Origin of the sequence: Novosphingopyxis iocasae (assembly GCF_014334095.1) — a bacterium.
Classification (GTDB): domain Bacteria; phylum Pseudomonadota; class Alphaproteobacteria; order Sphingomonadales; family Sphingomonadaceae; genus Novosphingopyxis; species Novosphingopyxis iocasae.
In genome coordinates this window covers 2,710,856-2,768,526 of the sequence record NZ_CP060495.1, presented here as the reverse complement: position 1 = coordinate 2,768,526, position 57,671 = coordinate 2,710,856, and the positions used below count along the sequence as shown (strand labels likewise).

Below are 57,671 nucleotides of genomic sequence, written 5' to 3'. Positions count from 1 at the left end.
ACGCCGCATTCGAGGCTGGCGGCGTGCACCTTGTCGACCTGCCCGTCGATTATTCCGAAAACAAGAAGGTGCTGATCGACGAACTCGGCGCAAAGGTGTGCGAGCTATGAAAACGATCGTTCACAATCCCTTCGACCGCTCGCCGATTGCAGAAGTAGCGCTTGTCGACTGGGCTCAAATCGATGAATGGCTGAATGAAGCGCAGTTGCTCCACCGCGACCGCCATGGCTGGCTTGCCGTGCACGAGCGTATCGCCATCCTCCGGCGGGCTGCGGATATCATGCGCGAACGAGCCGAGGATCTGGCTCTCCAGATCGTCAGGGAGGGCGGCAAACCCCTGGTCGATGCGCGCGTGGAAGCCAGTCGCGCAATCAACAGCGTCGACTTGTGCGTTCAGGCGCTCAGCGATGGCGGCGGTCACAAGATCCCCATGGACCTGACAGAAGCGGGTGCGGGAAGGACGGCATATACATTCCGCGAACCGATCGGTCCTGTCGTGGCGATCTCGGCATTCAATCACCCCCTCAACCTGATCGTCCATCAGGTTGGACCGGCGGTAGCAGCCGGGTGCCCCGTTCTCATCAAGCCTGCGCTGGAAACGCCTCTGTCATGCCAGAGCTTCGTGAGCATTCTTCATGAAGCCGGCCTGCCCGAGGCCTGGTGCCGGTTCGCACCTTGCGGCAACGATATTGCCGAAAGAATGGTAACCGATCCGCGCACGGAGTTCTTCTCATTCATCGGTTCTGCGAAGATCGGCTGGATGCTTCGCTCGAAGCTGGCGCCGGGAACCCGCATTGCTCTCGAGCACGGCGGCGCGGCGCCGGTAATCGTGGACAGCGGCGTGGAGCGCGCAGTAGTGATCGCCTCGTTGCTCAAAGGCGGGTTCTATCATTCGGGTCAGGTCTGCGTTTCCGTGCAGCGCGTGTACGTCCCTGCTGCAGAATTGAAAGACTTCGCTCATGACCTAAGGCGAGTTGCCGAAAAGCTGGTAGTGGGCGATCCCGCCGATGCTGAGACCCAATGCGGACCCCTGATCCGAACGGAGGAAGTTGACCGCGTCGAACGCTGGGTCGATGAAGCCATCGCAGCAGGAGGCACCCTGGTGTGCGGGGGAAGCCGTCTGAGTGACACTCTTTTCTCCCCGACCGTCATTGTCGATCCTCCCGAAAGTGCCAAGATATCCCGGGAAGAAATCTTCGGCCCCGTGATCTGCGTGTATGGCTATGACGATATCGACCTGGCTATCGAGCAGGCCAATGCCCTGCCTTACGCCTTTCAGGCCGCTGTATTCAGCGATCGGCTGTCAATCGCCAATCATTGCATACAGTCTCTGGCGGGATCGGCTGTGATGGTGAACGACCATACGGCATTCCGCGTGGACTGGATGCCTTTTGCAGGGCTGCGCCGCTCCGGGCTTGGCGTCGGCGGGATCCCCTACACTATGGCGGATATGAGCATTGAAAAAATGGCCGTCTGGAACTGGCCTGCGGCGGCATCATAGCCCGTTCGACAGACCCGGGATGGCGACACGGGCAGCTTCGCACTCGTCGGCCTTTCCCGAAGTTAAGTCTCTTATGGGCGGCCGACAAAAGCCGTGCATTGGCGAGCCTGACCGAACTGGCGCACGAGGCGCGGACATCAAGGCTCGGCGGTACCCGCAAGTGCATCGATGATGCGGCAATCGCCTACAGTGTCTTGCTCGCAGGCAGCGATCATACGCCCAAGTTCCGTCCGCAACGCCTCCAGGCTCGCGATCTTGCGCTCGACCTCGCCGAGATGGCTTCTGGCCAGAGCGTCGATGCCCGCGCAGGACCGGTCGGCATCATCGGAGAGATCGAGCAATTCCCTGATGCGTGCCATGGAGAAGCCGAGATCACGCGCGCGCCGTATGAAGTTAAGGCGCGCTTCCTCTGCTGGTCCATAATCGCGATAATTGGCCCGCGTGCGTGGAGGGGCAGCGAGGATACCCTCACGCTCGTAGAAGCGGATTGTTTCGGATTTGACGCCGGTTATCCGGGCAAGTTGACCAATTCTCATGACAAAGGCTCCTGCCGCTTGACCTTGTAGTTACTACAAGGTGCATAGGGCGGATCGACGCAAGGAGTCGAGTAAATGGGAAAGACCTGCTGCGGCCCCGATGAGGCCGGTGCAAACAACAACGATCCGACATGGCGGCGCATTCTGTGGATCGCACTGGGCCTTAATGCAATCATGTTCGGCGTGGAGATCGTGGCAGGCATTGCTGCGGATTCGCGCGCCTTGCAGGCCGACGCGCTCGACTTTCTCGGTGATGCGGCAAACTATGCTATCAGTCTCGGTGTAGCGGGGATGGCGCTCGTCTGGCGCGCGCGTGCGGCTCTCGTAAAGGCGGCGACCATGCTGGCTTTCGGCCTGTGGGTGCTCGGCTCGGCCATCTGGGGTTTCTTTGTCGGGGCGTCGCCCGACCCGGGAACGATGGGCGCCATCGGTTCTCTTGCTCTGGCGGTAAATCTCGCCGTCGCCGCGATGCTGTTCCGGTATCGCTCGGGCGATGCGAACATGCGCTCGGTGTGGATCTGTTCGCGCAACGACGCGATCGGTAATATCGCCGTGCTGGCGGCAGCGATTGGCGTTTTCGGCACCGGCCGTGCGTGGCCCGATCTGGTTGTGGCGAGCATCATGGCAGGACTGGCGGTGTGGGGAAGTGCCGAAGTCTCCAAACAGGCCCGTGGCGAACTGCGCTCTACCTAAACTCCAGAATATCCCCGCGATCGGGGGTTGGAGGAAATACATTTCCGTCTACACCCTGCTATTGCGGATTAATTGCAACAGATATAGAGACCCCTCATGCATCGCATCGTCTCCGCCACCGTCCATCCGGCACTGCGGCTCATTCTGCTGGCGCTTGCGCTGTGTCTGTCCGTCACCGCGAACGCGGAAGAACCCGACGTGCGAACCACCTGGCGTCTGCTCGATTATATCGCGGTCGACTACGCCTCCGCCGTTTCCGAGGGACGTGTTGCCGACGAATTCGAATATCGCGAAATGGTGGAGTTTTCCGATGTCGTGGCGCGGCAGATCGCTGCATTGCCGGATACTAAAGACAATCAAGCACTCATCCGCCGATCGGACCAGCTGCGAGCTCTGATCGCCAATAAGGAACCCGCCGAGCGAGTTGGGCGCTTAGCGCGCGCGCTGGCAGCCTCGTTGCTGACAGCCTACCCGGTTCCGCTTGCCCCTTCGCAAGCGCCCGACCTTGACCGCGCCCGCACTCTCTTCGCGCAGAACTGCGCCTCGTGTCACGGCGCCGCCGGAAGTGCGCCACCGGCCGCAATGCAGGCACTTGATCCCCCGCCGATCGACTTCACCGATATCGACCGGGCGCGGCAGCGCAGTGCGTTCGGGCTTTACCAGGTCATCACGCAAGGGCTGGAAGGAACGTCCATGGCCAGCTTCGCATCGCTGTCCGACGAGGATCGCTGGGCGCTTGCATTCCATGCCGGCAGCATTGCTTTTGAAGATGTGGCCAAGGGCGAGCGTATTTGGCGGGAAGATGATGGCATACGCCAGCTTGTCCCCGATCTCGAGACGCTCGCCGCGCTCACACCGGAAAGTCTGGCCGAGCAGATCGGCGAGGACCGTGCGCTCGCCGTCATGGCCTATCTTCGCGCCAATCCCGATGCGGTGGGACAGGCAAATGACGCAGGTTCGCTCGCCTTCGTTCGCGATACGCTCGATCGCAGCCTGTCAGCTTATCGGGCTGGCAACCGAGAGGAAGCGCGGCAGCTTGCCCTGTCTGCCTATCTCGACGGGTTTGAACCCCTGGAGGCCCTCCTGGCAACGCGCGATGGCGGTTTGATGCGGGAGGTAGAACAGGCGCTCGGGCAATTCCGGGCCGGAATAGAGTCCGGTGCGAATCCATCCGAACTACAGCAACTAAGGGCTCGCATCGATAGTCTGCTGGCAAGAGCCGAGGAAGCGTTGGCTCCTGAGGCGGCCAGCGAAATCTCGACCTTTCTCGGGGCGTTCACCATTCTCCTGCGCGAGGGGATCGAAGCAATTCTGGTTGTGATCGCCATGATCGCCTTTGTGAAAAAGTCGCAGCGCTCCGAGGTATTGCCCTATATCCATGGTGGGTGGATCGCTGCTCTTTTCGCAGGTGTCGCCACCTGGGTCGTAGCAACCTACTTCGTAAGCATCAGCGGGGCGAGCCGCGAGATGACCGAAGGGATCGGCGCGCTGCTTGCGGCTGTCATTCTCGTATCGGTCGGGATCTGGATGCATGGCAAATCCCAGGCCGAGGAATGGCGGCGCTATATCCAGGAAAAAATGGGCAAGGCGCTTTCGCGCGGATCGGCATGGTTTCTCTTTGGTCTTGCATTCGTGGTCGTCTACCGGGAAGCGTTCGAGACTATCCTGTTCTACGCTGCCCTGTGGAACCCGCAGAGCAGCGGCATCATACTGGCAGGTGCCTTGTCCGCAGTAGCGCTGCTGGCGCTCATTGCATGGGCCATGCTGCGCTACAGCCGCAAACTGCCGATCACCCAGTTCTTCCGCTACAGTGCTATCCTGATTGCGATCCTTGCGGTCATTCTCGCGGGCAAGGGCGTGGGCGCTTTCCAGGAGGCCGGAGTTCTTTCCGCCACTTTCATTGCCGGCTTGCCGCGCCTCGCCGAACTCGGCTTCTTCCCGACTGTCGAGACGATCGGCGCGCAATTGCTCACGCTGCTGGCCCTGATTGCCGGATTTCGGGTAAGTCGATCACCATCGGGACCGCAGCCGGCAGCTGTCGAGGGATAGGAGATCCCGGTTTGCGATCAGCGGGGTCCGGTGCCGAGACGGCGCGCGAGCCACAAGGTGGCCGTGGGAACCGCGACCCACATCACGATCGGTACCAGGCCGATTTTGGTCCCGGGCACAAGCGGCATGATTGCACTATAGGACCACCCCCAGTCGGCACCGACAGCCAGCACTTCGACCATGGCAGTAATGGCCAGGCCGATTCCCAGGAACACGACAAAACGCGAGATCGGCCAGTCTACGAGCCACGGCGTTTTACCACTGCCGACAGAGGCGCCGAGATAAGCGGCCACCATGATCCCGGCATCGCCGAACGAGGCCAGGCCGCAGCGACGTGCTGCCTCGGCAGGCGACAGACCTCCCGACTGGTAGAAAGGAAGCTGGAGCATCTCCCAGGCGAAAGCGATGAGAATTCCGAATATCGCGATCCAGAGGGCTGGATGAGCACCGCGCCATTCGCGCGATTCCTCAGAGATTTGGTCCTGATCCTGCATCGTCTGATTCGTCACTCCTGCGATCTCCGTCCCGTCCCCATCGCTCAGGTATCGAATTTGGGAAGAGCGAGGGCGCGCAGGCGCAGGGCGTTGCCGATCACCGATACCGAAGACAGGCTCATCGCTGCGGCCGCGATCATCGGGTTCAAAAGCAACCCGGTCCATGGATAGAGGACACCTGCTGCGACCGGTATGCCGAGCGCATTATACGCAAAGGCAAAGAACAGGTTCTGCCTGATGTTGCGCATAGTGGCCCGAGACAGGACGAGCGCCTGAACAACGCCGACGAGGTCGCCGCGCACCAATGTCACGCCCGCGCTTTCGATCGCGACATCGGTACCCGTTCCCATCGCGATGCCGACATGCGAAGCGGCAAGCGCGGGTGCGTCGTTTATGCCGTCGCCGGCCATAGCGACCCGGCGACCCTCGCTCTTCAACTGCTCGATCTTGCGATGTTTGTCCTCGGGCGAGACGTTCGCTTCGACTTCGTCGATACCGACCTGGCTTGCTACCGCACGCGCGGTGGCTTCGCTGTCGCCGGTAAGCATCACGATCTTGATGCCGCGCTCATGCAACGCGGCAATAGCGGTGCGGCTGGTTGCCTTGATCGGATCGGCGACCGCGATAAGGCCTGCCGGTGCCCCGTCCACGGCCACGAACATCACCGTCTGTCCGAGGCTTCGGCCTTCGTCCGCCGTTGACCGCCAGCCTTCTTCGAGCGCCCCCATACGCTCCATCATCTTTTCATTCCCGATCGCGACCAGGCGCTTGTCGACATTTGCCTGGATACCTTCGCCGGTCACGGATTCGATATCGGAAGCGTCGAGAATGGCAGCGCCCCTGTTTTGAGCCCCTTCCACGATCGCGTGGGCGAGCGGATGCTCGCTTCCTCTCTCAACGGCAGCGACAAGGCTCAGCAATTCCTGCTCGTCGAAATTTGGCTGCGGTTTTACGTCGACAAGATCAGGCTTGCCCCGGGTCAGCGTTCCGGTCTTGTCGACGACCAGCGTATCGATCTTTTCCAGCGTTTCGAGCGCTTCGGCGTTCTTGATCAGGATCCCGTGCTGCGCGCCCTTGCCGGTACCGGTCATGATCGACATCGGCGTCGCCAGTCCGAGCGCGCAGGGACACGCGATGATCAGAACGGCGACCGCGTTGACGAGCGCGTAGGCAAGGGCCGGTGCCGGTCCCCAGATGGCCCAGACGACAAAACTCACGATAGCGACAAGGACGACGATGGGTACGAACCATCCGGTGACCTGGTCGGCGAGCCGCTGGATCGGTGCCCGGCTGCGCTGCGCCTCCGCCACCATCTGCACGATCTTCGAGAGCATGGTGTCCGCGCCGACCTGCGTCGCGCGCATGGTGAAGCTGCCGGTCTGGTTGACAGTGCCCCCGATCACGGGATCGCCAGCGCTTTTCTTGACGGGAATGGGTTCGCCACTGATCATGGATTCGTCGATGGCACTGCTTCCATCCTCGAGCGTGCCATCGACGGGGACCTTGTCGCCCGGACGCACGCGCAGCAGGTCCCCCGACGTCAATTCATCGAGCGGTACTTCGCGCTCGTCCCCGCGACCGAAGATCTTCATCGCGGTCGGGGGTGCGAGTTCGAGAAGCGCTCGCAAGGCGCTCGATGTCGATCCGCGCGCCTTGAGCTCGAGCACCTGCCCGAGCAGCACGAGGGTCGTGATAACCGCTGCGGCCTCGTAATAGACGCCGACCCGGCCCGCATGATCGCGGAATGCCTCGGGAAAGATGTCCGGGGCGAGGGTTGCCACAAGGCTGAACAGATAAGCGATGGCAACGCCGAAGCCGATCAGGGTGAACATGTTGAGGTTCATGGTTCGGACTGATTGCAGCGCGCGGGTGAAGAAGGGCCAGCCGCCCCAAAGCACCACCGGAGTGGCCAGCAGAAGCTGCAGCCACTGCGCGGAAGCGGGTTCGATGATCTGATCGAACGGTCGCGACGGGATCATGTCGCCCATCGCATAAGCGAAGAGCGGCAGGGTGAAGAGCGCGCTCCACCAGAACCTTCGCCGCATGTCGACCAGTTCGGGATCGGGACCCTCGTTCAAGGTGACCGTTTCGGGTTCGAGGGCCATCCCGCATATCGGGCAGGAGCCCGGCCCCGGCTGCCGGATCTCCGGATGCATCGGACAGGTGTATATCGTACCTTCCGGGACATCCTCGACAGCATCGAGGTGCGCCTTTGAAAGATACATCTCCGGATCCGCGCGGAACTTGTCGAGGCAGCGCGAGGAGCAGAAGTAATGGTCGCCACCCTTGTGTCGATCGATGAAGCGGGCGCCGTCCATCTTCACGCTCATTCCGCAAACGGGGTCGGTCGCCGTACCCTCGATCGCATTGTGCCCATCGCTCATCTGTCGTTCTCCCCTAACTGGCCGTGACCACGAACTGCCCCATCATGCCTGCGTCCTCGTGCTCGAGGATATGACAGTGATACATGTAGGGAGTGTCGGGATCGGTATTCTCTTCGAACCGTAGCAGCAGCCTGACCTGTTCACGCGGGTTGACGATAACGGTGTCCTTGAAGCCCGCCTCTTCCGCCCGCGGAGGCCGGCCGTCCCGGTCGAGCAAGCGGAACTGCACGTTATGAATATGAAAGGGATGCGCCATCATCGATGCGTTGGCGATTTCCCATATTTCCCACTGACCCACCGGTACGCGCTGATTGATGACATCCATGTCCATGGTCTGGCCGTTGATCGACATACCCCGACCCATCATGCCCATATCGAGTACGAAACGGCGGCTGCGAACGGCGAGCGAGGGGTCTGGCGCGGCTAGCGCGGCGAGGGTGGGCGGGAGCATCACTGGAGTCGACGAGCCGGAGGGGCGCATATCGAGGATGGAAAATGTGCGGCCCTGCCTCTCGCGACCGGTCCGGTTTCCCATCATTCCGCCGCCCATCATACCCCCGCCTTGCCCGCCCATCATGCCCATGGCGTTAGCAGGGCTGCTGGCAATCAGCCGGAGCGGGCGCCCTTCGGAAAGATCGACGATCACTTGTGCGCGTTCGCCTGGGGCAAGGGTAAGACTGCGAACCTCGCTTGGCGCGGCAAGCAGGCCGCCATCGCTTGCGATGAGTTGCATCGGACGATCACCTTCGAGCGAGAAGGTGTAGAACCGCGCATTCGATCCATTGAGAAGCCGCAGGCGCAGCGGACCGGCGGCGGCCTCGAAAACGGCATTGGCCGTTCCGTTCACATAGATGCGCTCACCCATCACCCCCATCATCCGCGAGTGCATGTCGAGCGGGTAAACAAGGCGGCCCGAGCTGTCGATCACGCGATCCTGCACGACGAGCGGTATGTCATCTACACCGTACCGGCTCGGCAGATCGAGGCGATCCTCTTCCTCGTCGCGCACGTAGATCGGGGCAGCAAGTCCGGTATAGACCTGTGGTCCGGCCCGGCGATGCAGATGCGAATGATACCAGTATAACGAAGCGCGCTGGCGTATTTCGAAGGACGGGCTCCAGCGCTCGCCGGGCCGCACGAGCTGGTGCGGTCCGCCATCCGCTGTGGCGGGAAGTTCGAAACCATGCCAGTGGACAGTCGCGTCCTCGGCAAGCTTGTTGTCGATCTGAAAGCGAACCTGTTCGCCGCGGCGCATTTCGAGGGTGGGCCCGAGATAGGATGCATCGATGCCGATTGTCGGAGACGGAGTGTCGGACACGAATTCTTTCTCGCCAGGTGTGAGGGAGAGGCGAAAGACACGCTCGCCCCGTTCGATCGTTCCGGCCTGTAGCCGAGGTATGGCAAGAGGTTTGCTTGCACCTGATCGATCGAGCGACATCCTGCTTTGCGTATCGCAGCCCAGCAGCGGCAGCGCCGCGAAACCCGTCGCCGCGAGACCGGCGCTCTTCATGAAATCGCGCCGATCCTGAAAGTTGGGCCTGTCGATATCGGGCATATTCACCTGTTTTTGCGTGGGAGGCACCGGCGCAACCGAGCGCCTCCCACCCTTCATGCTATCGCGGCGTTACCGAGGTAACGACGCTGCCTTCGGTTCCAGTACGAAATTTAAAGGCTATTCCCTCACCGACACTGACCTGTTCGAGGATTTGCGCGTCGGCTTCGAATGCCATGGTCATCGCGGGCCACCCGATACTTTCGACCGGACCATGCTCGATGGTCACAGTGCCCGCCTCGGAATCGATGGCTGTAACCGTTCCCTCCGCGCTGGCGCTCTGCTCGCCGCCGGTCTCCTCCGCCATCGGCATTTCGCCTGACATGGGCATGCTGTCCGAGTTCGCCATGTCGTCTGACATCATGGTCTCTGAGCTGTCGTCTGCAGCGTCGCAGGCTGCAAGCGCCAGCGGTGCCGCGAGCAGGATCATATAGGTTGGGGTACGCATTCTTCTTCTCCTTGAGGGTTGGCCGGTTTTTCCGGACGGGGGCGCCGCAACAACAGATAGGCGGCGGGAAGCAGGAACATGGACAGGAGCGGCGCGGTAATCATACCGCCGATCATCGGTGCCGCGATCCGGCTCATCACCTCCGAGCCAGCTCCGGTACCGATCAAGATCGGGAACAGACCCGCAAGGATCACCGCTACGGTCATCGCCTTGGGTCGGACACGCAAGAGCGCCCCTTCGCGGATCGCCTGATCCACTTCCTCGGCGCTCAAATCGCCACTTCGTTTCTCGAGGGCTGCCTTGAGATAGATCAGCATGATCACGCCGAACTCGGCCGATACACCTGCCAGGGCAATGAATCCGACGGCAGTTGCGACCGACTGGTTGTAGCCCATCAGATAGAGGAGCCAGTAGCCGCCTGACAGGGCGAATGGCAGCGTACCCATGATAAGCATTGCCTCGTCCCACCTTCTGAAGATCAGATAGAGCAGCAGGAAAATGATGACGAGCGTGGCGGGTACGACGATCTGCAGCCGTTCGTAGGCGCGGGTAAGGTACTCGAACTGACCCGCGTAGGACAGGCTGACGCCCGCCGGAAGATTGACGCTTGCGGCGACCGCTTCTTGGAGGTCGGCAACCACCGATGTAAGATCGCGGTCGCGCACATCCACATAGATGTAGCTGGTCAATCGTCCCTGTTCGCTCTTGAGCATGGGGGGGCCATCGCTGACGCCGATCCGTGCGACCGTGCCGAGCGTAATCTGTTGTCCCGACGGCGTCAGGAGGGGCAAGGTTCGCAATTCGTCCACGCTGTCGCGAATTTCACGGGGGTAGCGCACATTGATCGGATAGCGCGCCAGACCTTCAACAGTCCGCGCGACATTGGCCCCACCAATAGCGCCCGAGACGATCTGCTGGATATCGGAGATGTTGAGGCCGTATCTCGCCGCTGCGGCGCGATCGATGTCGACATCGACGTAGCGCCCGCCGGAAAGCCTCTCGGCCAGAGCCGAACTGACGCCGGGAATCGTCTTTGCCACACCCTCGACCTCGAGCGCCACCCGTTCGATCTCTGCAAGATCCTCGCCCGAAACCTTGACCCCGATCGGGCTCTTGATCCCGGTCGCCAGCATATCGATGCGGTTACGGATAGGGGGTACCCAGACATTGGCGAGACCGGGCACTTGAACGACCCGGTCGAGCTCTTCGATCAGCGCATCAGTCGTCATGGCTTCGCGCCATTCCTCCCGCGGCCGGAACCGGATCGTGGTCTCGAACATGGTGAGCGGAGCCGGGTCGGTAGCCGTATCTGCACGGCCGGCCTTGCCGAAGACTGTTTCGACTTCCGGTACCGATTTGATGAGGCGGTCGGTGCGCTGCAGCAGCGCCGAGGCCTCGCCTGGCGATAGACCGGGAAGGGCGCTCGGCATGTAGAGCAGATCGCCCTCGTCGAGCGGCGGGAGAAACTCTCCGCCGAGCTGCGAGAAGGGGATCAGCGTGGTGAGGAAGATCGCGCCTGCAACCGCGAGCGTGGCTTTTGGCCAGCGCATCACCCAATTAAGGCCCGGTCGGTAAATCCTGGTCAGCCAGCGATTGAGGAAATTGGAGTCTTCTGACGGTATCTTACCCCTGATCAGCCAGCCCATCATCACCGGAACCAGTGTAACCGACAGCAGCGCAGCCGCCGCCATGGCATAGGTCTTGGTGAAGGCAAGCGGTGCAAACAACCGGCCTTCCTGGGCTTGTAGGGTAAACACGGGCAGGAACGACAAGGTTATGATCAGAAGGCTGAAGAACAGCGCCGGTCCCACTTCCTTCGATGCATCGGCGATGATCCGCCAGCGTTCCTTGACCGAAAGCACCGTGTCGGGATTTTCATGCTCCCATCGCTCGAGATGCTTGTGCGCATTTTCGATCATCACAACGGCTGCATCGACCATGGCGCCGACCGCGATAGCGATCCCGCCCAGCGACATGATATTGGCATTCACCCCCTGGAAACGCATCACGATGAACGCCGCGAGCACGCCCAAAGGCAGGGTGATGATGGCGACAAGTGCCGAACGTGCGTGCCAGAGGAACAGCGCGCATACGATCGCGACGACGATGAACTCCTCGATCAGCTTGGTCGTCAAATTCTCCACCGAGGCGTCGATAAGCTGCGATCGGTCGTAGGTGGTGACGATCTCGACGCCCTCGGGAAGGCTCGCCTGCAATTCGTCCAGCTTTTCCTCGACCGCCTGGATTGCGCTGCGAGCGTCCGCGCCCTGTCTGAGAACGATGATGCCGCCGGCGACCTCTCCTTCGCCGTTGAGCTCGGCAATGCCGCGGCGCAGCTCCGGCCCGACCTGGATTGTGGCGACATCGCCAAGGGTAACCGGAACCCCGCCAGTTGCAGTCCTGAGGGGAATCTCGCGGAAATCGTCCAGCGTCGTCAGATAGCCCGACGCGCGTACCATGTATTCGGCCTCACCCATCTCGACGATCGAACCGCCGGCCTCCTGGTTGGACGACTGGATGGCGTTTACGATCTCGGCATGCGTGACGCCGAACGATGCCATCCGGTAAGGTTCGAGCACGATCTGGTATTGTTTCACCATACCGCCGACACTCGCGACTTCGGCAATGCCGGGGATCGTCTTGAGCTCGTAGCGCAGAAACCAGTCCTGCAGGCTGCGCAGCCCGGCAAGGTCATGACCGCCCGTGCGATCGACAAGCGCATATTCGTAAATCCACCCCACGCCCGTCGCATCCGGACCGAGCGTGCTCGTAACACCCTCGGGCAGGCGGTTCTGCACCTGATTGAGATATTCGAGCACCCGCGACCGTGCCCAGTAAAGGTCGGTACCGTCCTCGAAAATGATATAAACGTAGCTGTCGCCGAACATCGAGTAGCCGCGTACGGTCTTCGCTCCCGGCACCGACAGCATGGTCGTGGCCATCGGGTAGGTCACCTGGTCCTCGACAATCCGGGGCGCCTGGCCCGGATAGTTGGATCGGACGACAACCTGGACATCGGACAGATCGGGCAAAGCATCGACCGGAGTTGTGCGGACGGCCCAGAACCCGCCAAGGGTCACAGCTATGGCGGCGAGGACGATGAAAAGCCGATTGGCGATCGAGGCATCGATAATGCGCGCGATCATTGCCCGGCACTCCTGATGGTCTCGATACGGGGGCCGGCGTCCTGCTGGGTGAAGGTAAAGCGCACTCTATCGCCTTCCTCGAACCCGCTGATCTGCGCTGCATTCTTCGTGCGGAAACTCATCGTCATGGCGGGCCAGTCTAGCCGCGGGACAGGTCCGTGCCGCAGCGTGACGGAGCCATCGGCAATCTTCTCGATCGTCCCCATTGCGCTGAATGTCACTGGTTGGTCTTCACCGTCCCGGTTCGGACCTGCCTCATCGATCGCACGAACATCAAGTCCTGCCAGGCTTGCCTCGGAATCGAGCAGGAACTGGCCCGAGGTCACGACCTCTTCGCCTTGCGAAAGGCCGGCCAGCACTTCGGTCCTGCCTCCCGCCTCACGGCCGATCCGGACTTCGGCAGGCATGAAGCCGCCCTCGTCCTGCTTGATCATGACGATGGTGCGGCGCCCGGTCCGGATCACCGCTTCGGAAGGAACCAGCAGAGCGCGCCGGGTGTCGGGGGTCAGCGAGACCTGCGCGAACATGCCCGGCTTGAGCCGTCCGGAAGGATTGGGCAATTGTGCGCGGACGGTGATTGTCCGGCTGGCATCCTGTGCGCTCGGCAAGATCGCGATGATCGGTCCGGAAAATCTCTCATCGGGAAACGCGGTCAGGGTTGCACTGACAGGTTGGCCGACCCGGATATTCGCTGCTTGTGTTTCGGGCACCGATGCCTCGAGCCAGATCGGCGAGAATCCGGTTATTTCCGCCAGGGTCTGGCCTGCCATCACGGTCATGCCGGGTCGCACGCCGAGCATGGTGATGGCCCCGCCGGTCGGCGCGGTGACCGTGATCGTCGCCTGCGCGCGGCCGGTCCGGCCCACCGATGAAATTTGCCCATTCGACATGCCGAGCAGCCGCATCCGCTCGCGCATGGCCTGTGCAAGCTGTTCATCGCCGCTGTTCAGGACGGCCAGATATTCCTGCTGCGCTCCTCCCCATTCGGGTACGAGAATATCGGCCAGCGGCGCGCCTCGGCTCACCACATCGTCTGGAGCACGCCCATAGGTTCGTTGTACAAAGCCGCCAGCCCTTGGCTGGACAATTGCAACGTCCCGCCCATTGTAAGCGAGAACACCGGTAACGGACACGTCCGGCTCAAGTACGCCGTATTCGGCCTCGGCGGTGCGGATGCCGAAGTTCTGGACAAGCCCCGCGTCGATCTGAACCCCGGAGGTGGCCTCCTCGCCAGCGCATTTGGGAACAAGTTCCATATCCATGAACGGCGATTTTCCAGGCTCGTCGAAACGCTGTCCCGGCACCATCGGATCGTACCAGTAAAGCACGTCCTCACATTCGGCGCTGGATGATCCCCCGTTGCCATTTGCCTGACTTCCGCTCTCACCCCGCTGCGATAACCCGTATCCTGCGGTGACGCTGATCAGGGCGACCGTTGCCGCCATCGTCCAGGATTTCTGGCGCGGCGACAGTTTGTCCCACGCGGCTCCCATTTTGGCTCTCATGGCTGGAACTCCGTATAGGTCAGTCGCAAGGTCGTCGCGGCTTCAACTGTCGCCTCCTCACGCTCAAGGATCTCGATTTGTAGGAGCGCCAGCGCCTTGATCGCTTCGATGACGTCCAGCAGTTCGGCGCGGTTTGCCGCGAAGCTGGCCCTTTCGAGATCAGCCCGGCTTTGGGCGAGGGGTAGCAACTCCTCCGTGGCTCGCTGCCACTGGCGGTATGCGCTGCGCCAAGCGGCAAGGTCGGCCTCGAATTGCGCTTGCAGTTCGCGCAAGCGATCAAGCTGAATTGCTTGCGCTGCGCTTGCTTCGGCTTCAGCAGCGGCAATCCTCGGGTTCTGCCGCCTGCCCGCAAAGATGGGGAGCGTAATCGAGCCCATGACCGAGACGACATCACCGAACATCGGATCGCGCCTGCCATAGCTGACATTGATGCCGAAATCGGGCCGCTTCTCCGACCGGGCAAGATCGATCCTCGCATCTGCCTGTCGAACCTGTGCGATAGCGAGAATGATATCGGGATTAAGCTCTAGGGTCGCCCGGAGTCGCTCGGCATCGACATCCGCCGCGGGGATAGCCCCGGTGGCAACTGCGCCTTGCACAGCAGCATATCGCGCCAACATGGCCCGTGCCGCGTCAAGGTCGCCTTCTAGGCGGGTCCGCATGTCCTCGACTTCCAGTACCGCACGGCGAATTTCGAGGCTCTCAGCCGGCCTGGCCGATCCCGCCGCAACGGCGCTCCGCGCCAAGGGCACCAGCCTTTCGATCTGCCTAAGTGCCTCATCGATAACATTCAGAGCCTGTTGGGTGTACGCGAGCGAAATCCAGGCCTCGCCTGCTCCAAGCCGAGCCGTGAGCTGCGCGCGGGTCAACTGCGCGGAAGCCAGATCTATATCGGCCACTGCCATGCGCGCTCTCGCATGGCGCTCCGCGAGATTGGGTATGTCCTGCTCCACACCGACCTGGATCTGGGTGGGCAGCTGCCGGTCGATCTCGAAGGCTGCCGGGCCTGCCACCGGAAGGTTCTGAATCCCAGCGCGGAGGCGAGGATCTGGTAGTTCGTCAGCTGCATCAGCGACGCTGCGACGTGCCTCGAGCTGCAACTCCCGCGCTCGCACCTGCGGCTGTTCGCTAACGGCCGCTCTCAATGCCTCCTCGTAGCCGATTGACTGCGCGTAACTAGCTGGCGCCAAAGCCAGCAGGACCGGAAATGCGGTCCAGCAAATTTTCTGCATGATTTCTAGATTCCGCTAGAGCGCGCGATATAAGCGCGGACGGAACAAACGACCATCGCTAGGCGCGACGGAAAATTCGTTCAGCTTCAGTATGCAGGGCAGTCCCTGGCAATACTCAGAATTGCTCTTGCGGGGGCGGCGGCTCGGGTCCTTGATCAACGAGAGCCGGAGAATATGCGGCAAATGGGGTGAACAACGAACGCACAGCAATTTTCGTACGTTCGCCTGATGGGGCTGTGATCATGGCCAGTGGAGCGATACAACCGAGGACCACAAGGCAATCCAGGCGAAGATTTTTGCACGGTCCGGGTTGGTCTTCCGAAGCGGTCGTAGCACCAGTCTCCATGCGCATCTCGTTACACGCCGCCTCGCTTCCCGCCGGTGCTTGCGGCACCGCCGAGGCATGAGCGGCCGACTGGACAAAGAGTCCGCAAGCAATCAGAAAAATTCCAAGAGAGCGCAGTAACTGCATCATCTAACTCTACGGGCGCAGCCGAGCCTCGACAAGCCTTCGGGATCTGTTGTGGTAGAAATCATAAATACGGTCCGCTTGCATGGGACATGAGATCAGCAGGATTCACCGATCATTGTTCGGATGGTGCCTGCCCCGCAGGGAGGGGGCAGGCTTAGGCGAAGACAATCTGGCAAATTGACGTGTGGTGCTCAGGATTACCCTGCCTCTTCATTCGACATCTGTTCCTGTTTCATCTTCATCATTTCATTGCAGTTGCGCATCATGTCCATCATTTGAGCGCGCATTTCCGGATCGTTCATCATCGCCATCATTTCAGCGCGCATCTCGGGGTTGTTCATCATCGCCATCATCCCGGACATGTCACCATCCATGTCCGACATTTCGCCCTGCATTGCACCATGCTCGTGGCTGCTCTCTTGGCCTTGCGAGCTCTCTTGTGGAGCGGGCTGATGATCGACTTGGGATTGCGCGGCCGCAGCTGTTGCGAGACCGGCGGTCGCCAAGGCTCCGAGCGCCGCTAATTTAAAACTATTAATAAAAAAGTTCCTTTCATTGTTCCGATAAGTTCAGCTTTGCGTCGTCATGCGCAGGAACTGGAAGCGCGCGAACTTGCCGCTCAGGTCACCTGCCTGGGTCATCCGCACATATCTGGCTTGCATTTTTTCCAGGGCGGTGCGGCTTCTGGGCATGTCGGCGTCAATGCGCGGGAGTGCGCTTTCTTCTTATAACCTTTCTCCGCGAATCGAACATTACCCAAAAGATAGGGCTTCCCATCATGGGAAGGTCAAGAGGGGCGTCAGAATAAAAATTGTCGGCGCAGGCTGTTTGCTTTCCTATCGTGGGAAAGTTATCCAGCATGCATGAGCCAACTGCACACAATTGGTGAGGCCGCCGCAGACAGTGGCGTGTCGGCCAAGATGATCAGGCATTATGAGAAAATCGGTCTGATCGGAGCGGCCGAACGCACCGAAGCTGGCTATCGGCTTTACGGCCCTGCCGAAATACATACGCTGCGGTTCATCCGCCGCGCCCGCAACCTTGGCTTTTCGGTAGATGATATCGGCGAATTGCTCGGTCTGTGGCACGACGAGAAAAGAGCCAGCAAGGATGTCCGGGAGGTTGCCGCCGGACACTTGGGTGCTCTGCGCGCCAAGGCGGCAGAAATTCTTTCCATGATCGACGCTCTTGAGCATCTTATCGCGGGTTGCACGAACGATGACCGGCCAGATTGTCCTATTCTCAAAGATCTTTCCAACGATGCCAATCCTGCCTTAGCAAAAGAAGTCGGTCACAAGTTCGGATACCAGCGGGTCTGCTAAAAACAGAGTTGGCGCTGGTCTGTTCTCATGGTTCGCTTCATTTTGGGTTGGACCAGCAATTGGCTGAGGACGCGTCCGACATTTGACCGGCGAGACACATAAGACTCCTGGAGCGGGCCCGAAGGTGCTGCGTCGTTGTTCGCAAAACCTCAAGCTTGGCCAGTTTCGCGATTGCAGTTTTTTGCCAAGGCGTGGTCTGCCCGTTTGCGAAGTTTAATTCGCAACAAATCTCGGTGTCAGCTCTATTGAGTGGAACATATCCATTCGCTGAAACGATCTTTTCTCCAAGCTCCCGACCTTTTCCCATTCAGCCAATATGAGGGGTTGGAGCAGATGGCTCGTACTGTAAGCGTGACCCATCAGAGACGCACCAAGATCAGCACCTGCGCGACCTCCTTGTGCGGTCCAGGTCGGCACCGAGTTCGCCAATTCGTCGCATGGAGGGGGCTTGACCTTCCAACGATGGGAACCGTTACCTTATGATTTTCTATGATTTGAGCGAAGCTGCCCTGACGGGAAATGCTTTTGCACAGACCGACCGATGAAGGAGTGGAATTATGCATGTTAAGGACATTATGACGAAGGATCCCGCCTGCTGCGACAAGGATGCGAGCGTACAGGATGCAGCGAAGCTCATGGTGGGAAACGACTGCGGAGAGATTCCTGTTGTTGATGACCAAGGCGGTCTGGTGGGTGTCGTCACAGATCGGGACATTTGCTGTCGCGTCGTAGCTGAAGGCAAGTCGCCCGACACCCCGGTGGGGGACATCATGACCCGTTCGGTTGTCACTGTCACGCCGGATACCGAGGTAGATGCATGTTGCTCCACGATGGAGAGCAACCAGGTCCGGCGCGTTCCCGTGATTGATGACGAAGGGAATTGCTGCGGCATGGTTTCCCAGGCTGATATTGCACGGTCCGGTGCCGATGCAAAGACCGCAGAACTCGTCGAGGAAATCTCCAAGCCATCTCAGGAAAAGGCCTCATCGGGTTGTTGCTAGTCCGAGGGCAGCTGCAGGACCGTCCTCCCGCGAGGACGGTTCTGTCTTGAAGAGTAATCCCAAGATCAACGCGATGGAGTAGATTATGGCTAGAGGCGTCGTCCTGATAACCGGTGCAAGCGGATACATTGGGCGCGCTTTGGTTGATCGGTTGAGCGACCAGTACCGCATCATCGGCCTCGATCGCTCGGTCGCGAAAGACGTTCCCGGACTAGAAGCCTCATACGCCATCGACCTCGCGGACGAAGCGTCGGTTGTCGACGCCTTGACCAATGTGCGTGCCGCGCATTCAAACACGATTGCAGCTTGCATTCACCTGGCTGCCTATTTCGACATCACGGGCGAGCCAAACCCGCTGTACACCAATGTCAATGTTGAAGGGTCGCGCAGGCTGATTACGGCACTGCAGGACTTCGATGTCGAACAGTTCATCTATGCAAGCTCGATGCTTGTACACGAGCCCAAACCGCTGCCGGGCGTACGTATCGACGAATCCAGTCCGCTTGGACCGACGTGGCCTTACCCTCAATCGAAGGTCGATGCGGAACAGGTACTGCGCGAGAACCGTGGCGACATTCCGGTTGTATTCTTGCGGTTTGCGGGGGTTTACGACGACGAGGGGCACTCCGCCTTTCTCGCCGAACAGATTGCCGGTGTCTATGAGCATCGCGTGTCGGCGCATCTGTATCCGGGAATGTTGTGCGCTGCACAATCGGCACTGCATCTTGACGATCTGACCAAGGCGGTCGAGCAGACTATCGCTCATCGCACTGACCTCGAGGGCGAGATGCCGATACTTGTCGGCGAGCCCGAAACGCTGGGCTATGCCGAGATACAGGACATCGTTCATTGCCAGATCCACGGCAAGGAATGGACGACAGTGCGCATTCCAAAAAGCGTGGCGAAACTGGGCACGTGGATCGAGGAAGAAGTCCTCGGTCATGACGGATTCGTCAAGCAGTGGATGGTCGATGACGCAAACGCTCACTACATTCTCGATATCTCCCGCGCCCGGAAACTGCTGGGGTGGGAACCAGAGCACTCGCTCCGCGAAACGCTTCCGACCATCATCGACGCGTTGCAAGCCGACCCGCAGGACTGGTACGAAACGAACAAGCTGAACACGTCCCGCGTGGCCTGGCATCCAAAGAGTTCGGATGCAGCGAAGACCGAACCGGCGCGACCTCAATCGCAAGACACCGATATAGCGCATGATGGGCACCAGATGGACGGCGACATGAACAATATGGACGGCGATATGCAGCATATGGACGGACCCCAGCGCGGTACCCGCTGGACGCAGTTTGCTGTCATCGGACTCGGCCTCTGGCTTGCTGCAAGTCCTGGTGTTTATGACGTCGTATCCGCCGATACTGCGCGTGCTTCGGTCGTAGCGGTCACTCTCGAGCGGGGTTTGCCGTCGATCGAATGGCGGGCCAACGCTCTTGCTCTGAGCGATATGCTGAGCGGGATCGCATTGATGATCTTCGGCGCGATGTCGCTTTCGAAGCGCACCGCCTGGTTGGGGCAGTGGGCGACGGCCTTTGTCGGCATCTGGCTGCTTTTCGCGCCCTTGTTCTTCTGGAGTCCGAGCGCGGCCCAATATCTGACCAATATGCTTGTCGGTACATTGGCGATCGCATTCTCGGTGCTGGTGCCAATGATGCCCGGCATGAGCATGGAAGGGATGATGGACAAGAAGTCCATCCCGCCCGGGTGGACCTACAGTCCCTCGACCGATGCCCAGCGATTCCCGATTGTTGCGATGGGCATCATCGGCCTTCTGATATCGCGCATGCTTACCTCCTACCAGCTTGGCCATATCGATGTGGCGTGGGAGCCGTTTTTCTCCGGATCGCTTGGCGATCCCAAGAACGGCACCGAGGAAATCATCACGTCGGATGTATCCAAGGCCTGGCCGATCCCGGATGCCGGACTAGGGGCGGTCAGCTATGTGCTCGAGATCCTAATGGCGGTCATGGGAACCCGCACGCGCTGGCGCACGATGCCGTGGATGGTTACCTTCTTCGGCATTCTGGTCATTCCGCTCGGTGTGGTCAGTATCTATTTCGTGATCATTCAGCCGATAATGATCGGGACGTGGAGTACGCCGGCTCTGATTGCTGCGCTTGCGATGCTCATCATGATCCCGTTCTCGCTCGATGAAGTCATCGCCATGGGACAGTATCTCTACTGGTCGAAAAAGGAAGGCAAGTCACTCGTTCGTACCTTCTTCAAGGGCGGCGCAGTGTCAAACGGTGAAATCGACGATACCGACTATATGACCGACGCGCGTTCGATCTGGACGAACACGGTGCGCGGCGTGACCTTCCCGTGGACCCTGGTGGCCAGCACGGCTCTGGGAGCGTGGCTGATGCTGACAAGGATAACGCTTGGCAGCGAGGGGGCGATGGCCAACAGCGATCACGTGGTGGGTGCTTTGGTGATTACGGTGGCAATCATCGCGACCGCGGAAGTCGCGCGCGCCCTGCGCTTCATCAACGCTGCATTCGGTGCCTGGCTGGTCGCAGCGCCCTTCATGCTTGCAGGGGCTTCGGCTGCCGTAACGGTGGCCTCGGTTGGGGTCGGACTGCTCTTGATCGGACTGAGCCTGCCTCGCGGTAAGCGAAGCGGTGAGCATTATGCGGGCTGGGATCGGTTTGTCGTATGACCGGTTGACCCGAGCAAAGCGGATCTGGCGCTCTTCCTTTAGGAACAGGATGAAGACGAGGTCGGACCCGCATTCTTCTCAGAGCATCGCTAGAAATGTGCCCTGAGTACCCACAAAATAAGTAGGAGTATTTTACATGACCCTTTCAATTGGCTCGACAGCCCCCGATTTCACAGCCCAGACCACACAAGGAAACATTCACTTCCATGATTGGATGGGTGACAGCTGGGCAATCCTCTTTTCCCATCCCAAGGCATTTACACCGGTTTGCACGACCGAGCTTGGTTATATGGCCGGGCTTGGCGAGGAATTTGCCAAACGCAACACCAAGATTATTGGCCTTTCGGTCGACAGCAGCCAGGATAATCGCGATTGGCTTCCCGATATCGAGGAGGTGAGTGGAAATAAGGTCGACTATCCCGTGGTCGGCGACAGCGACCTACAGGTCGCCAAGCTTTATAATATGCTGCCGGCCGACGAAGCGGGTAATGCGGAGAGGCGAACCGCAGCCGATAACGCCACCGTCCGCGCTGTCTATATCATCGGGCCAGACAAGAAAATTCGCGCCGTGCTGCTTTATCCGATGAGCAGCGGGCGGAATTTCGATGAAGTGCTCCGGCTGCTTGATTCGGTGCAACTCACCGAACGCAAGGGTGTAGCGACGCCGGTCAATTGGCAGAAGGGTGATGATGTGATTATTCCGCCTTCCTTGTCGGACGAAGATGCGAAAGCCAAATATCCCGATGGCTGGGACGAAAAGAAACCGTATTTGCGTGTGATCCAAGAACCGATCGACTAATTGCGCGAACAGGTTGCCAGCAATTGCATGTCGGCGTGAATATAGCATGCTCATGCTAGAATTTGAGCGCGTCGCCACACCTGCGAGTGGATCTATCTGTTCGATATATAGATTGGCAAGAAGCGTAAGCGATTAGGTGTACGGTAAAACCAAATCCGGTCCCGATCGGTTTTCTCCTCGTTAATCGAATGGCGGCCCCACCTCCCCCTGAACCCTGCGGATCGCAGGTGTCCCGGGGCCGTTCAGGAACCCCGCGCTTCACCCAACCCTGGCGCGGGGTTCCGTCTTTCAGGTACAATAGCTGTTGAGCGCGGCTATGTTGGTCAAAGGACTGCGGCGTCCGCCGAGCTTGGACACCTCAGCTGCGTAACGGGGTTGAGGAGCTGTCAGTGTGACGCAATTGACCTCGACCTTCAATTGGTGGAGGGCTATGCCACATCGGCGAAATACAATGAACCCTCGCGTGTGAAGCCTCTGTTCGAACGAGTACTATGGCAGACCTATTTGAAGACTTCATATGGGTAAGGGCCGTTCGTGGTTGCTAGTCGCTTGATGGCCGAACCGACTCATGCTGTCGAACCACTACCTTTGCACGACGGCAAGACGACCGTTGTGAGCGTCATAAGCAGTTCGGCTGCTGTTTTGGCAGCTTGCTCTTGCTGCATTCTACCGATGGTGCTGGTTGCCGCCGGGCTGAGTGCGAGCCTGAGCAGTGTTTTGGCGCCTCTGGGTTCGCTCCATTGGCCAATGACCGCATTTTCGATGATTGCGGTGGCGGCTAGTTGGCTCATTGTTCTGCGCAAACATCGGCACACGAGTCATTGCCACTCCCGGGCCGCAGTTAAATGGCTCAAGAACCGTCAGATAATTTTGCTCCTGGTTGCAACCGTGATGAGCTTCATCGCGGCCGCCTGGGGCTATTTCGAGCCAACTCTCATGAAAGCATTTATGTAATCCGAGGTTCTGAGAGAACGACACTCGGATTGGCTCCTTTTACTGCGATAGCGAAACTTTGCGGGGATCTATAAAGCGCGACCGGACAATGAGGGTTCAGACGATCTTCTGCGCGCAACGTCCTACAGACAAATGCGCCTTGGCAATGTTCGAGGGTAAGCATTTTCGGAATCGAGCGAAAAAAAGCGGTCTTAATTGCGACAGGTTCAAAAAAGCTCCCCAATCCCGAAGGACTCCAATTCGATTGTCATCCCGATGTGGTTCTGATGATAGCCTCCCCGGTTCGTTCAAATGATTGGGAATGCGGATAGCGCGCAATAGCCCGCACATGGCTCCGCGGTGGCCAAGGCAATCCAACCTATCCCTGCGGTGATTTCCCGCCGAGCTCGTGCAGTCGCTCGACAGCATCTTCAGAGCAATTTCCGCATTTCAGATTGGTAGGCACGGCCACGTCGATTTTTTCAAGGTAGGGCAGGTCCAGCACGGCCCTGATCTGCTGAAATTCGAAAAAGTGAGACATCGCCATTCAAGCGGGGGTTGCGTTTGCCTGCCTGTATGATCGTCGAGACGCGCCCCCCTGCACAATCAAGCGCAGGATAGACCAGCGTGTCTTCCGGTAGGCCAAACAGCTTTCGCGCACGGCCCTGAAGGGATCGCGGGTTGGCCATTTTCGAGGTTTTCCAGCTTTTTAGCCCTGCGCGTTTGTCCATGCGCCCATGGAGCCCAGATAGACGTCGAGGTGTTTGAAGCCTTGGCTTGCGAGCCAGCCCGCTGCTACGCTCGCCCTCATGCCGCTGGCGCACATCAAAGTGTAATGACGGTCGCGATCGAGCTCTTTCCAGCGGGTGTTGAGCTCGCCGACATAGACATGTTCGGATTCATCGATGCTGCCTTGCTGCCGTTCGTCAAGGGCGCGCACGTCGAGCAAGGTCCAATCTTCGCTGTCCTCAGCGAGCCTGCGTGCGACTTCCTCGGTGTCGATCATGGCAATACTTTGCATCGCTTTGCCCTGTGCGGCGGCTGGGATCACGCCGACATAGCCGCCGACAATATTATCGAGACCAATGCGCACCAAATGCGCCATAGCTTGAGCGAGCTCGTCTTCTTCGGAAGCGATTAGGGCTATCGTGTCGCCTTCGCTGATGAACCACCCGGCAAAGGCGGGTATCATTCCCACTGGAAGGCACACGGCACCCTGCATATGACCGGCGGCATAGGCGAGCGGCTCGCGTACATCGACCAGATGATCGGCGCCGCTCTCGCCGAGGTCTTCCAGCCCCAGAAGCCTTGGCCGCATGACTCGCGGCGCGGCATTGGCGCCTTCGAGATTGAGCCGCTCCATTAGCCGAAAATAAGGTGGCTGGTAATGATGCTCTTCTACCTTCGCCTTGATGAACTCGTCGCGGTCAGCAATGCGCAGCCGCGGGTTGTTGCGCCGCTCATGGCCGATTGTCGAGAATTCCCGGTCTGCCATTCCGGACCCGCAAACCGATCCGGCACCGTGCGCCGGGTATATGATTGTCTGGTCACCCAGAGCGCAAATCTTTTGCAATGAATCGTACAGGAGGCCCGCGACCTCCCGCGCGCGCTCGGGATAGAAATCGGTTCGGCCGACGTCGCCCACGAAGAGCGCATCGCCGGTGAACACGCCGACCGGTCCTTCGGGATAATCGTCGTCGTGAAAGACGAAGGCGAGATGATCGTCGGTGTGACCGGGGGTTTCGAGCACTTCGACCCTGATCTTACCGATCTCGAAAACGTCGCCCTCTCGCGCGGTGTCGGCGAACACAACCTCATCCGCAGGGTTTGGACCGTGCAGAACGCGGGCACCGGTCATTTTGGCCAGTACCGGCGATCCCGTGATGAGATCCTCATTCCTGTGCGTTTCGAAGATATGCGTGATCTCCAGCCCTTCGGCGCGGGCTCGCTCGAGATATATCTCGCAGTCGCGGCGCGGATCGATGACCGCTGCCTTGCCCTGCGAACCGATCAGATAGGAAAGGTGCGAAAGGCCGGGGGTCTTTATCTTCTCAAGCAGCATATCTTACCTCGTTGTTGGAATGTTTCCGCAAGTCCGCATCGATCTAGTCGATCCCGAGTTCGGCCTTGAGCGCCGAGACGTTCTCGAAGCGGTCTTCTTCTGGCCGGGCGATAGCGGGTTTAGCGTTGACCCAGGTGTTCTCGCAGACGAATTCGAGCATCGCTGCCGCGAGGTCGGCGTGCCTGCAGCGAAAGCAATCTTGGGCAAGGCGCTCGTCGGTAATGACGGCTTCACCCGTATAGGGTTCGTCGAGGAGCCAGCCCGGTCGCGCAGCCGTCCATTTCAGGCCTTTCGCGCGCTCCAGAAGATCTTCCATGGCGCGCATCTGTTCGAGAATATTGTGCAAGGCTGGTCTTGCTGTGAGCTCGAACCATGCAGGAACGCTGGGCTGCGGCTCTACGAACGCCGCCGATATCACGACGATCCGGGAAATGCCGGTCGCCGACATCGCTTCCACAAGCCTGCGGGTTCCCTCCGTGTAAAGCGGAGGCGGATCGATCGCCGTGGATGGGCTAAATCCTATACCGAGTGCGGAAATAACAGCACGGCAACCTTCGAGCTCGCTGCTGAAGTCGTCATTGAGTACATCGCACTGGAGGTACTCGACGTTGTCGACCCGGTCCGATGGTTCGGGCAAGGTGTGCTCGAACGCTCGAACTTCGATGCCCTTGTGAACCGCATGGCGCAGTATTTCCGTGCCGGTCTTTCCTCCGGCACCGAAGACCGCAAGGGGGGCTGCATCGCTCACAGGCTCAGCTTCCACTGTAGCACCTCATTATAAATTCGGCCGCGCGTGCCGGGCCGAACATGATCATAGAGCGGGCACCGACGCACGCTGGCGCCCGCTCGCTCGTGTTCACGCCTCGCTGTTGCCGCAGGTCGTGTACCCCCAGAACCCGAACTCGTCCTTCATCCGAGGTCCGGCGACGATGAGTTCCTGCATCTGCAGGCCCGCGTCTCCTTCGTCATCGAGAAGGCGCGTGCGGATACGAAGCTCACCATTCGCATACTCACCCGAGGCGCTTGCTGTGACAGGGATCAGCTTGCCGTTGATCTTGATCGCGCCGCCACCGCTGTTGTCGTAGACGAACGACGGAAACGCGACCTCAGTCAGGCGAAACTGACACGTGTTCTCGGCTCCCAGCGTGGCGAGGTCCGCGTCGCTCATGGTCTCGGGCAGCATGAGGCCCGGGCTGAGGTTGGCAAGAGCGCTCGCAGCACTCTCTATCGGCGCCGCAGTTGCCGGGGGATCGAGCTGTGCTTCGCGATCATTGCCGACCGCGGTATTGGTGTTGCAGGCCGCCAGAGGGAGGGCTGCAAGCGTCAGGATTGCGATCTTGTTCATTGCTGCATCTCCTCGGGCAGGCGTTCTTCGGTGCGCGGACCGTTTTCCTCGATGTCCTGGATGAGATATTTCATCTCGGCGATCTCGCGCCGCTGCGCGACGATGATGGCCTGCGCGAGTTCGCGAACCCGCGGATCCTTCAGGCTCGCCCTCTCGCTAGTCATGATCGCGATCGAGTGGTGCGGGATCATCGCGGCCATGTATTCGGTATCGTCCACCGTGGTCTGGCTGCGTACGAGCCATAGCGCGAGCGCGAAGACGACGGCTCCGACACCCAAGATGATGAAGTTCTTGGTCCGGTCCTTGTACATGCCCCACATGAAGAGAAGCATGACCACCATCATCATCGCGCCCATGACGAACATCATCCAGAAGCGCGTCTCGCTCCAGAAAACGTCGTCCATGTCGAAGCTGTTGGCATACATCAGGAAGAACATGATCACGGTCGAGGTCGATACCATTGCCATGAACCGCCAGTAGTTGCCGCCCCCTCCACCTTTTTCGTGTGCATCGTGCCTAGCTTCAGCCATATCAATTCTCCTTTTCGCTCATGGTTTGATAGACATATTGGGCGGTGCAACTGATCATCAGGAACCCGGTAAGGGCGGCGATGCCGGAAATGGCGCGCATGTGCCCGGCGGGCAGAATATCGCCGAGACCGACCGTCGAGATCGTGATCAGCGCGAAGTAGTAATAATCCATCCAGCTGTTGATGACGTCCTTCTCGAGCCCGCCAAGGCCCCAGACGGAAGCGAGATACATTCCGCCCGCGAATATGCCGGCGATGACCAGATGGCTGAGAAGAACGAGGCTGGAGCCTGCAAGCAGCCGGAAATGGCGTGGGTCCTTGCCTGGCGGAGAAACGGCTTTCGCCCCGCGCAGCATCAACATGTGGAAGTAGAGAGAGATCGCGAACAGCGCGAAACCGAGAAGCAGTGCCCAAATCATAGCGAGACCCAACCCAGGGCCTTGGCACCCATCCAAAGACCCATACCGATCATGAACAGGTTCTCGGTCAACGATACGAAGCCGAGCGGCACGTTGCTGCTTCCGCCGACGCAAGCGCATTTCAACTCGCGCTTGTCGATGTAGACCGCCTTGAACACGCTGACCGCGCCGACCGTCCCTATGAACAGCGATACCGGAACCGAGACGATCGGAAGCGCGTGCGCGACCATTAATATTCCAGCCAAACCCTCACCGAACGGATATAGAAATCCATATCGTACCCAGCGTCGCGCCAGCAGATCGTAGTTGAGGAACATGGTCGAGAAGCTGCGCACGTCCTGCAACTTCTGGATCGCGAGCAAGGCCATCGATAGGCTGACAAACCATTCGACCGCTTCCACCGTGAAAATCGTGTCGAAAACGTACCAGCTAATTGCCAGACCCAGGAGGAAAGCGACGCCGAAAATGGCAATGACGGGCTGGTAGCTGGTCTCGTCATCACCGGCTTGCGTTCTTTTCTTGCCGACATGCTCACGGACATCGTCGTAACCTCCGATGCGCTTCCCGCCGATGAAGGTTTGGGGGGTGGTTTCTACCCCATGCTGCTCTTTGAACGCATCGGTCTCCTCGCGCGTTTTCAAATGGTGGTCGTCCACCTCGAAACCTTCGCGTTTGAGCAAATCGACCGTTTTCAATCCATACGGACAAACGTGGTCCGGCATGACCATTCGGTAAACGGTGGCAGTTTTAGTCGTCACGATATGCTCCGTCTTGAATTTCTTTTGATCCGCGAACTTGGCGCCTCGATCCTCGTCGGCTTTTGGTCGCTGCCTTTGCGCTCGTGTTCTACTAACGGGGTCATCGCCTCTCTTCCGCCGGTCTTTCTGAAGCGGAGTCCATCGCTTGCGAACGCCTGGACAAATAGAACCATTCGGCGATGAAAACGGCGGCAATGCCTGCGACCGCATAGGCGACGACCGCAGGGTCGGTTTTGAGCTTGGCGAAGGCAAAAGCTGTCAGGACTACGCTGTCCGCCACGAGTGCCGACCATAGCACCCAGGCACGCGCACCGATCTCTTCCCGCAAACCGCGCAGCACGCCCCAATGCACAAGCATGTCCATTACGAGATAGAAAAATGCTCCGAGCGAAGCGATCCGCGACAGATCGAACAGGACCGCGAGCGTGCCGGCAATCACTACGGTATAGACCAGCATGTGACTGCGGATCGGTCCGCTCATGCCGAAATGGCTATGCGGGATCATCTTCATCTCGGTCAGCATCGTCAGCATTCGCGAAACGGCGAAAACACTGGCGATGACACCCGAGGTCGTGGCTGCGATCGCGATTGCGACTGTGAAATAGAAGCCAAGCTCTCCGAGCGCGGGGCGCGCAGCTGCCGCAAGAGAGTAATCGCGCGCCTCGGCTATTTCTGAAGTGCTGAGGCTGGCGCCGACCGCCACCGCGACGAGAAGGTAGACGACCACGCATACTGCGATCGAAATGATAATGGTTCTGCCGACATTCCGATGCGGATCGATGATTTCGCCGCCGCTGTTGGTGATGGTGGTGAAACCCTTGAAAGCGAGGATCGAGAAAGCGACCGAAGCGAGCAACGCGTCGAGGCCCGAAAGCGCGACCGGCTCTGCGAAGGCACCGCCTGAAAATCCGGTGGCCCAGATCGCCGCAATTGCGAACAGGGCGATGCCGCCGATCTTGATTGCCGACATAATGAGCGAAAACCCGCTGACCGATTTGTTGCCGGCAGCATTCACGAAATAGGCGAAAACGATGAGGGCCAGTGCCGCGACGGAGACCAGAATGCCGCTGCTTTCGAGCCCAAAGGGCCGCAAGGCATAGGTCGCGAAGGTCCGAGCGACCAGGCTTTCGTTGATGACCATCGACAGCGCCATCAGGAGCGATGCCGATGCTGCAACGACGCCCGGTCCGTAAGCCTTCTGAAGGATCATCGCGATGCCGCCAGAGGAGGGCCAGCGGTTCGACATCTTGATGTAGCTGTAGGCGGCAAGCGAGGTAACCAGCGCGCCGACTATGAAAGAAAGCGGAAATAACGGTCCAGCCAGTTCGGCAATCTGGCCGGTCAGTGCGAAGATACCTGCGCCAATCATGACGCCGGTCCCCATCGCGACACCGCCCAGCAACGTTATCGAGCCCGCATTCTCGCTATGTTGATCGTCGCCATCTGTCTGCAAGTCTTTCCCCTGTCTATGTCATCCCGTCCGAGAAGCATCACGACAAGCAGTACGTTGGGCAGAGGTTCACCCCTTAAAAAGATCCAGCATTTCTGACCGAGCTTTTGACTATCGCATTTCTCCTATTTCGTGCGTGCTGCAATCATACAAATTGGAAGGGTCCGGGACTGTGGGGGCAGCCAGCCCGGACCCGGCGAGAAGTTCGACAGGCTTCTGTGTCGCTTCCCGCAATTAGTCCTCATCGCCTGCAACCTTTCATGCCGACGCATGGAGTGGCTTCACCCCCTTACGGAAAGGACGCGAAGACGCTCTGTCCGGTTGGGCCAAAGGCGATGACGTCGTAAGGCTGGATCCGGTTTCCGGCCTCCATGCCGGGCGATCCCAGAGGCATTCCCGGAACCGCGAGGCCGGCAACGCCGGCGGGCCGTTCGCGCAAAAGCTTGGCGACGGCTTCTGCAGGCACGTGACCTTCGATGATGTATCCATCGACCTCCATCGTATGGCATGACCATAACTCTTGGGGTACGCCCCGCGCGGTCTTGATCGCCGCCATGTCGTTGCTGTCGACCGATGCCACCTTCGTGTTCATCCCGTCTTCGACATGGCCTGCCCAGTTGAGACAGCACCCACATCCTGGATCCCGGAACATCGTAAAGGTCGCTGCCTGAGCCACGTTCGAACAGGCTGCCAGCACGAGCAAGGCCGCGCCGCTAATCGATCGCCGGAGCAGCGAAGGCTTTTTCAAATTCATTGTGCAATTCCTTTCTTGTATCCGCGCCATAGCGAGATCGTCCCGGTTGCCGTCGGGAACCGTTGGAGCAGGCATGGCTCGGTGAAGATTTCGGCGAACAGTTTTTCGACTTCGCCGTCGGCGCTGGGCTGCGTGTCGCTTATGCCGTCAAGAGACTGGACGGTCGCCCGGAAGAGGCTCCGCATGAGTGGGCTATCCTGCTTCATATAATCGGAGATCAACACGGTTCCGCCTGGCACGAGCAAGCTTTCGATGGTTTCCAGGATTGTCTGCTTCTTGCGCAAGGGGACCTGGTGCAGGACGAGGCTGCTGACGATCTTGTTCGGCTGCCACCCTGCGGGTAGCTTGAGGCTTTCGAGAAAGCCATTGTGCCATTTCACGAGATCGGCTCCCGCGCCAAACTTGCGCCGCGCAAGCGCGAGCGCATCCGGGTCGGGTTCGACACCGATCAGACCCGCTTCCGGACAATCCGTCATCAAGGCCTTGAGAAGAGTGCCGGTTCCGCTGCCAACATCGATCACCCGGTCGCCGGGGACAAGGTGCAGCTCTTCGACAATCCTTTGGCGCCAGAGATGTTCGCGGGTGAACAGACCGATCGCCCGGTCGTAAAGCGGCGTCAGAAAGCTCTTGCCAAGAAGAGGCGTAAATTCGCCGTGATCTTCAGGTGCGGTGATATTGCTCACGAGCTGGTTTCCATTCATCCCGGGTTCGACCCGATTCTGACAGACCCGTCTCGATTACGTATGGTGGTGGACATTCCCTCAAAAAAAGAAGTTTAAGGGATTGTGCAGGCGAGCGCGTATAGGACACGTGCAACCCACAGGAGTTTTTCGGATGCGTGACAATCACTCTCTTGATGCGGTGCTCGGAACCCTTTCCGCCACCGGCACCAGCGAGGTCCCCGCCGACTTCATGGATGGCGTTTGGCAGCGCGCCGGACAGCTTGGCGAAATCGCCGACCGACGCCGCCGGACGGCTCTGTTCGTCGGTCTGTTCGTCGTCGGGCTTGGAGCTGGCGCCGGAACGAGCGGTTGGCCCGGCGGCTATGGCACGTCTTCCGCGTCATTTGGCGAAAGTCTTATCCTCGGCGAACAGCTGTCCCCATCGGCGCTCCTCCATGTGGAGCAATAGGGTTTGAAGACGACGCATATCGTTCTCGCGGTGCTTCTCGCAGCACTTGCAGGATGCCTCGGCGCGATTGCCGCGGACCGCTGGGCCAATCACGAGGCTGGCTCCGGCCTCCACGATTTCGTGCACGACGAACTCACCCTGACGGCCGACCAGGAGCAGCGTCTCGATGCGCTCGAGGCTCGTTTCGCTGTCGAAAGGGCACGGCTCGAAGGATCGGCGCGTGCAGCCAATGCCCGGCTCGCCCAGGCGATGGAAACCGAGCATGAGTACGGTCCCGAGGTCTCGGCCGCGATCGACGAGGTGCATGCACGCATGGGCGATCTGCAGAAAGCAACGGTGCGCCATGTCTTCGACATGCGCGAAATTCTCGAACCCGAGCAGCAACGCCAGTTCGACCGCAAGGTCTCCGACGCCTTGACCCGCGACCCTCGCGACTGAAGCGCCATGTCGGGGGCGGGCGACAATCCGGATGAGGCCCTTGTTTCGCAGGCGAGGGCTGGAAACAAGCGGGCTTTCAGCCAACTCGTCGAGCATGAAACTGGTCGGCTTCTCGCGCTCGGGACACGCATGCTTTCCTCTCCTTCTCAGGCCGAGGACGTTGTTCAGGACAGCCTCGCTTCGGTGTGGCTGACGCGCCATCGGCTTGATCCGGACAAGCCGATCGGACCCTATCTGACAACCGTCGTCCTCAACCGCTGCCGGGACCGTTTGCGCAGGCGCAAGGTCGCGGGCTTTTTCGGACTGTCGGGTGATGACGAACTCCATTCCATCGCCGACGATTTGCCGGGTCCTGAAGCGTTGGCCGTTTCCAGGGAAGAGCTCAATCTCGTTCAGGCCGAGATCGCGCGAATGCCTGTAAGGCTGCGCGAAGCGCTTGTGCTCGTGACCATCGAGGGGCGTAGCCAGGCCGAGGCGGCCGATCTTCTCGGAACGACCGAAAAGGCGATCGAAACCCGCGTATATCGCGCGCGCAACAGGCTGAAGGAGCGCTTCGAAAAACTTTGAGGGGTTGGCTGGGCGCGCGCGTAAGTAACGGTAAACGCCAAGTCAGGAGCCCTTTATGATCGCCGTCAATCGACGCAAGTTTCTCGGAGCCGGAGCAGGAGGAATGGGTCTGCTCGGCCTTGCCGGGGCGATGCCTGCCTGGGCACGGGGCGCGGACATCCTCGCAGGTAACGCCCGCAAGGGGCTGGACGAGATATCCGGCCCCAATATCGACCTCACCGTTGCCCGATCGGCCTTCGCGACCGGCAACAGGCGCGGCGGCGCGATCGCCGTCAATGGCACGATCCCCGGTCCGCTGTTGCGATTGCAGGAAGGCACGACCGTCCGGCTCAATGTCCATAACCAGCTCGAGGAAGATACCTCGATCCACTGGCACGGTCTGCTCGTGCCGTTTCAGCTCGATGGAGTGCCTGGCGTGAGCTTTCCCGGCGTCAAACCGGGAGAGACCTTCACCGCCGAATTTCCGGTTCGCCAGTCGGGTACCTACTGGTGGCACTCGCATAGCGGCCTGCAGGAACAGGCCGGGCATTACGGCGCGATCGTGGTCGACCCCGCCGGACCCGATCCGGTCCAGGCCGACCGCGAATATATCGTGGTGCTGAGCGAATTCAGCGAAATGTCGCCCCACACGATTTTCGACAAGCTCAAGAAGGGCGAAGGCTACTTCAACTACAACCAGAACACCTGGACCGACGATTACCCGCTTTCGGGCGAGGATCGCCGGATGTGGGCGAAAATGCGCATGATGCCGACGGACATCCTCGACGTGTCGAGCGCGGCTTATACCTATCTTCTGAACGGCCATGGCCCGCTCGACAATCTGGAATACCTCTTCCGCCCGGGCGAACGCGTGCGGCTGCGCTTCATCAATGCCGGCGCCATGACCTTCTTCAATATTCGCATTCCCGGCCTGCCGATGACCATCGTTCAGGCGGACGGGCAGAACGTCGAGCCGGTGGAGGTCGACGAGTTCCAGATCGGTGTGGCCGAGACATACGACGTCGTCGTGACGCCGGGCGCGCAACAAGCCTACACGCTGGTCGCGGAGTCGATGGACCGCTCGGGCATGGGTATTGCCACACTCGCGAGCGCACCCGGCGCTCGCGCCGCCATTCCGCCGCTGCGCGATCCGCCGCTTCTGACCATGGCCGACATGGGCATGAGCGGCATGGACCACGGCTCGTCTGGCGATGCCGGCATGTCGGGCATGGACCACGGAAGTGGCGGCGACATGGCGGGGATGGATCATGGTTCGTCCGGCCAATCCGAGATGGCAGGCATGGCCGGCATGTCGGGCATGCAGATGCGCGACACCTCGCTTCTGCCGCCCGATGTGAAGGTCGGGCCCGGTCTCGACATGGTCTCGATGAACCCGGTCGATCGCATGGGCGATCCCGGCATCGGTCTCGCCGATGTGCCGCATCGTACGCTCGACTATCGCAAGCTGCGCGCTCTGACTCCACACCGCGAGGGCCGCACGCCGTCCCGGCGAATGGAAATTCATCTGACCGGCAATATGGAGCGCTACATGTGGTCGTTCGACGGCAAGAAGTTCTCCGCCGTCTCAGACGAGCCGATCCGTTTCGCCTATAACGAGCGCGTGCGCGTGAAGCTCGTCAACGACACGATGATGGCGCACCCCATTCACTTGCACGGTCATTTCTTCGAGCTGGTCAATGGCGCGCCGGCCGATCGTCAACCGCTCAAGCACACGGTAATCCTGCAGCCGGGTGGCAGCGCGCAGTTCGACCTGACGGCGGACGAGCCGGGCGACTGGGCCTTCCACTGTCACCTTCTCTACCACATGCATGCCGGGATGTTTCAGATCGTCACGGTCGCCAATCCCGACGGGAGCGAAGCATGAAAATTCGTATTGTCAGCCTGCTCGCATCGGTCGCAGCCGGCTCAGTTCTCGCCTCCCCCGCGGCGGCGCAGCATGCCGGTCATTCGCCGGCGGAGCCGCAGCAAAGCGCCGAGGCGCAGGCTGACGCGAAGACGAAGTGCGAGGAAGAAGCCGAGCGCCATCGCGCGATGGGGCATCCGGTTGCAGATGGAGCATGCGAACCGGCTGCTCAACCTGAAGCCGCCATGGACCGCTCCAAGATGGATCATTCAACCATGGATCATGGTTCGATGACCGCTCAGGACGGTCATTCTGGCATGACAATGCCGATGGACGCTGCCCGTCCACAGGCATCGCCCGAAAGTCAGGAAGGAATGGATCACGGCTCGATGCCGCAGGGCAAGCCCGCCGAAGGCGCGATGGATCATTCGCAGATGAATCACGGCGAGATGGGACAGGCGGAAGCCGCCAGTTCGTCGATGGACCATGGGCAGATGGATCACAGCCAGATGAACCATGGGCAGACGCCTTCGCAGGACATGCAGGGCATGGACCATTCGGCGATGCAGATGGGCTCCGATGCCGATATCCCGCTGTTGCCGCCTCCTTCAGAAGCAGGGAGCGGCCCAGCGCGCGCGGCGGTCGCCATCTGGGGCGAGGAAGCCATGAACGAAGCACGCCGCGAGCTTGTCCGCGAAACCGACGGAGGAATGCGCTTCTGGTTTCAGGGCGACCGGTTCGAATATCAGGCACGTGAAGGCTCGGATGGTTATTTCTGGGAAGTCCAGGGCTATTATGGCGGCGATATCGACAAGTTCTGGTTCCGCTCCGAGGGGGAGGGTGTTTTCGGCAACAAAGTGGAGAAAGCCGAAGTTCAAGGGCTGTGGAGCCGTGCCATCGCACCCTTCTTCGATTTCCAGGCAGGTATCCGGCAGGACCTTACAGGACCGGAGCGGACCTATGCGGTGGTCGGCTTCCAGGGGCTTGCTCCCTACAAATTCGAGGTGACCGGAGCGGCCTTTGTTTCGAACACCGGCGACTTGACCGCGCGGCTCGAAGGCGAACTCGATCAGAGGATCACGCAGCGCCTGATCCTGCAGCCGCGTGCAGAGATCAATCTCGCGGCGCAGGACGTGCCCGAACTGGGCATCGGTGCCGGAATCGACCGGTTCGAAACCGGAATTCGCCTGCGCTATGAATTTGCACGTGAGTTTGCGCCCTATGTCGGCATATCGCAGGGATGGCGTATCGGCAGAAGCGCTGATTTTGCGCGGGCCGCCGGAGAGGATCCGAGCGTCACCAATTATGTCGTCGGTGTGCGATTCTGGTTCTGAAATTTCAAAAAGGATAGAACTTCTATGACCAAGACTTTGACACGCATCGCGGCGACTGCGCTTGTTGCCACGCTGATACCGCTGCCAGCCTTCGCGCAGCAGATGGACCACTCTTCCCATGCGAACCATCAGATGCACGCGATGGACGCTTCGGCGGACGATGTCGCGGGCGCTGAAGAAACCCTCAAGGCCTATCGCACCGCTCTTGAAGCGCGCGACGCGCAGGCAATGCGCGCGCTCTTTGCCGAGGACTCGGCCATCTTCGAGAATGGCAAGGCCGAAGGAAGTTTCGCGAATTACATGGAGCATCATCTCGGACCCGAGCTCGACGCGATCGTGAGCTTCACCTTTACCGACCCCACGCTGACCGTCACCCGGATGGGGCACATGGCCCATGCCTATGAGACGTATGGATATCGTATCGAACTTACCGATGGCCGGGTGATCGAGCGCGACGGCGTGGCGACATCGGTGCTTGCTCACGATGCGGACGGGTGGAGAATCGTCCAGTACCATTCCTCGTCGCGCGCGCCGCGCAACTGATTACGGCTTTCGAAGAGGTAGCACCGGTTGGCAACGCCGTCGCTGAAGCTGCGCCTGCATGTGCTCGGCAGCAAGATCCACAAATGGCTGGCGATTTTCGTCGGTGTCCAGGTTCTCTTGTGGATGGGAACCGGCGCCCTCATGTCGTTTCTCGACCTGGAAGAAGTTCGCTCCGAACATGTCGTTTCGCGTGAACGAGAGGCGCTGCCCGCCGATGCCCCGCTCCCGGCCTGGGTCGCAAACGACGGTACTCTTGCAGCGGTAACGACACGTTCGCTCGACGGCGATGCCGTGACCGAGGTCCGCAAGGTCGACGGTAGCGTGAGCCTCCACGATCCGGTAACAGGACGCAAACTCTCCCCCATCTCGGCTGCGACGGCAAGATCCATCGCCTTGCGCGCATGGACCGGACCGCGCACGACGATCGAAGGCGCACGGATAGTTTACGAACCGGTAGGGACCGAGTTTCGCGGACCTTTTCCGGCCTGGCAGGTCACCTATGCCGACGAGGCTTCCACGCGCATATACATCGATGCCGCCAGCGGCACGCTCGGGGCGGCGCGCAGCGATAAATGGCGCATGTTCGATTTCATCTGGGGCCTGCACATCATGGACTGGACCGAGCGTGATCGCATCAACAGTTGGTGGCTTCTGCTGTTCGGCATTGGCGGCACGATCATAGCCCTGTCGGGTTTCGTCCTGCTGGCGAACCGTATGCCGAGGCTGCGGCGCCGCGCAAAGAAGAGCAAGCTCGCCTGAGCCCATGGGGCTCATGTGCGTGGGCGAACGCCTTACCCCCGTTCGCCAGGCCCAACGGGCCAGGAGCCGAATGCGTTCGACGATCGCGATCGTGCCGGCATCGGACCTGATCCCGCAGACGCTCTTCTGTCGCGCCAATACCATCAAATTAATGTGAGGGGCACGCGGCTGCCGTGCGTATCAGGCACATAGGTCGCACTTTAACTGCAGGTTCGGAAGACATACGAGACATGAAAGCCCCCTCATTTCTGGCGCTGCTCGCCGCAAGCCTGCTCTTCGTCGGACCCGTTCAGGCTCATGGCGACGAAAAGCACGGCGAAGAGGCGAGCGCCGCGCCTGCTGCCACCAATGGCGATGTGCACGACCAGGCGGCCATGGCGCAGATGGGCGAGACTGCGGATGCTGGCGAGTCCTCCGGCGCGCACGATGAAGCGGGCGGAGGTCATGACGAGGCCGGTGGCCATGCGAATGAGGGCGAAGCCGGCGTCATGGCCGTACTGAAGAAGCTGCATCCGGCAACGATCCATTTCCCGATCGCCTTGTTTCTCATGGCTGCGGCCACCGAATTGTTCGTGATGCGCCGGAAAGGAGCGGGCCTGGAAAGTGCGGTACGCGTGCTTGTCTACGGCGGAGCCATCGGCGCGGTGGTCGCAGTCCTGTTCGGATGGATTCACACCGGCCTGTGGTTCGGCGGCGACACCGTCATGCAGGTGCATCGATGGAACGGTATGCTGATCGCCGTTCTCGGTATTGCGATGGCCTATCTCGCGAGCAGGCCGAGCCAGAGCCGCGCATGGTTGCGCGCGTCGATATTCTCCATGGCGGCGCTCGTTCTCATCCAGGGCTTCCTTGGCGGCGAGCTCGCGCATGGGCCGAACCACCTCGGTATTTCCTGGCTCTGAAGGAGTTGAAGAGCATGCGTACTTCCAGATTGAATGCAGCGATCGGGTTTCTCGCGATCGCGCCCTTGATGTCCGCTCTTGCTGCTTGCGACGAGGCGCAGGAGAGCACACCGATCACCGAGGTTTCGCCTATGGGCGAAGCTGCGGTGGTGGCTGGTACGGCATCCGAGGCGGGTCTTGCCGATCCGGCAGCCTCTCCCTCCGAAGATGAGGCAGCGACTGCGCGGCAGGACGCTCTTTCGACAAATGGCGCCGCGCCGACCGCCTCACGGCCTGCTGCCTCTCCCGCATCACGCTCAACTGCCACACCCGCAGCGCCACCGACGCGTACTCAACCCGCGAGCGAGGCGGCCCCGCCCGCCGATCCCCATGCGGGCCATGACATGTCCTCGATGGCCGATCACGACATGGAAGGCATGTGATCGGACGCGTTTCCCGGTGACACAGCTATTCAGGAGAGACCCTCGGCAAGAAATCGCAACGAACAACGCAAGATCAGGAAAGGACGGCCCCGCCTCCCCCCGAAGCCCTGCGGGTCGCAGGTGCCCCCAAGGGGCCGTCCAGGAACCCCGCGTGAAGACCAACCCGACGCGCGGGGTTCCGTCTGCCCGGCTTCGCTGTCGCCGTGCCAGGCGCTTCCCGGCATGGCTTTGTGCTATGTGAGCAGCGCGCAGACGATCGCCTCGATGGTTATGAAAGGAACCGCATATGTCGGAAACGGGAAAAGCCGGTGCGCTGTCGCGCTGGGAAGACGAAGGCGGGGCACTACCCTGCGGGCCGCAGGAAGCGCTCGCTGCCGATTGCGAAAAATGGGATATTCCGCCGCTTTCCGATGCCGAGGTCATCCAATTGCGCATCAGGGTGATAGCCCTTGAGAACATGGTGCTCGGTCTTCTGTCGAAGGCCAGCGCCGACCAGCTGGCAGCAATCGAAGAAATCGCGGAATTCATTTCCCCGCGTGCCGATGCGAAGCCGCATCCGCTTACCCTGCATGCTGCAACCCAGATGGAGCACTTCGTCGAGCGCGCCCGGCGGTTTCGCGAGCACCCCACCGCCGATTGAGCGACATATCACCGGCCCACGAATGCTGGCCTTCCTCGCTGAGGCCCGGTCGACGATCTAGAAAGAGTGCGATGGACCTCGATACGCTTCTCATCCGCTATTTCGGCACTGCCGACGCTGGAGCGGTTGGCGCGGAGACCTTGGCCTCGGGGATCGAGCATTGCCGGGTGGATCTCGGCCTGGAGCAGGACCGGGGCAAGCGATTTGCACTGTGGTCGTTTCTTCACATGTTCGGATCCGCCCCTGACCTCGACGTGGCGTTCGAGAACCAGGAAGACCGGGAAGCAGCCCGCAACTTCATGGATCTGCTGGCGGCATCGGAAAGTGACGGCGAAAGCTGATTGCAGCGGGATCATGTGACCCTTCGGACCCGCACCCGATACCCATCCGGCTTTCTTCGCGAACAGTCCTGAACCAGGTCAGCCGAGGAGCCGCAACCCGTTCCTTTGCCGGCCGTGTTGTCGCGCTTCGCGCGCCTGCCCGCACCACCCGTCATGAACAGGTTTCCCTTCGGCCCTTCAGGCCTGCGGTGCAGTCCTCCCATGCCCTGCTTCTTCTGGATGTTCGCAAGCCGGAGATGGTCTCCGGTTTGAGGAACTGAAGGAATTTCATCATGACCAATATCGCAATCCTCACCGGCCGCATCGCCCGCGATCCCGACACCCGCGAGACCAAGGGCGGCACCAGCGTCACCGGGATCACCGTCGTCACCGATCGTCCTGCACGCGACAAGGACGGCAAGACCTACAAGGACGAGAACGGCTACACCGCCAAGGACAGCGAATTCCACCGTGTGACCTGCTTCAACGGCCTCGCCAAGACCGTCGGTCAGTACTGCTCGAAAGGCCAGCTGGTCTCGGTCCAGGGCCGCATCCACTACACGCAGTGGGAAGACCAGGACGGTGTGACGCGGTATGGCTCGGAGATCCTTGCCGACAAGGTCGATTTCCTCTCGCGGGCCAATGGCGGCGACAACCAGGACGCCCCTCCGATCGACTGATCCGGCGCCATCGAACCAGCCAAAGGAGGCTCTGCCGGAAACGGCAGGGCCTCTTTCGCTGTTCACCCTTCCTTTCGCTCGGTCTTTTCTCCGGGGAATAGCCAGGCGCTGCCCGGAGGGCCCGACCCATTATGGCAGCGATCATCTGAAACGGTCGTTTGAGGTGGACTGGATTGGCCTGGCTTACCGCATTTCCAGCATGATGGTCCCGCGCCGCCCGCATCAAGGACGGCAGGGGCCCCACCATTTTGTCCGCCGCCGGATTGCATCCGGCACCGGACAAAACCGTTTCCCCCTGCGCCGCTTCGCGGTCGCCCTGTCAGGCGATCCTGTGACCCGGTCTGCCCGGGCCCATCGGCCAACCTCCTGTCGTCTCGCGACAGATTTCAGGAGGATTATCATGACCTATTTCACGAAATGCACACTGCCCTCGCGCAACTATTTCGAGGCTCTGGCGACCGCCGAGCAACGGGCCTTGCACAGCTTCTTCGACCAGCATGTCATCGAGGATGACGAGCTTGGATACCGCGCGGTCGACGAAGGCGACTACAACGCGCTGCCCCCGCATCTTGCGATGCGGGTCGTTCATACCGTCCATGGCGGAATGCTCGACGAATTCTGAGGCATTCTGCAGGGCAGGGACCGGCAGCGGTTCCTGCCCTTTTTTCGTGTCTCTTATGGGCTGAGCTACAGGTTCAAGTTTCGATCCAGCAGCAATCGGCGGTTCTCCAAACATCGGCTTGGCCAACTGGCGATCGGGATAAATGGAGCGGGGCTGGGGACGCACTCTGTCCCGCGCATCTGGCGATACGCTCCTGAGGGTGCGGCATTACGTGTTTTTGGGGCCCCGCATGCACTTGCGAACCGGCAGCGGGTCGGGCGAGCGGGAAGCTACGGCCGCGACAGGCCCCGCTTGCCTTGCTTCCCACAGGCCCTTGGCCGCTGCCTCTCTCGCAGGTGCGGTTCATTGCTCTGAGCCTTCGGCATTGCAGCCGAAAGCCTGCCGGGCAGCGCGATAGCGTCGGGTTCTGCGCGGATGCCGCCCCTCCTCGATCCTGCCGAGCTCAGATCGGTAGGGGCGACAAATCCGAACGCGGCATCGTGTCGCTCCCCCCATTGCCAGGGCATGCGCCATCACCCTCCGCAATCAGCGGCAGTTAGCCGCAGCCACCCAAGCCTCCTGGAGCTAACCCCATGCCCGCCGTTCCCGATCCGGTCCGTCCCCGCTACCTGCGCACCCCGGATGCCGCGGTGCATCTGGGGCTTTCGCCGCGCACGCTCGAAAAGCACCGATGCTATGGAACAGGGCCGGTCTACCACAAGCTCGGCGGCCGCATCGTTTACCGGCCCGAAGATCTCGACGCCTGGGCCGAGCAGGGCTTGCGCCGTTCCACCAGCGATCCGGGCAAGGGCGTCGTTCATCCTGCCAAGCGGATCGACGGCTACACCGGTCCGGTCCGGCGCTGAAGCGGTACCATGCGCTCCTTGAAGACATCGGACGGCGGGGCCGGACAGCTCGACCTGTTCGTCGGCGCGGGCAGCGACATCGCCGCGCGCGATGCGCAGGATCTGATGGCCTGGCCTTTCTTCAGCCTCGCCAAGACGAAGCGCGTGAAGCCGATCGACTTTCGTATGGGCGAGGTCGCCATTCTGGTCGAAGCGACCGCCGAACATGGCATGGCCACCATCTGGGACGCCGATGTACTGATCTGGGTAGCGAGCCAGATCGTCGAGGCGCGCGATGCCGGCAAAGCCACCTCGCGCCTTATCGCGGCGACGCCCCATGAAATCCTTACCTTCACCCGGCGCGGAACCGGAAAGGCTGGCTACGAGCGCCTGAAGGCGGCGCTCGACCGCTTGCAGTCGACCAGCATTGCCACCTCCATCCGGCAGGCCGGGGCGCGACGCCGCCGACGATTTTCCTGGATCAACGAATGGCGCGAACGGCTCGACGACAACGGGCGCGCGCTCGGCATCGAAATGATCGTGCCGGACTGGCTCTACGAGGGCGTGCTCGATCGTGCGCTCGTCCTGACCATCGACCCGGCCTATTTCGCGCTTACCGGCGGTCTTGAGCGCTGGCTCTATCGCATCGTACGCAAGCATGGCGGGAAGCAGAAGGGCGGGTGGAGTTTCGACATTTCGCACCTGCATTTGAAGTCCGGCGCGCTCTCGCCATTGAAGCGTTTCGCTTTCGAAGTGCGGGCCATCGTTCGCCGCCAGTCGCTCCCCGGCTACAATCTCGCTCTTGAGCACCAGTTCGGCCGCGAGCGGCTCCTGTTCGTTGCAGCGCCTGTCGATCCCTTCGCGTCCGCGCGGCGCCGTATCGGGCTGCCCCCTGTGGAAAAGGGTGCGTGATGTTCGGACTATCGGGAACCATGACGTTCGGACGATCGGGAACCCTATTCCCGGACTATCGGGAACCGGGAGCCTGCGCGACTCGCCGAAAACGCGGCGCCTGCGAAGCCCTTAACAATGCTAACAAGGAATCTTTCAGATTCCTGCTAACACAGCCACGCCTGTGCAAAAGCGCAGCGCGCGCTTCGCTTCCGCCTCCGGAACCGGTCGAGGCAGGTTCCGGTGATCCGCCACTTACGCATGTCACGCTGGTGTGGCGCGGCGGCGTGCAGGAAGACTGGCTTCGGTTCGGCAAGCCCGTTGCAGAGCGCATCCTCGATCGCCGGACGCGTATCGAAAGCTATGCTCCGGGACAGGTCTTTGCCTTGGTTCGGTGGGCTTCGAACGACTACGGGACCGTTGGCTCCACACTCACGATCGCCCAAGCCGCCGGTTTCGGCGAGCCGTTCACCACTCTGCCGCAGGTCGATCCTGGCGCGCAAATCCTGCTCTCGGTGCGAAGCTGGCCAAAGGTTCGCCAGGTCTTTGCGCTGATCGATGCGATCGAGGACGTTGGCATCGATCCCTGCGATGTAGCTCCCGACCACTGGCATCATGTCCACAACAGGCTGGCAGGGGGCATGCAAGTACGTTCCTATTCCCCTGCGCGCCATCGCGACTGGCTGCGGCGGCGAAAGCTGCAATCATGAGGCGGCGCACCGCCTTTCTGGCAGGCATGGTCGCGGCAGCGACACTGGCCAGCATCGCAATCCCGCTCTCGCGACTTTTGGTCTGGAACGTGACGGCCAGCGTGCCGGTTGGACTGTACTCAATCGGCGGAAAGACCGGTCTCCAGAGGGGCGACCGCGTCGCGATCGATCCTGCTTTCAGGCTGCAGAAATACCTCGCCTCGCGCGGCTATCTTCATGCGGGCGTTCCGCTCATCAAGGAGGTTGCGGCGCTTGGCGGGGATACGGTCTGCCGGCGCGACCTGCTCATCGAGATCAATGGGACACCTGCGGGCTCGGCGCGTCGGCGCGACAGCCTTGGACGCGAACTGCCCGTCTGGAAAGGATGCCGGACTATCGCTGCGGATGAACTGTTCGTGATGAACAGGCGCGCCCCCGGCTTTGACGGGCGTTATTTCGGCCCGGTCGCACGCGCCGATGTCATCGGGCGCGCGCGGCCCGTCTGGACCAACGAAGCGGGCGACGGGGACTATGTCCTGCTCGCCTCGCCCGCCGACTTTCCCATTCCCAACGTAAATGATGGAGACGCACAATGACCTGTATCGGCACTTTTGCAGCCACACCCGACGGCTTTGAAGGGCGGCTGCAAACCCTGACCATCGACGCACCGCTGACCCTGGTGGCCGCCGACCCCGGCGACACCGAGAACGCCCCTGACTATCGCATCATGGCAGGTGAAGGCGAGGAAACCTACGAGGTGGGTGCAGGCTGGAAACATGTCGGCGACAAGGCAGGCAGTTTTGTCACGCTCGTCATCGACGATCCGGTATTGCCGCGGCCTCTGCGCGCCAATCTGTTCAGTTCTGACGGCCAGAGCCATGTCCTTATATGGTCGCGCGGTGCGCGCCGCCCGGCAAAGGATTGATTCCGTGCTCCGCCTGTATCTTCTGCCGGGACTCCTGGCGGCCATGGTGGCGGCGAGTCCGGCACAGGTTTTTGCGCAATCGGAGCAGTTTGTCCGAGCTTCCCAGGGCGTCGAGATTGCAGCGCATGTCAGCGAAGCATCGCAGCAATTCGGCATTCCCGAGCACTGGATCTACGCGGTGATCCGCGCCGAAAGTGCGGGCCGGGTGCGGGCGGTTTCCAGAGCAGGAGCGATGGGTCTCATGCAGCTCATGCCCGGAACCTGGTCGCGGCAGCGCGCCCGGTTCTCCCTCGGGCAAGACCCGTTCGACCCGCGCGACAACGTTCTGGCCGGCACGTCTTACCTGCGCGAAATGTACGATCGCTACGGCGCGCAAGGCTTCCTCGCTGCATACAATGCAGGTCCGGGACGCTACGAAGACTGGCTTGCCGGACGGCGTTCGCTGCCACACGAAACGCGCCGCTATGTCGCCCGGATTGCGCCGCTGTTGCAGTCCGAGCGCATGTTTGCGGCGGCGCCTCTACAAGCCAGGAATGTTCCGGCTGGCGCCTTGCAGCCTCCCGGCGCAGCGCGAAAAGAGTTGGACGAGGTGGCTATGCCCGGCCCCGCGGCGAACCCCTTCGCGCGACCGGAACAAGCCGCGCACGATCTATTCGCGCCCGTCTCGACGGCTTCCTCCCAATGAAAGCGAGCCTCGCACCTTCGCGCAGCCATGCGTTCCCTGGCGAAAGCGGGCGAAGGACGGGAGGCTTGCGCACCAAAGGAAGGGAGGGATGGCGAGATAAAAGCAGCGCCGTCGGCCGGGCTGCAGGTGGTTGGTTTTGCGGGAGAATATGCGCCGTCTCTGCTGTAAGTCTGCAGGCGCTTGAACCGCAATCCTTAGGCTTTTCAATGCTGAAAGCGCCGTCTTCCGATTTTCTTGTCTGTGGCTGACGACGAATTCGACATCAGGCCGGGCCGGTCGAGAGACAGCGATGCGCGCGCCTATCGCAAGGCCGGTTCGCTGGTGGGACGCGTGCTGCAGGCCTCACGCCGGTCAGGCTATACACCGCTCGGGCGAGGCCGGGCAGGTGGCGGAACCGGTCACTTGGGGCGCGGCAAACATGCTGCGTTCCGAGGCAGCCCCCATGCTTTCCAGCGGCGGGTCATCATCAAGGCGCGCGTCGTTCGTCATGGCGGCAGCCGCTTCCGCTCTGCACCGCTCGCTCGCCACATCGCCTATCTCGAACGCGACGGCGTCACCCGTGACGGATCGGATGCCCAGATGTTCGATGCCTCGTCGGATGAGGTCGATGGCGATGCCTTCGCCGCGCGCTGCGAAGACGACCGGCATCACTTCCGCTTCATCGTGTCGCCGGAAGACGCGAGCGAGATGGCTGACCTGCGCGCTTTCACGCGCGAACTGCTTGAAGATATGGCGAGCGACCTCGACACCAGCCTCGACTGGGTAGCGGTCGATCACTGGAATACCGATAACCCGCACGTCCATGTTCTGGTCCGCGGAGTTGCCTCGGACGGCAGGGAACTGGTGATCGATCGCTCTTATATCAGCGAAGGCATGCGTGCCCGTGCCCAGGAGCGCGTCACTATCGAACTCGGGCCGCGCAGCGAGCGCGATATTCAGCTAGCGCTTCGCCGCGAGGTCGATGCCGAGCGCTGGACCTCACTCGACCGCCGGCTGCAAAAGCAACGCGACGATCTCGGCGTGGTCGATTTGTCCCCCGAAGTCGATGCGACACGCCGCAGCAACCGCGCATTCCTTATCGGCCGCGCACGAACGCTCGAACGCATGGGATTGGCCGAGCGGATCGGGGCGGCGCGCTGGACCTTGGCCGCAGATCTCGAACCGACCTTGCGCGCGCTTGGCGAGCGCGGCGACATCATCAAGACCTTGCACAAGGCGATGAGTGAACGGGGCGTACAAGTTGCCCCTGCAGCCTTCGCGCTGCATGGCGAAGACGAGAACCGCCGAGTCATCGGCAGGTTGGTCGAGCGCGGTTTCCATAACGAGCTGACAGGCGAGGCTTATGCGATCGTCGAAGGAGTGGACGGGCGTGCGCATTATCTGCGTTTTCCCGATCTGGACCAGACAAGCGATGCAGCACCCGGCGCAATCGTCGAGACAGGCGAATGGACCGACCGCAACGGGCGACGGCGCAGCAGCCTGCTGGTGCGTTCGGACCTGCCGCTCGAGCGGCAGATTGACGCGCGCGGGGCGACCTGGCTCGACCGGCAGCTGCTGTCGGCACGAGCCGCGTCGCTGGGAGGCGGCTTCGGCAATGAAGTCCGGAAGGCTCTTGACGAGCGCCGTGACTGGCTCGTCGATCAAGGTCTTGCGAAGCGACATGGTAGGAGCGTGACCTTGGTGCGCAACCTGCTCGGAACGCTCCGCAAGCAGGAACTGGACGCGGCAGGTAAAGCGCTGGCTGCGCGTCATGGTCGTCTGGCAAATCCGGTAACGGAAGGTGATCACATTTCCGGCATCTACCGCGAGCGCATTTCGCTGGCGTCGGGTCGCTTCGCCATGATCGATGACGGAGTGGGTTTCCAGCTCGTGCCCTGGAGGCAAGACCTCGAGCGGCATCTTGGAAAAGAAGTCGCTGGCAAGGTCCATGTGCGAGGCGGTGTCGACTGGAACTTTGCGCGTTCGCGCGGTCCGGCGGTTTGAGGAGCACCGGCATCATAACGGAAATCTTGACAAACGCACCATATGATGCTTATAAACGCATCAGGAGATGCGATATGGTAAGTGCAGCGATTCAGCATGCCGAAGCTCCCCCGGGGCTTCAGACCTTTGCAAGCGACGGTGATCGCAGCCGCCTCACCAGCGCTGCGGTAAAGGCCGTGCTGCGCCTCATCGAGGCCTGGGGTGCGAGCAACGCTGAGGGCGCTGCGCTGCTCGGCGTGTCCGAAAGTACCTGGGACCGGATGAAAGCCGGAACCTGGGAGGGCTCGCTCGGTCAGGACCAGCTGACCCGCGCGTCGGCGCTGATCGGTCTGTTCAAGGGACTGCATCTGCTGTTCGCCAACGACATGGCCGATCGCTGGCCAAAGCTCGAAAACAGGGCCCCGTTGTTTGATCGCCGCTCGCCCATCGGGGCGATGATCGAAGGCGGCATTCCGCGCATGCTGGAGACCAGACAATATATCGACGCGCTTCGTGGCGGGCTCTGAGGAGGCAGGCGAGCCGCCGCAGATCCGCGAAGCGTTCGAGCGGACTGTCCGGCTCGTTTCCAGCGCGCGCTTGCGCGAAGCGGTCATGGCTCCACTTGCCGACAGTGATGCCGAGCTTGCGCTGCTCGCTGAAATCGAGGGGGCGACGAGTTCGCGCCTGATCGCCGAAGAGCGCGGGTTTGGCGGGCTGACAGCCGACGAACTGGTTCACGGCGTGCCGCATGCCAGGTTCATCAATGCGAGCTTTGCCTACGCCAAACCGCGCGAGCCCAATCGCTTCAACCCCGCGAACCGCGGCGCATGGTATGCCGCGCTCGATGTCGAGACCTGTATTGCCGAGGTCGGCCATCACCTGACACAGGCGCTCGCCGATGCCGGCGATTTCGATGCCGTTGTCGAATATGGCGAGATGATTGCCAGCATGGCGGGCGTCTTCATCGATTTGCGCGAGCAGCCCGGACACCCGGCCCTCGATCCGGACAAGACGAAAGGCTATCCTGTCGGCAATGCTCTAGCGGCGCAGGCACGCGCAGCCGGTCATAACGGCATTATCTATCCCTCTGTGCGCCATGCGGATGGAACTTGCATCGCGGCCCTGTGGCCCAACGTCGTGCAATCGGTCGCGCAAGGGGCGATGTACCGCCTGACCTGGTCCGGTAACCCGGACTATAGTCGGGAAGCAATCTAGCCGTACGCCGCTTTTGCTACGCCAACCTGCGATCACGCAGCTTCCGACTTGAATATGCAATGCAAAGCCGCCGTGCTGTCCTTCACGAAAGGAGCCAGCCTTGTCGGCAACCCGGATATTGTGGGGTCAGATACTCGTCGTCTTTGCTCTCACGCTCGCAGGTGTGTGGGCGGGTACTCAATGGACGGCGCACGCGCTCGGCTATCAAGCACAATTGGGCGCGCCGTGGTTCAGTGTCTCCGGAGCGCCCGTCTATCCGCCTTATGCCATCTTCTGGTGGTGGTTCAGCTACGAAGCCTATGCGCCGCGCATCTTCGAGATCGGCGGAATGATTGCCGCATCGGGCGGTCTCGTGTCGGTGGCGGTCGCGATCGGCATGTCGGTCTGGCGCGCCCGAGAGATCAGGAACAGCGCGACCTATGGCTCGGCGCGCTGGGCGACCCGTTCCGAAATATCACGCGTGGGCCTTCTGGCAGGCAAGGGCGTCATTATCGGCCAGCATGCCAATCTCTATCTTCGTCACGACGGGCCCGAACATGTGCTCTGCTTCGCACCGACGCGCAGCGGCAAAGGTGTAGGCCTTGTCGTCCCGACGCTGCTGACCTGGCCCCACTCGGCGATCGTGCATGATATCAAGGGCGAGAACTGGGAGCTGACCGCAGGCTTCCGCTCCCGGTTCAGTCGCACGCTTCTGTTTGATCCGACCAATGAGGCGTCGGCAGCCTATAACCCGCTGATGGAAGTGCGACGCGGCATCAACGAGGTGCGCGACGTGCAGAACATCGCCGATGTGCTGGTCGATCCCGAAGGCTCGCTTGAACGGCGCAACCACTGGGAGAAGACCAGCCATGCGCTGCTCGTCGGGGCCATTCTGCATGTGCTTTATGCCGAGCCTGACAAGACGCTTGCCGGGGTGGCGAACTTCCTGTCCGATCCGCGCCGATCGATCGAGGCGACACTGACCGCAATGATGCGCACGCCGCATCTGGGGGAAGACGGCGTCCATCCGGTGGTTGCGAGCGCGGCGAGAGAATTGCTCAACAAGTCGGAAAACGAACGCTCGGGCGTGCTCTCGACCGCCATGTCGTTCCTCGGGCTTTACCGCGATCCGGTCATCGCCAGCGTCACGCGGCATTGCGAATGGCGCATCGCGGACCTCGTGGCACAGGGCCGGCCGGTCACGCTCTATCTCGTCGTCCCGCCGTCAGACATCAGCCGCACCAAGCCGCTTATCCGGCTCATCCTCAATCAGCTCGGAAGACGCCTGACCGAGGACCTGCAGGAAGGTGCCGGTCGCGAGCGGCTTCTCCTTATGCTCGACGAGTTCCCGGCTTTGGGCAGGCTCGACTTCTTCGAAAGCGCGCTCGCCTTCATGGCGGGCTACGGCATCAAGGCCTTTCTGATCGCCCAGTCATTGAATCAGATCGAGAAGGCCTACGGACAGAACAATGCCATTCTCGACAATTGCCATGTGCGGGTGTGCTTCGCGACCAATGACGAGCGAACCGCAAAGCGCGTTTCGGAATCGCTCGGGACCGCCACCGAAACCCGGGCAATGCGCAATTATGCCGGGCACCGCCTCTCCCCGTGGCTCGGTCATTTGATGGTCTCGCGCTCGGAGACGGCGCGCGCTCTTCTGACCCAGGGCGAGATCATGCAGCTTCCCGATACCGACGAAATCGTGATGCTCGCAGGCGTGCATCCGATCCGTGCCAGGAAAGCGCGCTACTACCGCGATCCGCAGCTCAGCAAACGGGTGGAGTGTCCACCGACGGTTGAAAAGCCGGAGTTCGCAGCGGACGAGAGCGAATGGCACGGGAGACATGTGACCGCGCCTTCGCAATTGGAGAAATCGCCGACCGCGTCTGAAGAGTTTCAGGTCGATGATCGCCAGTCCGATGGCGGGATCCGCCAATCCCCTGAATTGCCGGAATACGAAGATGTGGCGCCGCCGCCAGTCGAGATCCCCAACGAATTTGAGTTTGACGACCGAACGGACGACGATCAGGCAAACCGCAATCGCAGAATGGCCGAGCGGATGCAGGCCAATGCGCGGCGCGCTGCGCTCGATCCCGGCGACGGGATCGAGCTATGAGCAAGGGCAACCGTATCAAGCATACGTTCCGCCTGCCGCCAGCCCTTTCCAGGCAGCTTGCAGACTATGCGGGTCGCAAGCGCGTTTCCCAGGCTTCGGTGGTAGAGGCCGCCGTCGGCTCTTTTCTCTCTCCCGATGGATCGGAACGCATGGAAGCGGCCTTCAGTCGACGCCTTGATCGCATAAGCCGACAGATCGGCAAGCTCGACTATCATATCGAGGTCGGGAACGAGGCATTCGCGCTCTACCTCAGGCGATGGCTGGCGGTGACCCCGGCCATGCCGTTTGAAGCCAATGCCGCTGCGCGTGCCGATGCAGAAAAGCGGTTCGACTTCTTCGTCGAAGCGCTCGCGCGGCGCATGGAAACGGGCAGACATCTCGCTGACGATCTCATTCGCGCGGCTTCGGAACCAAGGCTGGGTGAGATTGAAAATCCGGACGGAGACGGCCCTCAACCTCCGGCGTAGCCCTGACAAAGACCTTCGATAGTCCGGCAGGAAACCCACATGAATAGAGCAGAGGAACGCTTTCTTTCATGCGCCGGCGCACCTGCAGGAATGCGAGGGTGCAACCATTCCAAGTGCTTGCTAAAGGTCCAGTAATGCGCACCGAACTCGATCATCTGCCTCCGCAAAAGCAACGCGAACTTGAGCGCGTGGTGCAGCTGATTTTCGAAGAATTCGATGATGCCTTTGCGCTGGCGAAGCACGAGTGGAAGAAGGCCGGTCGCATTCTCAAGGTCATTCTCTACGGCAGCTATGCCCGCGGAACTTGGGTCGACGAGCCGCATACGGCCAAGGGCTACCAGTCGGACTACGATCTGCTCATCATCGTCAACGACAAGCGGCTGGTCGACCGGGTCAAGTACTGGTCGAAGCTCGATGACCGGCTGATGCGCGAGTACGGCGTGACCAAATCGCTCAAGACGCCGGTCAATTTCATCGTCCATACGCTGCAGGAGGTGAACGACGGTCTCGCGCACGGACGCTATTTCTTCATGGATGTCGCGAAGGACGGGATCGCGCTTTACCAATCCGACGACACCGAGCTCCACACGCCGAAGCCCAAGACTGCCGGTGAGGCGCTGGCAATGGCGCAGGAGTATTTCGACGAGTGGTTCCCGACAGCGATGCAACGGTATGAGCTATCAAAGGTGGGCCGGGAGCGAGGATTCCTAAAACCCGCAGCATTCGACATGCATCAATCGGCCGAATTTCTATACCATTGCGTGCTGTTGGTCTGCACGTTCTATACACCGCATGTGCATAATCTGGGTTTTCTCCGCACCCAGGCGGAGCGAATCGACCCACGCCTGACCTATGTCTGGCCGCGCGACACGCGCCGCGATCGTGCGCGCTTTGAGAAGCTGAAGGAAGCGTACGTCAAGGCTAGATACTCAAAGCATTACCGCATCACCAGCGAAGAGCTCGAATGGCTCGGAGAGCAGGTTGAGGAGCTTGGCCGGGTCGTGCACGAGATATGCTCAGACCGTCTCAAAAAGCTCAGTAATGAAATAAACCCCTAATCGATGCTCGCCTGTCGGGTCCGATCGCACTGTAGCAGATGTCTGCGTTGCGCGCCTACTTCGGACCTAGCTGAATATTGTTTTCGATCGCGAGGAGAGACGCTCATCACAGGGCGAAGTTCTGAAAGAGGCCTAGTCGTGCTCGGAAAGTAGTGTGAAAGCGAAACCAGAATTCTGCAGCACACTGGCCGAAGGATGCGAGCTCTCGCCATCAAATAGCTTGCCAATCGGCTTATTTTTCTGGCTCGCATCGTTGCCCACACTTCTGGAAGGAGCAATTAGTTGGGCCGCTTGGCTGGGTTTAAGTGGATATTTTAGGTTCTGGAAGCCTGTGCGGAACAACTGCTGAAGCTGGGTTTGCTGCTGGAGCGCCTCTATTTCGGATCGACTATTGGTGGCGACATCACCGAGGTCGATACCCAAGATCGCATCGGCAAAATCGTCTTCCTGCGTCTGGTCGAAGGCGATGCGTGCGGTCTTGGTGCGCTGATCGATATGCATCACACCTGTCAGATCGGATTTGCTACCGATCTTGATTACGACGAGGTCGCCATTTTTTGTCGGGTAGGCGCATTGCACGGTTATGTTGAAAGTACGAGGAGGCAGGGCCATCATTCCCACGCGTCCGATGTGATCGAGATATTGTTGCCGCAGATTGAGGGCGCTAACGTCCCTTAAAGTTTCCGCAATCTTTGCAGACCCGTCCGACGCCAAGTGATTTTTCGCGCGTTGGAGCGTAATTGTAGCTGGAAATCCGAAGTCCCATCTGATCTGATAACGCTTCTTCCCGCGTGTGATGATTGGCGTCGTCTTGTCTTCGCCAAAAAGTGGCTCCGTCATAGCGAGCGGTTCTAGGGTACCTCCGATAAGCAGTGCTGCGTGGAGGTTTTTGCCACGCAGCAGATCACATTCCGGCGAGGCAACGAAAAACACCCTGTTTGGGTCGCCTTTGAAAATGCTGGCCTTGCTGACCGATCCCTGGAGCCGGGACATGAGAATGTCACCAAATGTGAGTGGCCAGACCGAGCCATTGTCTCGCTTGCGCCGCTCGGGATTAGCGAAGACCGTCCGCTCGATGAGGCGGAAACTGTCCTTTCCCTTAGCGATCGTCAAAGGAGCCGGCTTGTCGCTTATTTTGTCTAGCGCCTCGGCTCCGGACAGGATTTCCTTGTCGGCTTCGATTTCATATTGAAGGACGCGGTCGAGAACGCTGACCATATAGCTTGATGGCAGCAGTCCTTCGGCTGATAAAAGCAGCGATTTGATATGATGCAGGTCGTCGATATCGATTCTTCGCAATTCTCGTCCCGCACGTTCGACCGCGTCAGATGCGCCGGTCTTCCACTTCTTAGTGAATTCCGCCAGCAAGAGACTATCTTCACGGTGCGTCGCCAAGGTTGCGATGATGCGCCGCATTCGAGCGCCCTTCTTGATTACCTTTTTCTGGATGCTGCGGAAACCGGATGCGTGGAGCTCGACCTCGTCGCGAAGCCCGGGTGCCTCTTCTGTGAGGCTGATCTGCGACATCAGAACAACTGCGGGGGGGGCGTCACGGCCGTCGATCACTTTTTTCAGGCCGGCTACAGTCGTTTGCCTGTCTTCGTCCGACTGGGCGGCACCAAGAAAAAGGTCGATGATGATGAGGTCCACCTGCTCGGCAGCTTTGACAAAGTCGCGTCCTGCTTTGGTGAACGCAATCCCGAGATCGGTCAGTATTTCTTCGATCTCACCGAGAGCTTTGATGTCTCGCAGGCTCTTCGCGACATAGTCGGCGAACAGGTCGCGAACCAGATCGTCAAGAACTCCACGGTGTTCCCACAGCGCTTGAATGAAGGCGTCATCACCGCGAAGATCGGCTCTCTCATCGGGGTCAAAGCCCGGGAAAACGGCTTCCAAGCGCTCGAGCGCGTCGCCAATGGCGTCGTCGAAAAAGATATCCCAGTCTACATCTGCAAGCTCGCTCGCGCGCGGTACTAGGTCATAGCCATCATCGACAATGAGCGCGGACTTTATGCCCGCCGCGGCGATGATTTCCTTGTCCGTCATTCATCGCTCCCGATGACGCGATAATCGAACGTGGTGTATCGTCCCTCGCGGTTTACAATTTCGGTGTCGATGACAAGCGCGCCGCCATTGTGCTCCGCTGCCTCGCGGGCAATGAACAGCCCGAGTCCGCGCCGTCGGCTCTTGTCCTTCAGCGAGAAAAACAGGTCGAAAACCCGCTCGGCGTATTCGGGCGATATACCGGGCCCATTATCGGTTACTCGTACCCGCGGTGGATTGTCCTCCACCGCTATCGTGAGCAGCGGCTTGAAGCCCAGTTTGCGTTCGCGCTCAATATCCATCCAGTAGACAGAATTGGAAACGAGGTTTTCAATAACCTGTGCGACCATGCCTTTGACGGCTTTCAGCGCAACCGGACGATCGGGGAAGTGCGTTTCAAGTTTGACATGGTGTCGGTCGAACTGCGCTTCGTGGGCACTGAGGAGGTCGCGGACAAGCTCGTCAAGTTCGAACGCCTCCTTGCGTTGTCGGCCACTCACGCTGAGCGGGTCGAGAATACGAAGCCGCTTGCTTATCGCTTTCATCGACGCGCGCAGACTTTCCAACCTGCTTCGTACCTCTTCCGGTACGTTTTTACGCTGAAGCTTGTTTAGCGTGTCGAGCGCATCCTCGGCGGATCGAGCCAATTCGTGGGCAACGACCTCGACCATCAGACCTACGCCGGCCATCGCGACCATCTGATCGGTATCCTGCTCGAGCTCGAGAATCCGCTCCCGCGCTTCTGCGGCATACCGGGAAAATTCTTCACGCATCTCTTCAAACTCGGCGACGATCTCTCGCTGGTCTTCATCGGCCGATCGGGCGAGCGCGCGAATTGCTTTCTTCATCCGCTGTTCGAGGGCTTTCGTACGGGTCGGGTCCGTCGGCACTCTCGGCTTGTTTTTCTTGAAAGCGTTTTCGACGCGCTTCATTTCGTCGCGTAGCCTGTCGACAGCGAGCTGTATCGCCTCTTTGAGAACCGCTTCTTCTGGGGTGTGCCGCAAACCCTCTCGGTTGGTTTGGTCGATTAGATGCGGATTGCTGAAGCGGCCAATATCTACCTGTCCGACAAACTGAATCCGGTTGAGCGCATAGCCCTTTGCGCGCAGAGCTGTGCGATCGAGTTCGAGCCAGTCATCATCTTCGGTACCATAGGGATAGACCCTGAATCCGTCGCGATAGAGCCGCACTCCCATCCATTGGTCGAGCAATTTGCGCAAAGCCTGGTAATCGCCTGTACTCCGGCCCTTTCGCAGCGTTGCGCGATTGAACCAATAGAGTTCGAAATTGAAAGGTCCGACGTCAGTCAGTGCGGCTGCGTTTACATCACGCTTGTTTTCCCGGCTGCGTTTTTGACGCAGGCCGACCAGTGCGGCGAGCAAATCGTCGAATTTCAATGTCTCGATCTGGTGCTCGACGGGATGCTCGAACCCAAGATTGACGAGCTCCATTCGCAGCATGAGTTCGGGAGAGCCGTCCCGGATCTTATACTCACCCTTGAGGGTCGCGTGGGCATGAGAAAGGAAATTTTTGTCAAGCCGGGCAAAATTGATGCGCTCGCCGTTCCAGAAAATGGCAATGCGGTGGCGTTTGGACTTTCCAATCGGGTTGGCAAGCAACGAAAAATCATCAACGGCAAGCCGTTCAACACGGTTGCGATCCCAATTGGCCTTTAGCCTGCGGACGCGAATGTCAGTCCCGCTGTAGTCCGGTTGCGGCTTCTCTCCGCCCACGCGCGGTTCGATCGTGACATCCTCGATCATCTTTTGCGGATCTTCGAAGTCGGTCCAATCGATGTCCAAGATGTTGAAGGTCTCGTCTTCTTCACGGGCGGTTCGAACTGTCAGCCGGTCGCCAAGACGCATTGCGGAGAGCCGGCCTATGCCTTTCTCGCCCAAATACGGAGCTTCGCTGACACCGTCTTCAAACGCAGTGTCGACTTCTTCTTTGCGCGATTTGGTTCCGAGAACCAGAAACACGGTTTCGAGCTGTTCCAAGGACATGCCCGACCCGGTGTCAGAAACCGTTACCTGGTTGAGCGCATCAATCTCTTCTAGCGCAGCATCGTATTCGTCGAGATCGTCGATATTCTCGAGAAATTCGATCGCCCTATCGTAAAGCTTGCCTGCATCGCTGAAGAGGCGGGCACGGGTTTCATCGAGCAGTTCGGCAAGCGCTTCCTCGAAATCGAACTCATCTTCCGCATGATTGCCATTGTCGGGCATATTTCGCAGGCGGTTCACGGTATGGCGCAACTCGAGATAGTCCCTGCGGGCGAGGACAACCTTGAATTTGATCGTGACGCCGTCCTTCGTCCCTGCGTCAACACCGTTCTTGATAAGCTCATAGAATGCGATCGCGTCGGAGCTGATGAGCTCTGAACCGAGCTCAAGAACGGTGCGGGCCGAAACCTTAAACATAACGGGCACATAGAACGGAAATGGTAAAATGACAGTATTCTAATTTTGGCATTTCAAGCATGCCCCCGGAACCAAGGAAAGTTGATTTGTCGACATCATAGATTGCAAACTTGAGCCTCGATATTTGTAGGCTTCGTCATTTGTGACAGACGAGACAGCCGCTGTCCTCGTCCGCAAGCATCTGTTCCAACGTCCTATCGGTGATCCGTGCTCTCAGCGGATTTGGCATTCTGCGAGCGAGCGCCTGTGCCTTGCGCTCTTCATGATTGCGCTCGATCTCGGCAACCCGCTCCGGCCGCGCCAGTTCTTCGAGACTTTCGTTCTGGGTCCAGGTGAACGGCGAACCGTGCTCGATGGCTGATTTCTCGTAACGCTTGGCTTCCTCGAAGGCGTCCGGGTGCTCGCGCATCAGCCGCACCCATTCGATCTTCTGCTGGTAAAAGCAGAATGTGCAACCGCTGCGAGAGCGCCAGCGGTAATAGTCCGGCAGGCCGAGTCCGGAGTTTTCCAGCAGGCCGATGACCGATGCCTTGTCGAGACCGGCCTCCCTCAATGGGAAATGGACGTGCATGTTGGGGTGGGTTGCGATCATCCCCGAACGGCTCGGTTCGTCGGCGCGGATCGCGACATAGGAATGCACCTCCACGCCTGCGTCGAGATGCGGTTTGAGCCACTTCTGGAATGGCTGAATTTTCAACTGCCGGGTGCACCAGCGTGTCCGCGGGGAAGGCAGGAAGTGGCCGTATTCGGCTAGCCAAAAATCGAAATCCCGACCAGGATTGAGCATTTCAATGGTCTTGCCAAGGAAGCCCTCAAGGCGGCCGAGATAATCGTACACCTCGGGCAGCTCCTTGCCGGTGTCGGTGAAGAAATACCGCACATCGATGTCCGGACGGTGATCGCGCATCCAGACCGCGAGGGCAGCGCTGTCTCGTCCGCCGGACAGACCCAGGACATGCATCGCCTCGCCGGTCACGCTTCCTTCTCCGCGCTAATGGGCACAGTGACATCGCGCTCGCCGTCATCCTCGATATGACGCTGTGCGAGCTCCGCAATCACAGCGAGCACCATATCGGGCTCGAGCCGGGCGGTGTCGAGCGTCTTGCCAATCTCGTCGAGGAGTGGCCCGAGGCGCTTCTGCGCCTCGGTTGCAATCTGTGCTCTGCGGACGACGCTTCGTTCGGTCGACCCGACACCCGCCATCACCATCACCGCGGTCTGGGTCGGTTGCTGGTCGCTGTCGCCGAACAGTTCCACGCGGCGGAACCGGTAGGCGTATTCCGACAGCTGCATCGCCGCCCGACTCGGCTCGAGATCGTGCCACGTCGTCACCGGCTTACCCATCACGAGACCGCAAATTTCCGCCATGCTTTCCGTCGACCCATCGAACTCGGCCAGCCTCGTGATGAAGCCTCGAAGCTTGAGGTCGTCTCCCCCGTGACCCGCTATTCGCTTGGCTCGTTCCACCAACTCGGAGAGATTTCCTGCATCGCGGTGTTTCAGGCCCTCCAGCATCCGGGTTTTCAGATCCTCGATCATGTCTGGGTAAGCGTGATCGAGTTCGCTCAGGACCGTGCGCAGCGCAGGTGCGGTGCCTTCGCCTGAAGCCTCGAGCGCTTCGGGGATGTCGACGAAGAGGAGCTGGTAGGGATCGTCCGCATCTAGCAACAAGCGACGCACATCGATTGCTTGCTTGGAGAGCGTGGCTTGCGCCTTGCGCGACCAGTTGGGAAGGCTGTACGCAAACTGCACGAGCGCCTGTGCTATCTCGAGCGGCTCCTCCGACGGCGCCTCTTCGACGAATTCGCTCGCGACGGCTGCAAACTCCTTCAGCGCGACCGCATTCGCGGCATCGGTCGGAACCGATCTCAGCGCAATATGGTCGGGGTCCTGCAGCAGAAGATCCATGACCAGATCGGATATTGCCGGCTGGAAGGCCTCTTTCGCATAGATCGCAGTGCTGTGACGGCGCGAGAAAAGATAGGTCACGAGCAATAGGGGCATCACGCCTTGCTGCACGCCGTAAGGCGGCTCGCCCCAAGCCCGGTAGATGTCGGCAACACCAACCTGCTCGCCGGCTTCGAGCAGGCCATCGGTTAGCGACCAGAGAGGGGCGAACGTGCTGGTTTCGCCGGGCGGAA

General features: G+C 60.4%; 56 protein-coding genes (2 of these 56 running past the window's edge). 34 read left to right on the top strand and 22 right to left on the bottom strand.

What is annotated here, in order from left to right:
- Together H7X45_RS13235 and H7X45_RS13230 are read left to right on the top strand one after the other, a co-directional pair.
- Positions 1-110, top strand: partial view of an acetolactate synthase large subunit gene (locus H7X45_RS13235; RefSeq protein WP_156843020.1) — the final stretch only. The gene continues 1,531 nt to the left of window position 1, outside the view; 110 of the gene's 1,641 nt are visible here — the last part of the coding sequence; the start codon falls outside the window, past its left edge; the stop codon is at positions 108-110.
- On the top strand, positions 107-1,501 hold the full coding sequence (locus H7X45_RS13230) for an aldehyde dehydrogenase family protein (RefSeq protein ID WP_187335266.1): 1,395 nt from the start codon (positions 107-109) through the stop codon (positions 1,499-1,501). The genes H7X45_RS13235 and H7X45_RS13230 overlap by 4 nt, the downstream gene beginning before the upstream one ends.
- Before the next feature lie 137 nt (positions 1,502-1,638).
- Here the strand turns inward: H7X45_RS13230 and H7X45_RS13225 are convergent, their stop codons facing one another.
- The gene (locus tag H7X45_RS13225; protein WP_060703638.1) at positions 1,639-2,037 is read right to left on the bottom strand and encodes a MerR family transcriptional regulator; all 399 of its coding nucleotides are present in this window, start codon (positions 2,035-2,037) and stop codon (positions 1,639-1,641) included.
- A gap of 75 nt (positions 2,038-2,112) precedes the next feature.
- Between H7X45_RS13225 and H7X45_RS13220 the strand changes: the two genes are divergently transcribed.
- Both H7X45_RS13220 and H7X45_RS13215 read left to right on the top strand, forming a co-directional pair.
- Entirely contained in the window at positions 2,113-2,730 is a 618-nt protein-coding gene (locus H7X45_RS13220; protein ID WP_010240550.1) for a cation efflux transmembrane domain-containing protein, read from the top strand.
- A 96-nt stretch (positions 2,731-2,826) separates the two neighbouring features.
- Positions 2,827-4,779, top strand: coding sequence for a cytochrome c/FTR1 family iron permease (locus H7X45_RS13215; protein ID WP_156843022.1), 1,953 nt, complete (start codon positions 2,827-2,829; stop codon positions 4,777-4,779).
- 17 nt (positions 4,780-4,796) lie between these two features.
- Here H7X45_RS13215 and H7X45_RS13210 read toward each other — a convergent pair whose 3' ends face one another.
- The 8 genes from H7X45_RS13210 to H7X45_RS13175 all read right to left on the bottom strand — a co-directional run bounded on the left by H7X45_RS13210 (position 4,797) and on the right by H7X45_RS13175 (position 16,518).
- Complete coding sequence (locus H7X45_RS13210; protein ID WP_224801916.1) at positions 4,797-5,288, bottom strand: hypothetical protein; 492 nt, start codon at positions 5,286-5,288, stop codon at positions 4,797-4,799.
- Between the two features lie 29 nt (positions 5,289-5,317).
- Positions 5,318-7,657: a heavy metal translocating P-type ATPase gene (locus H7X45_RS13205; RefSeq protein WP_187335265.1), complete on the bottom strand. Its 2,340-nt coding sequence runs from the start codon at positions 7,655-7,657 to the stop codon at positions 5,318-5,320.
- 13 nt (positions 7,658-7,670) lie between these two features.
- Positions 7,671-9,212: a multicopper oxidase family protein gene (locus tag H7X45_RS13200; RefSeq protein WP_156843024.1), complete on the bottom strand. Its 1,542-nt coding sequence runs from the start codon at positions 9,210-9,212 to the stop codon at positions 7,671-7,673.
- Positions 9,213-9,270: 58 nt separating this feature from the next.
- Entirely contained in the window at positions 9,271-9,657 is a 387-nt protein-coding gene (locus tag H7X45_RS13195; RefSeq protein WP_224801918.1) for a copper-binding protein, read from the bottom strand.
- Positions 9,636-12,803 carry an efflux RND transporter permease subunit gene (locus H7X45_RS13190; RefSeq protein ID WP_156843025.1) on the bottom strand — a complete coding sequence of 1,056 codons (3,168 nt, stop codon included), beginning with the start codon at positions 12,801-12,803 and terminating at the stop codon, positions 9,636-9,638. The genes H7X45_RS13195 and H7X45_RS13190 overlap by 22 nt, the downstream gene beginning before the upstream one ends.
- On the bottom strand, positions 12,800-14,296 hold the full coding sequence (locus H7X45_RS13185) for an efflux RND transporter periplasmic adaptor subunit (protein ID WP_119511744.1): 1,497 nt from the start codon (positions 14,294-14,296) through the stop codon (positions 12,800-12,802). The genes H7X45_RS13190 and H7X45_RS13185 overlap by 4 nt, the downstream gene beginning before the upstream one ends.
- An 8-nt stretch (positions 14,297-14,304) precedes the next feature.
- Positions 14,305-15,540, bottom strand: a complete 1,236-nt coding sequence (locus H7X45_RS13180) for a TolC family protein (RefSeq protein ID WP_119511743.1) — start codon at positions 15,538-15,540, stop codon at positions 14,305-14,307.
- 669 nt (positions 15,541-16,209) lie between these two features.
- Positions 16,210-16,518, bottom strand: coding sequence for a hypothetical protein (locus H7X45_RS13175; RefSeq protein WP_160661439.1), 309 nt, complete (start codon positions 16,516-16,518; stop codon positions 16,210-16,212).
- Positions 16,519-16,875: 357 nt separating this feature from the next.
- Between H7X45_RS13175 and H7X45_RS13170 the strand changes: the two genes are divergently transcribed.
- From H7X45_RS13170 to H7X45_RS13150, 5 genes are all read left to right on the top strand, one after another.
- Positions 16,876-17,334, top strand: coding sequence for a MerR family DNA-binding protein (locus tag H7X45_RS13170; RefSeq protein WP_160661438.1), 459 nt, complete (start codon positions 16,876-16,878; stop codon positions 17,332-17,334).
- 557 nt (positions 17,335-17,891) lie between these two features.
- The gene (locus tag H7X45_RS13165) at positions 17,892-18,335 is read left to right on the top strand and encodes a CBS domain-containing protein (protein WP_160661437.1); all 444 of its coding nucleotides are present in this window, start codon (positions 17,892-17,894) and stop codon (positions 18,333-18,335) included.
- A gap of 151 nt (positions 18,336-18,486) precedes the next feature.
- Complete coding sequence (locus tag H7X45_RS13160) at positions 18,487-21,006, top strand: vitamin K epoxide reductase family protein (RefSeq protein WP_246449468.1); 2,520 nt, start codon at positions 18,487-18,489, stop codon at positions 21,004-21,006.
- Between the two features lie 136 nt (positions 21,007-21,142).
- Positions 21,143-21,805 (top strand): peroxiredoxin, encoded by a 663-nt coding sequence (locus H7X45_RS13155; protein WP_160661435.1) that lies wholly within the window; start codon positions 21,143-21,145, stop codon positions 21,803-21,805.
- A 552-nt stretch (positions 21,806-22,357) separates the two neighbouring features.
- Positions 22,358-22,759, top strand: a complete 402-nt coding sequence (locus H7X45_RS13150; protein WP_156842684.1) for a hypothetical protein — start codon at positions 22,358-22,360, stop codon at positions 22,757-22,759.
- Between the two features lie 688 nt (positions 22,760-23,447).
- Here the strand turns inward: H7X45_RS13150 and H7X45_RS13145 are convergent.
- The 9 genes from H7X45_RS13145 to H7X45_RS13105 all read right to left on the bottom strand — a co-directional run bounded on the left by H7X45_RS13145 (position 23,448) and on the right by H7X45_RS13105 (position 30,738).
- A complete protein-coding gene (locus H7X45_RS13145) occupies positions 23,448-24,800 on the bottom strand; it encodes an MBL fold metallo-hydrolase (protein WP_156842685.1) in 1,353 nt (450 codons plus the stop codon).
- Positions 24,801-24,843: 43 nt separating this feature from the next.
- Positions 24,844-25,548 (bottom strand): NAD(P)-dependent oxidoreductase, encoded by a 705-nt coding sequence (locus H7X45_RS13140; RefSeq protein WP_119511735.1) that lies wholly within the window; start codon positions 25,546-25,548, stop codon positions 24,844-24,846.
- A gap of 108 nt (positions 25,549-25,656) precedes the next feature.
- Entirely contained in the window at positions 25,657-26,145 is a 489-nt protein-coding gene (locus H7X45_RS13135; RefSeq protein WP_009823998.1) for a DUF6692 family protein, read from the bottom strand.
- Complete coding sequence (locus tag H7X45_RS13130; protein ID WP_008603933.1) at positions 26,142-26,606, bottom strand: DUF305 domain-containing protein; 465 nt, start codon at positions 26,604-26,606, stop codon at positions 26,142-26,144. Before H7X45_RS13130 ends, H7X45_RS13135 begins: the two co-directional genes overlap by 4 nt.
- Positions 26,607-26,676: 70 nt before the next feature.
- The gene (locus H7X45_RS13125) at positions 26,677-27,093 is read right to left on the bottom strand and encodes a potassium channel family protein (RefSeq protein WP_008603934.1); all 417 of its coding nucleotides are present in this window, start codon (positions 27,091-27,093) and stop codon (positions 26,677-26,679) included.
- Positions 27,090-27,821: a glutaredoxin family protein gene (locus tag H7X45_RS13120; RefSeq protein ID WP_009823997.1), complete on the bottom strand. Its 732-nt coding sequence runs from the start codon at positions 27,819-27,821 to the stop codon at positions 27,090-27,092. The genes H7X45_RS13125 and H7X45_RS13120 overlap by 4 nt, the downstream gene beginning before the upstream one ends.
- Before the next feature lie 130 nt (positions 27,822-27,951).
- Positions 27,952-29,235, bottom strand: a complete 1,284-nt coding sequence (locus H7X45_RS13115) for an APC family permease (protein WP_008603936.1) — start codon at positions 29,233-29,235, stop codon at positions 27,952-27,954.
- A gap of 355 nt (positions 29,236-29,590) precedes the next feature.
- On the bottom strand, positions 29,591-30,055 hold the full coding sequence (locus tag H7X45_RS13110; protein WP_187335263.1) for a DUF411 domain-containing protein: 465 nt from the start codon (positions 30,053-30,055) through the stop codon (positions 29,591-29,593).
- The gene (locus tag H7X45_RS13105) at positions 30,052-30,738 is read right to left on the bottom strand and encodes a class I SAM-dependent methyltransferase (protein ID WP_008603938.1); all 687 of its coding nucleotides are present in this window, start codon (positions 30,736-30,738) and stop codon (positions 30,052-30,054) included. Before H7X45_RS13105 ends, H7X45_RS13110 begins: the two co-directional genes overlap by 4 nt.
- A 151-nt stretch (positions 30,739-30,889) precedes the next feature.
- On the opposite strand from H7X45_RS13105, the gene H7X45_RS13100 reads away from it, so the two are divergent.
- The 25 genes from H7X45_RS13100 to H7X45_RS12980 all read left to right on the top strand — a co-directional run bounded on the left by H7X45_RS13100 (position 30,890) and on the right by H7X45_RS12980 (position 51,067).
- Complete coding sequence (locus H7X45_RS13100) at positions 30,890-31,186, top strand: hypothetical protein (RefSeq protein ID WP_009823994.1); 297 nt, start codon at positions 30,890-30,892, stop codon at positions 31,184-31,186.
- A gap of 3 nt (positions 31,187-31,189) precedes the next feature.
- Positions 31,190-31,624 (top strand): Spy/CpxP family protein refolding chaperone, encoded by a 435-nt coding sequence (locus H7X45_RS13095; protein ID WP_009823993.1) that lies wholly within the window; start codon positions 31,190-31,192, stop codon positions 31,622-31,624.
- 129 nt (positions 31,625-31,753) lie between these two features.
- A complete protein-coding gene (locus tag H7X45_RS13090) occupies positions 31,754-32,191 on the top strand; it encodes an RNA polymerase sigma factor (RefSeq protein ID WP_230279350.1) in 438 nt (145 codons plus the stop codon).
- A 55-nt stretch (positions 32,192-32,246) separates the two neighbouring features.
- Positions 32,247-34,055 carry a copper resistance system multicopper oxidase gene (locus tag H7X45_RS13085; protein ID WP_054522842.1) on the top strand — a complete coding sequence of 603 codons (1,809 nt, stop codon included), beginning with the start codon at positions 32,247-32,249 and terminating at the stop codon, positions 34,053-34,055.
- Positions 34,052-35,368 carry a copper resistance protein B gene (locus tag H7X45_RS13080; RefSeq protein ID WP_187335262.1) on the top strand — a complete coding sequence of 439 codons (1,317 nt, stop codon included), beginning with the start codon at positions 34,052-34,054 and terminating at the stop codon, positions 35,366-35,368. The genes H7X45_RS13085 and H7X45_RS13080 overlap by 4 nt, the downstream gene beginning before the upstream one ends.
- 24 nt (positions 35,369-35,392) lie before the next feature.
- Positions 35,393-35,911, top strand: a complete 519-nt coding sequence (locus tag H7X45_RS13075) for a YybH family protein (protein WP_082836112.1) — start codon at positions 35,393-35,395, stop codon at positions 35,909-35,911.
- Positions 35,912-35,938: 27 nt separating this feature from the next.
- Positions 35,939-36,670: a PepSY domain-containing protein gene (locus tag H7X45_RS13070; protein ID WP_187335261.1), complete on the top strand. Its 732-nt coding sequence runs from the start codon at positions 35,939-35,941 to the stop codon at positions 36,668-36,670.
- A 230-nt stretch (positions 36,671-36,900) separates the two neighbouring features.
- Positions 36,901-37,572, top strand: a complete 672-nt coding sequence (locus tag H7X45_RS13065) for a DUF2231 domain-containing protein (protein ID WP_160733266.1) — start codon at positions 36,901-36,903, stop codon at positions 37,570-37,572.
- Between the two features lie 14 nt (positions 37,573-37,586).
- A complete protein-coding gene (locus tag H7X45_RS13060) occupies positions 37,587-37,994 on the top strand; it encodes a hypothetical protein (RefSeq protein WP_187335260.1) in 408 nt (135 codons plus the stop codon).
- A 286-nt stretch (positions 37,995-38,280) separates the two neighbouring features.
- Positions 38,281-38,634 (top strand): hypothetical protein, encoded by a 354-nt coding sequence (locus H7X45_RS13055; RefSeq protein ID WP_066558732.1) that lies wholly within the window; start codon positions 38,281-38,283, stop codon positions 38,632-38,634.
- A 71-nt stretch (positions 38,635-38,705) separates the two neighbouring features.
- Positions 38,706-38,975, top strand: a complete 270-nt coding sequence (locus H7X45_RS13050; protein WP_187335259.1) for a hypothetical protein — start codon at positions 38,706-38,708, stop codon at positions 38,973-38,975.
- A gap of 272 nt (positions 38,976-39,247) precedes the next feature.
- A complete protein-coding gene (locus tag H7X45_RS13045; protein WP_054522840.1) occupies positions 39,248-39,634 on the top strand; it encodes a single-stranded DNA-binding protein in 387 nt (128 codons plus the stop codon).
- Positions 39,635-40,034: 400 nt separating this feature from the next.
- Positions 40,035-40,256 (top strand): hypothetical protein, encoded by a 222-nt coding sequence (locus H7X45_RS13040; RefSeq protein WP_187335258.1) that lies wholly within the window; start codon positions 40,035-40,037, stop codon positions 40,254-40,256.
- A gap of 572 nt (positions 40,257-40,828) precedes the next feature.
- On the top strand, positions 40,829-41,101 hold the full coding sequence (locus tag H7X45_RS13035; RefSeq protein ID WP_010240237.1) for a helix-turn-helix transcriptional regulator: 273 nt from the start codon (positions 40,829-40,831) through the stop codon (positions 41,099-41,101).
- A 9-nt stretch (positions 41,102-41,110) separates the two neighbouring features.
- Positions 41,111-41,992 (top strand): replication initiator protein A, encoded by an 882-nt coding sequence (locus H7X45_RS13030; RefSeq protein ID WP_054527881.1) that lies wholly within the window; start codon positions 41,111-41,113, stop codon positions 41,990-41,992.
- 251 nt (positions 41,993-42,243) lie between these two features.
- Entirely contained in the window at positions 42,244-42,681 is a 438-nt protein-coding gene (locus H7X45_RS15360; RefSeq protein WP_246449467.1) for a DUF2840 domain-containing protein, read from the top strand.
- On the top strand, positions 42,678-43,256 hold the full coding sequence (locus tag H7X45_RS13020) for a S26 family signal peptidase (protein WP_187335257.1): 579 nt from the start codon (positions 42,678-42,680) through the stop codon (positions 43,254-43,256). The genes H7X45_RS15360 and H7X45_RS13020 overlap by 4 nt, the downstream gene beginning before the upstream one ends.
- Positions 43,253-43,585, top strand: a complete 333-nt coding sequence (locus H7X45_RS13015) for a DUF736 domain-containing protein (RefSeq protein WP_179407696.1) — start codon at positions 43,253-43,255, stop codon at positions 43,583-43,585. The genes H7X45_RS13020 and H7X45_RS13015 overlap by 4 nt, the downstream gene beginning before the upstream one ends.
- A gap of 43 nt (positions 43,586-43,628) precedes the next feature.
- Positions 43,629-44,270, top strand: a complete 642-nt coding sequence (locus H7X45_RS13010) for a lytic transglycosylase domain-containing protein (RefSeq protein ID WP_187335256.1) — start codon at positions 43,629-43,631, stop codon at positions 44,268-44,270.
- A 234-nt stretch (positions 44,271-44,504) separates the two neighbouring features.
- Entirely contained in the window at positions 44,505-46,253 is a 1,749-nt protein-coding gene (locus H7X45_RS13005) for a relaxase/mobilization nuclease domain-containing protein (RefSeq protein WP_187335255.1), read from the top strand.
- Positions 46,254-46,327: 74 nt separating this feature from the next.
- Positions 46,328-46,759 (top strand): antitoxin Xre-like helix-turn-helix domain-containing protein, encoded by a 432-nt coding sequence (locus H7X45_RS13000; protein ID WP_067679896.1) that lies wholly within the window; start codon positions 46,328-46,330, stop codon positions 46,757-46,759.
- The gene (locus H7X45_RS12995) at positions 46,746-47,447 is read left to right on the top strand and encodes an RES family NAD+ phosphorylase (protein ID WP_054527877.1); all 702 of its coding nucleotides are present in this window, start codon (positions 46,746-46,748) and stop codon (positions 47,445-47,447) included. Before H7X45_RS13000 ends, H7X45_RS12995 begins: the two co-directional genes overlap by 14 nt.
- A gap of 100 nt (positions 47,448-47,547) precedes the next feature.
- Positions 47,548-49,542, top strand: a complete 1,995-nt coding sequence (locus H7X45_RS12990) for a conjugal transfer protein TraG (RefSeq protein WP_187335254.1) — start codon at positions 47,548-47,550, stop codon at positions 49,540-49,542.
- Positions 49,539-50,009 (top strand): CopG family transcriptional regulator, encoded by a 471-nt coding sequence (locus tag H7X45_RS12985; protein ID WP_187335253.1) that lies wholly within the window; start codon positions 49,539-49,541, stop codon positions 50,007-50,009. The genes H7X45_RS12990 and H7X45_RS12985 overlap by 4 nt, the downstream gene beginning before the upstream one ends.
- A gap of 134 nt (positions 50,010-50,143) precedes the next feature.
- On the top strand, positions 50,144-51,067 hold the full coding sequence (locus H7X45_RS12980) for a HEPN domain-containing protein (RefSeq protein WP_047822821.1): 924 nt from the start codon (positions 50,144-50,146) through the stop codon (positions 51,065-51,067).
- Positions 51,068-51,199: 132 nt separating this feature from the next.
- On the opposite strand, the gene H7X45_RS12975 is transcribed toward H7X45_RS12980, so the two are convergent.
- The 4 genes from H7X45_RS12975 to H7X45_RS12960 all read right to left on the bottom strand — a co-directional run.
- The gene (locus H7X45_RS12975) at positions 51,200-53,113 is read right to left on the bottom strand and encodes a hypothetical protein (protein WP_047822824.1); all 1,914 of its coding nucleotides are present in this window, start codon (positions 53,111-53,113) and stop codon (positions 51,200-51,202) included.
- Positions 53,110-55,530 (bottom strand): sensor histidine kinase, encoded by a 2,421-nt coding sequence (locus H7X45_RS12970; protein ID WP_187335252.1) that lies wholly within the window; start codon positions 55,528-55,530, stop codon positions 53,110-53,112. The genes H7X45_RS12975 and H7X45_RS12970 overlap by 4 nt, the downstream gene beginning before the upstream one ends.
- Positions 55,531-55,666: 136 nt before the next feature.
- Complete coding sequence (locus tag H7X45_RS12965) at positions 55,667-56,506, bottom strand: phosphoadenosine phosphosulfate reductase domain-containing protein (protein ID WP_214645501.1); 840 nt, start codon at positions 56,504-56,506, stop codon at positions 55,667-55,669.
- A protein-coding gene (locus H7X45_RS12960; RefSeq protein WP_187335251.1) for an ATP-binding protein crosses the window boundary here: on the bottom strand, positions 56,503-57,671 show its 3' end. It continues 2,200 nt past the right edge of the window; only the last 1,169 of its 3,369 coding nucleotides appear in the window; its start codon lies beyond the right edge, outside the window; it ends in the stop codon at positions 56,503-56,505. Before H7X45_RS12960 ends, H7X45_RS12965 begins: the two co-directional genes overlap by 4 nt.

Coding starts and splice junctions, on each gene's coding strand:
- H7X45_RS13225 (WP_060703638.1), bottom strand. CDS start 2,037: ATGAGAATTGGTCAACTTGCCCGGATAACCGGCGTCAAATCCGAAACA.
- H7X45_RS13115 (WP_008603936.1), bottom strand. CDS start 29,235: ATGGGGACCGGCGTCATGATTGGCGCAGGTATCTTCGCACTGACCGGC.
- H7X45_RS12970 (WP_187335252.1), bottom strand. CDS start 55,530: ATGTTTAAGGTTTCGGCCCGCACCGTTCTTGAGCTCGGTTCAGAGCTC.
- H7X45_RS13120 (WP_009823997.1), bottom strand. CDS start 27,821: ATGGTCATGCCGGACCACGTTTGTCCGTATGGATTGAAAACGGTCGAT.
- H7X45_RS13180 (WP_119511743.1), bottom strand. CDS start 15,540: ATGCAGAAAATTTGCTGGACCGCATTTCCGGTCCTGCTGGCTTTGGCG.
- H7X45_RS13050 (WP_187335259.1), top strand. CDS start 38,706: ATGGACCTCGATACGCTTCTCATCCGCTATTTCGGCACTGCCGACGCT.
- H7X45_RS13165 (WP_160661437.1), top strand. CDS start 17,892: ATGCATGTTAAGGACATTATGACGAAGGATCCCGCCTGCTGCGACAAG.
- H7X45_RS13130 (WP_008603933.1), bottom strand. CDS start 26,606: ATGGTATCGACCTCGACCGTGATCATGTTCTTCCTGATGTATGCCAAC.
- H7X45_RS13060 (WP_187335260.1), top strand. CDS start 37,587: ATGCGTACTTCCAGATTGAATGCAGCGATCGGGTTTCTCGCGATCGCG.
- H7X45_RS13000 (WP_067679896.1), top strand. CDS start 46,328: ATGGTAAGTGCAGCGATTCAGCATGCCGAAGCTCCCCCGGGGCTTCAG.
- H7X45_RS13185 (WP_119511744.1), bottom strand. CDS start 14,296: ATGGGAGCCGCGTGGGACAAACTGTCGCCGCGCCAGAAATCCTGGACG.
- H7X45_RS13220 (WP_010240550.1), top strand. CDS start 2,113: ATGGGAAAGACCTGCTGCGGCCCCGATGAGGCCGGTGCAAACAACAAC.
- H7X45_RS13035 (WP_010240237.1), top strand. CDS start 40,829: ATGCCCGCCGTTCCCGATCCGGTCCGTCCCCGCTACCTGCGCACCCCG.
- H7X45_RS13230 (WP_187335266.1), top strand. CDS start 107: ATGAAAACGATCGTTCACAATCCCTTCGACCGCTCGCCGATTGCAGAA.
- H7X45_RS13055 (WP_066558732.1), top strand. CDS start 38,281: ATGTCGGAAACGGGAAAAGCCGGTGCGCTGTCGCGCTGGGAAGACGAA.
- H7X45_RS13170 (WP_160661438.1), top strand. CDS start 16,876: ATGAGCCAACTGCACACAATTGGTGAGGCCGCCGCAGACAGTGGCGTG.
- H7X45_RS13090 (WP_230279350.1), top strand. CDS start 31,754: ATGCTTTCCTCTCCTTCTCAGGCCGAGGACGTTGTTCAGGACAGCCTC.
- H7X45_RS12985 (WP_187335253.1), top strand. CDS start 49,539: ATGAGCAAGGGCAACCGTATCAAGCATACGTTCCGCCTGCCGCCAGCC.
- H7X45_RS12980 (WP_047822821.1), top strand. CDS start 50,144: ATGCGCACCGAACTCGATCATCTGCCTCCGCAAAAGCAACGCGAACTT.
- H7X45_RS13040 (WP_187335258.1), top strand. CDS start 40,035: ATGACCTATTTCACGAAATGCACACTGCCCTCGCGCAACTATTTCGAG.
- H7X45_RS13075 (WP_082836112.1), top strand. CDS start 35,393: ATGACCAAGACTTTGACACGCATCGCGGCGACTGCGCTTGTTGCCACG.
- H7X45_RS13190 (WP_156843025.1), bottom strand. CDS start 12,803: ATGATCGCGCGCATTATCGATGCCTCGATCGCCAATCGGCTTTTCATC.
- H7X45_RS13205 (WP_187335265.1), bottom strand. CDS start 7,657: ATGAGCGATGGGCACAATGCGATCGAGGGTACGGCGACCGACCCCGTT.
- H7X45_RS13155 (WP_160661435.1), top strand. CDS start 21,143: ATGACCCTTTCAATTGGCTCGACAGCCCCCGATTTCACAGCCCAGACC.
- H7X45_RS13065 (WP_160733266.1), top strand. CDS start 36,901: ATGAAAGCCCCCTCATTTCTGGCGCTGCTCGCCGCAAGCCTGCTCTTC.
- H7X45_RS13030 (WP_054527881.1), top strand. CDS start 41,111: ATGCGCTCCTTGAAGACATCGGACGGCGGGGCCGGACAGCTCGACCTG.
- H7X45_RS13080 (WP_187335262.1), top strand. CDS start 34,052: ATGAAAATTCGTATTGTCAGCCTGCTCGCATCGGTCGCAGCCGGCTCA.
- H7X45_RS13045 (WP_054522840.1), top strand. CDS start 39,248: ATGACCAATATCGCAATCCTCACCGGCCGCATCGCCCGCGATCCCGAC.
- H7X45_RS13145 (WP_156842685.1), bottom strand. CDS start 24,800: ATGCTGCTTGAGAAGATAAAGACCCCCGGCCTTTCGCACCTTTCCTAT.
- H7X45_RS13015 (WP_179407696.1), top strand. CDS start 43,253: ATGACCTGTATCGGCACTTTTGCAGCCACACCCGACGGCTTTGAAGGG.
- H7X45_RS13110 (WP_187335263.1), bottom strand. CDS start 30,055: ATGAATTTGAAAAAGCCTTCGCTGCTCCGGCGATCGATTAGCGGCGCG.
- H7X45_RS13085 (WP_054522842.1), top strand. CDS start 32,247: ATGATCGCCGTCAATCGACGCAAGTTTCTCGGAGCCGGAGCAGGAGGA.
- H7X45_RS13125 (WP_008603934.1), bottom strand. CDS start 27,093: ATGATTTGGGCACTGCTTCTCGGTTTCGCGCTGTTCGCGATCTCTCTC.
- H7X45_RS13195 (WP_224801918.1), bottom strand. CDS start 9,657: ATGCGTACCCCAACCTATATGATCCTGCTCGCGGCACCGCTGGCGCTT.
- H7X45_RS12975 (WP_047822824.1), bottom strand. CDS start 53,113: ATGACGGACAAGGAAATCATCGCCGCGGCGGGCATAAAGTCCGCGCTC.
- H7X45_RS13200 (WP_156843024.1), bottom strand. CDS start 9,212: ATGCCCGATATCGACAGGCCCAACTTTCAGGATCGGCGCGATTTCATG.
- H7X45_RS13135 (WP_009823998.1), bottom strand. CDS start 26,145: ATGAACAAGATCGCAATCCTGACGCTTGCAGCCCTCCCTCTGGCGGCC.
- H7X45_RS13010 (WP_187335256.1), top strand. CDS start 43,629: ATGGTGGCGGCGAGTCCGGCACAGGTTTTTGCGCAATCGGAGCAGTTT.
- H7X45_RS13020 (WP_187335257.1), top strand. CDS start 42,678: ATGAGGCGGCGCACCGCCTTTCTGGCAGGCATGGTCGCGGCAGCGACA.
- H7X45_RS13150 (WP_156842684.1), top strand. CDS start 22,358: ATGGCCGAACCGACTCATGCTGTCGAACCACTACCTTTGCACGACGGC.
- H7X45_RS13215 (WP_156843022.1), top strand. CDS start 2,827: ATGCATCGCATCGTCTCCGCCACCGTCCATCCGGCACTGCGGCTCATT.
- H7X45_RS13100 (WP_009823994.1), top strand. CDS start 30,890: ATGCGTGACAATCACTCTCTTGATGCGGTGCTCGGAACCCTTTCCGCC.